Origin of the sequence: Trichocoleus sp. FACHB-6 (genome assembly GCF_014695815.1) — a bacterium.
In the GTDB taxonomy this organism is placed as follows: Bacteria; Cyanobacteriota; Cyanobacteriia; order Cyanobacteriales; family FACHB-T130; genus Funiculus; species Funiculus sociatus.
Genome location: NZ_JACJOY010000016.1, coordinates 1 through 57671, shown reverse-complemented (window position 1 = coordinate 57671; position 57671 = coordinate 1). Strand labels below are relative to the sequence as shown.

Here is a 57671-nt window from a genome sequence, read left to right as displayed (position 1 = left end):
GGATGCTCTGGATGCAAATGTGAACGTAACTAGCCAATCAACACCCGTACCCGAACCCTCTACGACATCTGCTTTGGTCTTGGTAAGTGGTTTTGGTGCAGTGTTTGGACTAAAGAAAAGAAGACAGCTAAATAATTCTAAGGTAGCCAAAAATTAGGTAAGAAAGTTTTGCTATGTCTATGGGTTGAGTATGCGCTCGCATACCTACCAAAACGCGATCGCACCCTAAACAACTTATACTACTTATAGTATGACTCTAGGTAGGATATGGCTAAAATATCTATCTCATTGCCAGAGGAATTGCTGACTTACCTCGACCAAAAAGTTGAAAATCGCAGTGCTTTAATTGAATCTCTCTTGCAACAATGGCGACAGCAGCAAGAAGATGCAGCACTGGCAGCAGCTTGTTCTTTGGTAGATGAACTGGAATTAGGTTGGGAGAGCGAATGGCAAACGGCGGCGATTACGGACTGGGAAGCAGATGGATCGTGACCTTCGATCCATCTGTAGGTACAGAGATTAGAAAAACCCGTCCGGCGCTGATAATTTCTGGTAGCGTATTTAATGCACAGCGTAGCAAGGTAACGGTTTTGCCCTTTACCTCAGCACGGATTGATGACCCTCGAATTTCGCCGGCGGTGGTGAGAATATCCTCATCATCACAAAATGGGCTATCTGTAGATAGCCTGCTGGTGTGCGTCGAACCTATGACCTTTGACAAAGTGCGCTTAATTCAACGGGTAGGCGAACTAGAAGCAGAACTATTACAGCAAGCTCAAAACATTCTGCGCCAATACCTACAGCTTTAGGTAAAGCTCAATATAACATAGCTAAGGTAGCCAAATATCGGGTAAGAAAGTTTTGCCGAAACTGCGTATTGTTTGGTTAATTGACCGACCAAATTGAATATGCGGTTCATCCGCCTCGACTGGTAAAATCAAAGCCTTACTTCCACTACTAAAGCGTGAAATTACCAAATTTGCTGCTTCCAAACCTGTTACATAAGCCTTTTCCTGCGACCAGGAACCGTGACGAGTAATAATCCAATCACCACTCATAAAGACATTATTGATACTCGTTACTCCTGGCAACATATACTGATAGCTACCAGGAAGAAAATGAGTAACTGCATTCGGCAGACGAATAACACTGCTGTCAATTACCTTTGCTTCGCGAAAAGCTGGCACGCAAGTTGATAAATCGCGCTGAACTAACGGCAAAATTTCCTCGTCGCTTAAGGGAAGAAACTGATTAGCGTGATAAAAGTCTGCCTCAATAACTGTTCCCGGTTCATCGCGGTACTCATCATGCAGCGCGTTCAAATCAAAAAATGTCCAGCCAGTTGTTGCATTGAAACCAAAACAGGCATTGGAAGGACGAGGAATATTAATTTTGCGGTCAAACCAGAGGCGAGTTGCTAACACATCAACTGCGCCCAAATTGTGAATATCCCGAAATTCTTGACGATTTTGTAAGCTACGGCTACTTGATACAATCTTCTTCATACCGCTGATCCCAACGGCAAAGATAACGGCATCAGCTTCAAAAACCTCATCACCGCAGACAACCGCTGTTGCTTGATTATTGCTATCAACAATTACGTCACTTACTCGACGGTTGGCGAGTAATTTCCCCCCCACTTGTTCGATGCGTTGCACCCAAGGACGGAATATCTTTTCTCCGACAGTTCCGCGACACCAGACGACATCAAAATCGGGTTGGTGAGCCAAAATGAAGTAATAAAGCATACCCAGTGCGGCGGCGGCGGAACACTGCTCTCCGGGGGCAAATAAGCCTACCAGCAGCATCGGCTCGAAGGAATCATGGTAAAGTCGTGCCGAAACTCCAAAATCTTTGAAGAGTTCTCTTGCTGTCACCTTGTCGTAGCGTCGCCAAGCTTCATCGGAGTTGTCAAAATCGAGGACGGCATAGAGTAGAGGTAAAGCTGAGATGCGATCGCTTAACGGCAACCGCTTAAACTGAGTGTAGAGAAAAGTCCCCAGCGGCGTAGGTAGTCGCGGCAAATCTTGAAAAATCGGCGATTCAACTTCTAATCCTGCGGGGGAATACTGGGAGGAACGAGTCCAAGGCGTGAAGGGATTTAGCCCTAATTGGTTTACCAGAGAGAATATATTTCGGTACGGATACCAGAAGCCGTGAATACCAGCTTCGACAGAACGCCCCGCCGCTGTTTTCCAGCCTGCTACTAAGCCACCAGGATAAGGACCAGCTTCTAGGAGGGTTACGTCATAGCCTTGTTTTGCTAAGTGGTAGGTAGCGCCTAAACCTGCCCAACCTGCACCAACGACGACTACTTTTGGGGTTTTTGTTTCTGTTGACATCGCACACTCTCCATTTTTTTTTCAGGATGACAATTAAGAACCTCATCCCTGTCCCTCCCCGCTCTTTGTGGAGGCTGGGTGGTTTCTTTTAATAAATGAAACCACCCTGCTTGAAGAAAAGGGAAGTTAGCCCCAACCCTTCAAGGGGAGGGGGTTAGAGTGTATTGCATCTTAAGAACCGCGATAAGAAAAAATTCTCTGTAGTCAAAACTCCGGAGCAAAGGAAGTCTCCGGCTCCGCAAAACTCAAAACTCTATTCCGCATCTCCCCCGACGATGACATTTTTGATTCGCAGACTTGGCCCGCCACAGCCTACAGGTAAACCGTTTTGCCCGCCTTTGCCGCAACCGCCGGATTCATCCCAGTAGAAGTCATCACCAATGGCTTCAATATCAGCTAAGGTGCTGAAGACGTTTCCGGAAAGCGTTACATCTCGAACTGGTTCAGCAATTTTCCCATCGCGGATCATCCAGGCTTCAGCGGCGGAGAAAGTGAACATTTCCCCGTTTGTCATGCCGCCTAACCAGTTGCGGGCATAAACGCCTTCTTTGATGCCTGTGAATAAATCTTGCACGGGTGTCTTACCCCGCTCAATCCATGTATTCGTCATGCGGACGAGGGGCGGATAGTGGTAGTTAAGACAACGAGCATTGCCTGTGGGGGCTTCTTCCAATTTCCCGGCGGTTTCGCGGGAGTGGAGCCGTCCGACTAAGATGCCATCTTTAATTAGCTGAGTTGTGGTGGCTGGTGTCCCTTCATCGTCGTATAAGTAGCTACCGCGATGACCAGCAGGTGCGGCACCATCAAAGATTTGCAACTCTTTTGGCCCAAATCGCCGTCCCAAGGTCATGACTTCCAGTAAATCGGGGTTTTCGTAAGCCATGTCTGCTTCTGAGAGATGACCAAAGGCTTCGTGGACAAATAGCCCGCTAAGTATGGGGTCAATTACTACAGTGTAGGTGTTGCCTTTTACTGGGGGTAGTGAAAGGGCATCCACACCTCGGAGTGCGGCACTTTTTACCTGCTCGTCAAGATTGGTTAAATCTTCGTAGGCTTTGCGGGAACCTGTGGTTTCGCGTCCTGTTTGCACAGTTTCGCCATTACGGGCGGTTGCAGCAAAGCGCATTTCCATGTCCACCCAGGATTGTTCGATCATCGTTCCCTCTGAGGTGGCGAGGATGATTCGCTGGGATGTGTCGCTGTAGCGGATGGAGGTGGTGGTAATTGAAGAACTGGCGCTCTTGAGGATGGAGGTGTAGCGATCGCACAATTCTTTTTTGCTTTTCAGGGAAATCTGTCGCGGATCTGTGCCTGTCAACGCCAGCTTACAGATAGCTTGTACTGGGTCTATGGGAGCCAGCAGGGTTTCTTCATCGCCAATCATCCGAGCCGCGCTTGTCGCTTCTTCCACCCGTTCTGCTAGGGTAGAAAGCTGATTGAATGAAGCAAAGCCCCAGCCTCCTTTGTAACAAGCCCGGACTTGTCCACCAATGGAGATGCCTTCTGTGAGGGTTTCTATTTTGTCGCCTCGCAAAAATATATCGGTTCCTTCGGCTTCTTCTAGTCGAATCGCTAAATAATCCACGCGGGAGGAGTAACGAGCAACCAGATCGGCGAGCAAGTTTTTGGCATCAGCGAGTAAGCTCGGCATTTGTCTTGCAGCAAGATTTATAAACTGCCTCTATTGTGCAATTTTTTGGGCTTAGTGCGCCACTGCATCAGTAATTGACAATTAAAAATTAAAAATTGAAATTCCGCTATTTGTAAGTTTAGGTTGAACCTGAGCAACACCTAATAGATGAATATGGAAGGTTGGGCTAAGGCCAACTAACCCAACCTTCCGTTTAGTTTTTTGTTTTTTACCTTTTCCCTTTTACAGGATTGCCTTTTTTAAAGTGGTCTTTCTATTCTGTTAGTTATAGCTGGCGGTGGTGGTGTTGCGGCGTCGTAAATTCTCAATTCTTGAACATTCCAACGGCTGAGGATGGCTTCCGCTTGACGTACCTCGGCTTCTGTGCCTTCCACCATTACAAAATATTCGCCATGATGGATGCGATGCTCGTAAACTGCGGCTTGTTCTTCCGGAATACCGTAGCCAATTAATCCACCCAATAAGCCACCTGCTGTGGCACCGATTACACCACTGGTTAATGTGGTTGCCAAGGCTGTTGCTGCTGCTCCGATTAATGCGATCGCGCCGACACCGGGAATAGCTGCCAGGGTGCCTAATCCAATAGCTAAACCGACCGTACCGCCAACTGCACCACCTGCGATCGCGCCAATGTTTGTTCCCTCTTGCGCCTTATTTTCCGGTGGCGGTGACTCTTGCTGTGGCTCTTTGCTAATCGTAGAAACTTGATTCATCGGAAAGCCAGCGGCTTTCATTTCCTCAATAGCGCCTTGTGCATTCTGAATGTCTGAGAAAACACCAAATGCGCGTTTTTGCTGAGTAAGCACGACTCTTATTTCCTCCCGCTAATTGGGGACTGGGAAAAGTTAGGAGTGATGATTTTTGAATTAATAACTCCTCGCCTCCTAACTTCTAACTTTCCCCGTCTCCTCAGTCTCTAGTTTTACTCGCAGCTGCAACCCATTCGTTTATAGGGTCTGTTCGCGACGGTCAATAATTTGAACTGGAGCATCTGTGCTAGGTGTCGGATCAACGACTGGAGTCGAATACGTGGGGCTGGGAGCGGCAGTAGTTGTATTATGGGTGGTACCAGTAGTGCCAGGAGCATCATAAATACCCCACTCTTCAATTCCCCCATGGCTCAAAATCGCTTCAGCACGATGAATATCATTATCATCGCCGTCCACCAACACTAAATAATCTCCTCTGGAGACGCGATCGTTGTAAACTTTGGCTCGCTCTTCAGGAATTCCTAATCCAATCAAAGCACCTAATAGACCACCCGCTGCTGCACCAATGGCTGTTCCCGACAGAGTTGTGGCTATGGTGGTGGCTGTAGCTCCTGCTAACATCACCGGCCCAATGCCAGGAATTGCTAAGGCACCTAAGCCTACTAATAAGCCAGTCAAACCGCCCAAAGCACCGCCTGTAACAGCGCCTGTTGTTGCGCCTTCGTCGGCTTTATTGCCTACTTTATTGCTTACATCCGCTCCAGCAATGTCGCCTCCTTTCTTTGCGTCCTGTGCTACCACAGAAACTCTATCCATAGGAAAGCCAGAGTTCTTCAGCTCAGTCAGCGCTACTTCTGCATCGCGGTAGTTTGAAAATACACCTACAGCACGCTTATGTTGTCCTACCATGATTCCTCCTATTTCCTATTAAAACAGCTTGCTTTATGTCACTAAAGAACAAGAACAAACTTTTTTTTGCTTACACCTTGAATTTTGGTATTTATTTAAATTTATGCCATCAATCCTCAGATATAAAACTAACATTTATCTGTCTTAGGTAGGAAAATATTATCTTCCTTAAGGCTTAGAAATTTCCTGTCTTAGGTAGTTGCCTTGAAACCTTTAATGGTGTCATGTTTGTTTAAATAAATTAAGCTTTAGGAAATAACGTTTTAAGGCAAAAAATACTTGCTTTAGCAAGGGCATCTTTAGGTAAATTGTCTACTGTTAGATAAGGATCTAGTCAGAAAATTATTGAAAGGCAAGTAAGAAAAATATTATAATTATTGAATAATAAATTTATTGATAACGCAGAAGTTGAATTGGAAAACAACGAGCGTGTGCAAATATACGCCCACGCCTATCTAGGCTGTAGGTATGCAGAAAAATGCCTATAGCAGTCCTAAACGGCTCGTGAAGGCGAAATCCCCGACTTCTTTAAGAAGTAGAGGAGCTGAAGAGCTGGCACCTAACAACTCAAATAGGATTGCTATATATAGCCGCGATTTTAGCCGTCAGGTGTTTTTCAAGTATGGGGATGCACTCTTTGAATTTCGGTAGCAAAAGTGGGAATTATAAATTAGGTCTACTTGAGTGTCGTTTTGATTTCGTTGGAGTGGGGAATTGCAGATGCGCTACCTTTTATTAATTTTTGTTTCTTCTTTCCTGAGTTTACTGTCGGGGCGGGTTGTTACAGCCTCGGAGATTCAAACACCAAATTTAGTTAAGCAAAATTCGCTTAGATCAACTTCAGCTCAAAGTTTCTGGCCCGAAGCGCAGCGACTTGTACAGGATCAGATAAATTTAATTAATCGCATTGAAAGAGCGATCGCATCAGACGATCCCTACGGTGTTTTTGTAGCCGAGGGAAAAATAACTCTCCACCAAGGAGAAGTAGAACGCTTTCTCAAAAATCAATATCGAAATCCTGCTTTGTTGTGTACCCGCACGAACGGCGGCATAACGCCAGCAGGCTCCGATTTAAGTGTAGAACAGGCGCAGGTATACTGCTCTCTCTATGCATCAACTGCCCAGTTGATGCCGCTACGCCCAGTGCTGGAAAGACGGCAGGCGACACTGACACCAAATAATCCCTTAACATTATCTAGGAGCCAACAGTCGATTTTGGCAGTGCCTCCTCAGAAGTTGCCTTCCCCCCCTACAAGTTACGTGGCTCCAGAACCGCCGTTAGTGGGGATAAGAGCAAAAACGCCGATTTCTGGATACCAGCCCCCGATTGCACCGGCGATCGCGCCTCCACAACAAGCAACTACGGGGTTAGCATCTGCCAAACAGCTACTCTCCCAAGCAGTAGCTTCCTTTCCTCCAGCAACTCCTTTCATTGATGCAGGCGAAACAGCGAAACTCAAGGAAAGCAACGCCTACGGGCTTAATCAGCAAGAACCTCAAGAGTACGGAAATTTTCTCTCTCAACCCAACACTGGCATCGCCCGCGTCTTGCCAAGTGGGATTGTCAACTCCCAACCGATGCAAAATAGGCTGATTCCCACAGTAGCAGAGCGTTTCGCCTATCCTCCCTTGCTGCGGGGAATTGGCGGTGATATTGCCGAGACTACTCGCTCATCTGGGCGCATCTCTCAGGAAGATGAATTTACCCCCAGATTTGCAGTTAAGCTGGAAAATGGCAACTTCCAGATTGCCCAACGCGGGCTGGATTACGGCTTTATGATGGATTTGGGGGAAGTGCCTTTAGAAAATCTCGACCCCACACTAAAGAAAGTTCGCGCCCTCTCGCCACAAACGCGCCAGTTTTTCCTAAATTATCGTCCCCCTAATGAGCTTGCAGCTTTGCAGGTAGATCGGCAACGCTTCATCACTGGCAAACTAGGTGAAGTTAGTGTTAGCGAACCAGTGCAACAAACGACAGCGCTGGAATCGGCAATAAATCCTCTTTCTCCTGACGCGCCAGTGGTTCTGAACCACACTTATTTAATGCGCTTAGTTCAGTTTCAGGTGCCAGAAGTTGTTCTTAATCGCGGGACAGTTAACAGAGAGCAACGTCGCTATCTTGACCAAATTTTAGAAACACCCAGCAGCGATGCCCTGGTTGCCTTCCGTCCCGTCAACCGCCGTCCGGATGGCAGTTATACGGTTTTGTGGAGAGTGCTGAATCAGTTCCCAGATCCGCAAATTGAAGACTTGGAGAAATACGTCAATTTGCAGTGAAGAGTAAAAGTACCTGACCCGCCGAGAACTAAAGTTCTGGGCTAATAGCAAAAGCCCGTTTTAACGGACTAGAGCAATCCTATTTAAGTTGTGAACGAGTATTCGCCCTGTAGGGACACGGCAGTGCGGTGTCCCTACAGGGTTTCACGAATCATTTAGGATTGCTATAGAGATATGGCAATTAGTCGGTTTTAACCGACTTAAGTTATTAGCCAGGGACTTGAGTCCCTGGCTAAAGCCCCTGGTCGCAGCCTAGGAACGAGAAATTACCTTTGATTCTGAATAAAATCGTTAACTACTTCTTGTGCCTCTGGTGGAATTTCCGTAACGAGACGAATAGGGAAAGCATCTGTGGAAGCTAACTGTGCATATTCTGGCGTGAGAAAAATCGCGTATTTGGCAGCTTCGTCTGTGAGTTGTGCTGCCATTGCTAGAGCGATCGCTTTCGTGTAGTTGCGGATATCAATAGCTTTCTCCCCAACGACTTCACCGCCTGTATAAAATGTATTCGGTTGCCCAGCTTGATCTTGGGTAGTGCTAGGATCTTTTACGCTCAGATGGGTTCCCCCAACAAAACCGACGAGCCATTTAGGGGATGGTATTTTCCCAAAACCGATAATCTGCTCAGTTAAAGCTGGAGTTGTTTTGTCGGCGGAACCAGCTTCAACGAGTGTGGGAACGGCGACTGATGCTAAACCAGTTTCGCCAAATAAAAGCGAGGTAGTGGGGTTGAGTGCGATCGCTGCTTTAACCCGTGGATCTCGCAGTTGGTAGCGGTCTTCCGGAAGTTCTCTGGCAAAACACTGAGAACCTTCCCCCAAACTGAAGGAAATCAAGTTACCTTTACAGCGCTGTTTTAACTCAGTTAGTTGCAACTCACCACCAGCGATAGATAAAGCGGTGGAACCCCCCAGAGAATAGCCAATTACCAGGACGCGATCGGGTGCCAGTTTACCTTTTAGTTGACTGTGGTTCAACTTCTCTAGTTCGTCGATGACAAAACTAATATCCTTGGGGCGATCTAAAAATTCCTGTGCAGATAAGAGGGGATTTTTGCCCTTAAGTGCATTTCTTACATGAGTTTCGTTACTCCCAGGATGTTCTAAAGCCGCTACCACATAGCCGTATGATGCCAAATGTTCTGCCAAGTAGCGCAAATCTGTGCGAACTGAACCCAGTCCGTGAGACAAAACTACGATCGGTTTGGCAGAAGACGCAGCTTCAGACCAGTAAACATCAACTGGAATTTCCCGACGGCGCTGTGTATCATTTAGTTTCAAGTTCAGCACCTGCACGGATGCGCTTCCCGGTTTTATGGGGTCAAAAGGTAAATTTAGCTGGGGACGCCTAGGAGCCAGTTGGGGCGCGATCGCTGCCATAAACGCCTGAGTTTGCCAAAAAGAGGTGTTAAAGTTTCCTACTACCCTGAACGCCCGATCTAAATCAATATATATAGTTTGCCGGGGATAAGCTTCGACAAAACTCAGCAGAGATAGTCCCTCAGGTTTTCTAGCTCCCAGCACCAGTCCCGATCGCACATCTAGCACTCCCACATTATCCCGTCGCTGTGTCGCACTAGCCAAAGCTGAAGCCAGCGTTCTGCCCATCTCAGTATCAAGTAATCTACTAACGCCCACAACATTCAGGTCAAATTTTGCCCGTAGCGCCGATAAAATTTGGCTGCGTTGTTGAGGAGACAGTTGGCGAGCAAAACGTTGAAGATCGGGTGGAACTTTTCCGGTTTCCGCAACCTTTCGCAAATCGGCTATATCTATTGATTCCGTAGAGGAGCCTTTAGTTACAACAACAGTTTGAGCAGCTTGTACAGAATTTAGCTCTCCGCTTATGCTATAAGCCCAAGTACCGATAAAACTTATAACTGATAACAGCCATCTCAACCGGAGTTGCATGAAAGTCTTTCCTAATTTCTGCTCTTAAATAAGTATAATATGGCACCAGTTCGTAGCCAATTACGTGATGGCGCTCCCCACACCGCCTTAGCCTGATGCTACACAACCAAAAAGGAGCTGCGCGATCTGAAAATATCTATAGCCTGCGGGGGCAGGTTTTGTTTGTGCGGTTGCGCCTACAGTCGTCAGGCTATCTAATTTCGCGCTACCCGATTTAATTCTTGATTCAGGTTATCCAATAAAGCATTTAACAATTCCAACTGATGATGCTGATTTGTCAGCTTTAATGGTTCTTCCTTTACTTGACAATTAATAACTTTTTCTGCGCCTTCTTCGTATTGGCGAAGCGTTGCTATAGCTTGAATGTTGAAGCGAAGTAAATAATCTTCCGCAGCCTCAGTATAAGCTTCTTGTACTTGATTTACATAAGAAGCTGATGATTCTGAGTTTTCGCCGTCTTGTGCCATTTGATTAATAAGATAAGTAGCACCCCCAACTACTGCGGCTCCCACAGGGCCTCCTAAAAGCCAACCTAATCCGGTTGTAAGCGCTATTGGAGCAACACCACTCGACTGAGTTGAAGTGCTTGGTTGATTGGGTAAAACTACTTCTGGAGGTTCCGGAAATGAAACCCATAAATTAGCAGGTTGAGGTTGCTCGAAAAACTCGCAAGCTTGATGTACCCATTTGAGAATTGCTTGTTGATGTTCTGAGAGTGCATTCTTAAATGCTCCTTGTTCCCAGGTTTGAAATTCACCTTTTTCAAGTGCTGAAATAATTTCAGATTTATAGCGATTTATTAGTTTTGCTAAGTGCAGCCAACTATCTAATTTAGCAATATCCGCTTTAAAGCCTTCTTTAAGCAGTTGTTGCGCCTTCTGTTTGATTTGAAGTTTAGCATTGCGCTTATCTTCAAATGCTTGCAATTCGTTAGATATTGCTTGAGATTTTGATTGTAGTGCAAGTTTTACTTGAGATGCGATCGCTACCACACGAGGCAACCGATTAGTAACTTTCCCCTGCTGAACTTCCACAATACTTTGTAGAGCTGATTCAAACATAGGAAGTCCAGTACTCTGTACCACTGCACCATCTCCTTTTAGTCTAGCTCTTAAAGCAGGTAGCGCATCAACACGGTACAAATTACTAATATTATTTGGTAGCTCTGAACGAAAACTTTCTGCTACAAAAACCAAACGATTATATACCTGTTTTTGGTCTTCCGGTTCTAATAAGTTCAAGAAATTAACTACAAAAACTACCGTTTTTATACCGCGATCTAGCAGCCAATCTCTCATATTTTCCCGTTCGCCCAAAGTCATTAACTTTCGAGCATCTAGCACCTGAACAACCAAATCTGCCGTTAAAAGTTGGTCGCGCACTAACGTATCCTGCGCTTCCATGTCGTTTGTTCCCGGCAAATCCAATAGTTCTACACCACTTTTCAAGAAATAATGTGGGCAGAAAACCTCTATCGAAGCTACATCGCTCCGCATTCGCCTATCATCATCAAGGATAGTAAATTGTTTCAGAACATCCGTTCCGTTTTCACTAATTTCTCTGCCATCCGACATGATAATTCGGGTGTGTAGCTCCGAACCATATTTAACTGTGATAGCCGCACCTGTAGTAGGAATCAAATCGATGGGTAAAGTCCGCTTTCCTAATAAAGCATTCAGCAAAGTTGACTTACCATAATTAAATGGGCCAAAGACCGCAATTCTAAAGCTGGAATTTCCCAGATTATCGCAGATAGAAGTCACATCTTTTTGCAATTGCGAATTTTGCTCAAAATCAAGCAGACCAACCGCAGCTCGAAGATGTGTTAAGAGGTTCTGATAACTTTCCTGCTCTTGCATACAGTTCAACTCAATAAAACTCTGATGCTTGGCTTGTTGCTCGTTCCCAGGACGCAGCCCAGGAACGATAGGTTAAGCTGCGGATGCTAGAAAATTACGATATACAGCCTCAATATTTTGCCATTGAGAGTTTATCTCAGTTTCCAAATCTTTGAGACGATTTAACTCCGTGTACCGATTAATTTCAAAAGCTCCTTTTTGTTTCAACAAATTATCCAACTCAGCTTTCCGAGCATCAATGTCATCATTTATTCGCTTAATGACTTCCCGTTCATAAGCATCAAAACACTCTTTGACACCTTCATGTACGGGCAACCATTGCTCGTTCGCCACTTGAGGCAGATATTTTACCAATTCTTTTTTGGCAGTTTTAACTAATTGTTGACGAGCTTGATCGGCTTGCACAAAACCTACACCCATTCCGATCAACGCCAAACCAAGTGGCCCCAAAAAAACACCAGTAACGCCAGTCACAACGTAACCAATGCCAATCGCAGCAGCATAGTTAAATAGGATGTTTTTCCAGTCGAAGCCTGCGCCAGCCATTGCTACGCCCGCGATGTTACCCCGTGCGAGTGAAAACAAACCCATTGCCCACTTAGTCCATATTGGCGAGTTATCATCTTCAGGCGCGGTATTTGCGTTAATCTTTACTTTTTGTCCTGTCAGCTTCTCAGTAATTTGATCTGTTACTTTACTGTAGGAAGCGCCATAGCTGGCAGCACTTATAGAAAGTTGAGCAAAGGCTGCATTTAACTCTTTCTCTGCACTTAAAGTCCACGCAGCGAACTTGTCAGTAATGTATTGCTCAAATGCTTTTTGTAGGGCGGCGTTGAATGCTTCACGTTTACCTTGATTAAGGAAATCAAATAGGTTTAGTTCCGGCTGATAGCGCAAAAAGTCGGTTTCAAATGTATCTCCTAAGCTAAGAACGTAGGAACTGAAAGAATCAGCGATCGCTTTCGCCTGGATATCTCTGGTAGAACGAATTTCTTGCTGAAACTGATCGCGAATTTGGCTTAGTTTAGTGAATTCCGGTTCAACTGAACTAATCCTCTGTTTGAGTTGATTGACATCCTGATCGAGTAAGGGGATGCGGCGTTCAATCGCTTCTCGCGTATGATTGCAGGTTTGACGTGCGAGAGTTCGGGCTTGTCGCAGTTGAGCGATCGCTCTCTCTTTAGTTAAAAATGTATTAAGTGCGCCCATGAACTCAGGAAACCCCGTAGCTTCTAGAGAAGCTGAAGAGTTTTTTAACCGTCTTCTCAACGCCTTTATTGCCGAAATTTCAAACACTCGTTCATCATAAATATCATGCCCATCTACCTGACAATAGTCAGACAAATTGGCTTTAAAAACTCGTCGCAGTTTCCCTTCAGCTTCTTGCAATTCTTCCACATCATCAGGATCGATTAATCCCTCGCGCACCTGATCCCAAGCATTAATCAGAAAGAAAACACTCAAGCCTCGACCCTTGATATAATTTTCCAGATAGCGGCGTTCCCCAAGGGTACAAGGTTGCGATGCTCTCAGCACAAACAAAATAGCATGGCAATTATTGATATATCCTAAAGACAGTTCGTTCCGTGCTTCTGTATCATTGAGTCCTGGGCTATCAACAATTTCAATTCCCTGTTCCAATAAAGGTAAAGGATACTCAACAACTGCATAGTCAATATTAGGAAATGCTGGCTTTTTATTTTCTTCTAATTGCTTAGCTTCTGCTGGATCAATCGTGTATTTATGCTTAAAGTCTTGGAAATCAAGTTCTTCAGGAGATTTTCCATCATTAAAGTAAACAGTTACTTTCTTCTGCGCCCCATAGCGTAAAACAGTAAGTATAGCGGTACAGGGATTCACGTCACTTGGTAGCAAATTCTCCCCAATTAGAGCATTGAGGAATGTACTTTTGCCCCGCTTCATATCCCCTAAAACCAGCAGTCGGAATACACCAGTCCGTAAATTTTTACTAACCCCATTGATATCTTCTAGTTGTGCCTCTAAGCCAAGTTTGCCAGATTTTTCTTTTCCTTCTGTTTCTGCTTTTTCTAGAGTTTGAGCTATTTTTTCTAGACAATCAGCAACATCAGAACGCACTTGAGCGACTTTACTTAAGTCGTTGATAAAGCTATCAGCTTCAACTGTATAATTCATGTTTATCCCCTGCTATCTAACGGTTAGGTCTTTCAAATTGGAAGAATAGTTTGGATAAAAACTAAACTATTCTTCCCACTATCACGAATCCAGCAATCCACGAAGCTACTTTAACGCAGACAATTGCCGCAACAGCAAAAACTAAAAACTTTCCAGCAATTACAAGTTTTCTTTGCCACTTTTTTAACGAATCTTTAGGCTGATGTCGAAGAGTTTTATGCAGTGGCGGCGCTTTGGAATTGGTTTCAGCTTCTATCTCCTGAAGCCGAATTGGATGTTATTGTTCCTGCACTTCTCGTTCTCGTCGTCGAAGTTCGTTGTTGTTATCGTCTGGAGAATTCATCAGTATTTGTGCTGTCTAAGATGATGTAATTGTTGGCATAAAAGCAGTATTGTAGCTTGGGTTTCCCATCCTCCATCCCAGCCTACGCAAGATAGCAAAATTCCCTATACCTTAACCTCAGAGTCTCAACTCTGGCTAGATCAATGTAGAAAAATTTTATCCAAACAAGTAGCCCTAGTACATTTGCGTAGGGAGTACATAGGATTTACAGGCGCGTGATGTATTCTGGCACACACACCAAGTAAAAAATAAAGAAGCGATCGCCTTCTCCGGCTTACATATAGAATATTACAACGCCCCGCTTCAAATCCCCAGCGTTGTACGCTCAAAGCATAATTTTGTAGGATTAGCAACAAAAAGGCAAAAGAAAACAACAATTTCTTTTGCCTTTTGCGTTTTTATTACTCACCCTATGCAGCGACTAAATCCAACGAACGCTCCGCAGCCAAGGCCAAATGCCTGTCTGTCTTCTCAATGTGACACCTTCGCTATGTTCTTTAACAACTTCCTTGAGTTCATCTGTGGTTAAGGGATAACCCAATTCACTAGCAACTTTTACGAACTCATCTGGATTGGCTACGGCTTGGAACTGTTTGCGTAAATCTGCATTGCGGGTAGCAGCTTCCAATAATTGGCTGGCACTTTCTTTGGACATCTTTAGAATCTCCTTACTGGTACTGTGTCTTTTTTGACCTCATCTAGCGTCGCAATTTCATACGCTATAGTAGTGCTGAAATTATATTTTTAGCTCAATTTTACATATGACAGCATCTACTATCGTGAATATTTTTATAGAAGATGGCCTTTTTGTGATAATCTCCACGTCTTTTCTGGCGTTTGTGGGCTGGGTGTGGAGACGGGCAAAGCCGTTCAGTATTCCGCAACCATTACCGACTTGGTTTAAAGCGTGGTTATCGGTTGTGCTGGTGGTGGGCGTGGTGTTTCCGGTACTGGCGATAGTTCTCTGGGGTGTGTGGTGGAATCACAAGAGTGTGTTGTTAGCGCTCATTCCCTACCTTTTCATGCTGGCGTTACAAATCTTATTTGAAATCGTGATCTCAAAACGGTTTCAATCCTGCGTGTGGGTGATGATTCCTTGTTTATATCTGCCTTACCGCGCTTGGCAATTGTATAGTGGATTGATGCTTTTGAGCCTTGAGAGCGGGACAATATGGGTGCAGAGATTGTTACTGGTAGAAATTGTCCTTTGGATTTTTAATTATGGGGTACATTTATCACAAATTCCCCGACTGCTGCGTTGGGAATTACAGCCTGAGAAGGAATAAATTGTAGCGGTTGTGGGAGGGGTAAATAATATTAAGGAAATTATGGCTAAACTATCGAGGGATATAAATTTTGTTTTTTTAAAATAACTCTGCTGCAAGGCAATAGAAGCAATTATAAGCAAGTAGTATTATCGCTTAACCAGCAGCAGTGTTTATGACATAGCAGAGATTTCATCCACAAGCTTGACGCGGTTCTTGCGTACAGCGTAAAGCAGTCGGTCGATGGATCTTATATCTTCTTCGTTGGGGGAATCTTGCAATAGTGCAGCCATCATTCCATATCGATCAGCGAGGGTAATGCTACCAGAGTGGCTAACTTGGGCAAATAGTTCAGAGATCGCAAACTCTAGAGGACAGACTTGAACTTGCATGATTTGGTCAGAGAACTCGATACTTTTAATATGAAGCTTTTATATATTTTTTTGGGTGATTAAAAACTTCGTTTAAATGTGACAATACTCTGGGCCAGAAAGCGATCGCAAGCTACGGTTAAAGGTGATGTAATGCTTGCTCGTTAGTGATATAAGTCACGTTTTGGGACAGAAGCCTGATGTAGCAATCCTAATTGACTAATCGATTGCTTAAATCCGCCACAATTAAGGTGAAGCTATCTTGGGACGAATCACTCGCTTAATAATAAGTCTTTAGGTAGTTTAAAAAATGCGGCAAAATTGAAATGTCAACCTTGGGAGACAGGTGATGAATAGCAACCAAAATGAAGGGCAAGCTTCAACTATGCCTTTGCCGGAAGACACTTCTACGACACGGATACGACCTTGGGGGAAAGTTACAGTTTTAGAAGAAGGGCCGCGCTACCGAATTAATCGTATTGAACTCAACCCAGGTCATCACATTAGTACCCAAATGCACTATCACCGTAGCGAACACTGGATCGTTGTGTCTGGCACTGCCAAAGTGATATGCGATGGTAAGGAGACTACCTTAGTTCAAAAACAGTCAACTTACGTGCCTATGTCTACACCCCACAGGGTAGAAAATCCTGGGGTAATTCCTCTACTGATGATTGAAGTCCAAAATGGGGAATATCTGGGAGAGGATGACATCACTCGATTCCCAGAAGATCCGGAAAGCTAGGAATTAGGGACTAGGGACTAGGGATTGGGGACTAGCAGGAGACCGCTTTTTCTCCCAATCCCCCTGTACCGAATGGCGCTAACTCAAGCCCTGAACTAAAGTTTGGGCTAAAAGCTCAAGTGCGTTAAAACGGACTCAGATGCTCACTATATATGAATTTCAACCTGTTAAAACAGGTTTAGCTTTGAGCTGTGAACTTTAGTTCACAGCTCTCAAGTCAGTGCCATTCTCCCCAGTCCCCAATCCCCAGCCCCTTATTCGGGCGCATTTTGCGTTTGTTCCGATGGAGGTTCGCTTTGGGCGATGGTTTCTTGTATCCGGGGGATTTGCAGGAACTTTTGAGTTTCTGCGATCAGGCGATCGCCCCAAAGATTCTCTTTGAGAAAATCTACATCGGCGTAGCGATTGTCTAAGCGGATAGCAGTCTCTCCCAAAAGCACACCTTGTTCCCTGTCGCCTTTGGCATACAGCGCTACTGCCATAGCTAACTGGGGTTCTGCTGCATCTTTGTCAATGGCAACTGCCGAACGCCACTGACGTAGAGCCCCCTCCACATTGCCCATTTCGTACATTACCAACCCAATATTGTTAATCGCGGGCCAGAATTTCTTTTCTTTAGCGACTGCTTTTTGGTATTGCGCGATCGCTTCTTGGTACCGTTGCATTCTGTAGTAGGCATTGCCCAAATCAAACAAAGCCTCTGGTACATCGGGTTTTATCTTCAACCCAGATTGCAAAGCTGTAACAGCTTCCTGATACTTTGCCTGCTGAAAATGCCCGCTTCCTAGAGCAAATAAAATTCCGGCATCATCGGGTTTCAGGGTTCTAGCTTGTTGCAAGGCATTAATTGCCTTATCTACTTCCTTTGCTTGCAAGTACAAACTGCCCAGCAGAAACCAGGTTTGATAACTTTGGGGAGCCAGCCGAGTTGCCAACTGCGCCCTTGGCAGCGCCAGATCGTATTGCTGGAATCGCGCCAACTGAGCCGCATCTTGTGCCAGGTTCAACCCCTGCTGCTCTAGTTCTTTTGCATCCAGTTGCAGCGTATAAGGTATGAGTGCCTGCCCGAAGGCGGGTTGTACACTCCATAAACCCAGGACAACGAGAAGAGAAAATAAAGGAATACGCTTAGGCACGGTGCCGCCTCAAAAATTGCGAAAAATCTTTAGCCACATTACACATAATCTAAATGATTCTGGCAAAAATCGAGAGCCACAGCCACCTATCAATTTTTGCTCGTCCCTGTTACGGTAAACCGTAAGGACACAAAAACCCTGAAAAATCCGTCAACGCTAACATAAAGAAAGGATAACAACTCCCCTTAGTAGAAGCTTTTACTGTAATTCACCCAGTTAGGTGTTTCCAAACATAAAAATATTTAGCTATTTTTGGGGAGGTGGGACGTATCGACTGCCTCAAAGCTGATGGTAGGCAAGATGCCTGTTCTACGAGATGAAAAAATTTATTACTTAGAAATAATTCATTGGATTAGTAATAAAAATCACCATATAAAACCCAAAACAATCCGTATTGCCTGAAGTGAATACCACACAAATGCAACTTCCCCTAATTGGAAAAGTCAAGAATCCTTCTCGCTGGATAATCGGGCTGCTAGCATCAGGCATCCTGGTAGCTAGTACGACTTATTTCGTTATGGGTCGGAGTTCGCCCCAACTAGATATCCAGACACTAACCGTACCTGTAAAATCTCAAAGCCTGAAAGTACGGATCGCCGCCAATGGAACCGTTGTGCCGCTGCAAAGCGTCAACCTCAGCCCGAAAACATCTGGGACTCTGGCGAAATTGTACGTCGAGCAAGGGGACAAAGTGCAGCCGGGGCAAAAGATTGCCCAGATGGAGAATAGAGAGCTTCAGGCGCAACTATCACAAGTGATCGCTAATCTTAAACAAGCCGAAGCCCGTCTAGCAGAGGCTCAAGCTGGTAGTCGTCCTGAAGAAATTGTTCAGGCAAAAGCAAGACTATCTCAGGCGAAAGCTCGTTTGCAGCAAGCTGAAAATGGCTCTCGTCCAGAGGAAATCGCCCAAGCGCAAGCTAGGTTGCAGCAAGCGCGATCGCGTCTAGCAGATGCCCAGAATGGTCGTTCTACAGAAATTGATCAAGCCAAGGCTCAAGTCGAAGCCGCCAAAGCGCGAGAAAATTTGGCGCAAAAACGGGTGAAACGCTATCAATTCTTAGCCGATCAGGGAGCAGTGGCTACAGACCAGTTGGATGAAGCTTTGACAGAATACCGCAACGCCACCGCCAACGTTAATGAAGCCCAAAGACGACTTGAGCAACGCACAAACAGCACCAGCCAAGGAATTGAGCAGCAACAAGCTGCCTTAACAGAGGCGCAGCAAGCCTTAAAACAGCTGCAAAGCGGCACCCGTTCCGAAGAAGTTTCCCAGCGTCAAGCTGATGTGGCAGAAGCACAATCAGCCTTGCGTCAGTTAGAAAATGGAACGCGACCAGAGGAAATTGCCCAGCTTAAAGCCGCTGCTGATGCTGCTAGAGCTTCGATGCAGGCGGTGCAAGTCCAGCTATCTGATACGGTGATAGTTGCTCCGTTCGCTGGCATTGTGACGCAGAAATATGCCCAAGAAGGAGCTTTCGTTACCCCCACAACTTCTGCTTCCAGTACTGCTTCTGCTACTTCGAGTTCAATTGTTGCCCTTGCTAGAGATTCAGAAATTCTCGCTAAAGTCCCAGAGGTGGATGTTGGACAAATTAAACAGGGACAAGCTGTAGAAATTGTGGCGGATGCCTATCCTGACCAAGTATTTAAAGGTAAGGTGCGCCTGATTGCTCCAGAAGCGGTGGTTGAGCAAAATGTCACCTCTTTTCAGGTGCGGGTAGCGCTAGAAACTGGTAAGGAGCAACTGCGTTCGGGAATGAATGTGGATCTGACGTTTGTCGGCGAAGCGGTGAATAATGCTTTAGTGGTGCCTACGGTGGCGATTGTGACGGAAAAAGGTAAGACGGGCGTACTCATACCCAGCGAGAATAATGAACCGAAGTTTCAAGAAGTAACAATAGGCTCAACTATTGAAAACCAAACGCAGATTTTGGAAGGGATAAAACAAGGCGATCGCGTGTTTATTGACTTACCTAAAGATAGAAAACCCAAGGAGGAATAAATACTAATACCTTTGGAACAATTAGCAATTAGCAATTAGCACGCTCACTATGGACATTCTCGAAAGCGTCAAAATGGCAGCCACAACGCTAGTGGCAAACAAACTGCGTAGTAGTCTCACCATGTTGGGCATTATGATTGGTAATGCCTCAGTTATTGCGATGGTAGGGATTGGGCAGGGAGCGCAAAGGCTGGCATCAGAACAATTTGAGGCACTTGGGCCAAATGTGCTGTTTGTGGTTCCCGGTTCTCAGGCAACTCGAAATACTACGTTAGAGGTGCCGAAAACCCTGGTACTGGAAGATGCGAGAGCGATCGCTACCCAAGTGCCTTCTGTTAAAGAAGTCGCTCCCCAAATTAATACCAGACAATTAGTTACCTACCGCAACAAAAATACTAACGCCACAATTCTTGGCACAACTTCCGATTATCTCTCAGTGAGAAGCTTTGATGTTGAAACCGGACGATTTATCACCGAGCAAGATATCAAGCGGAGTAACCAAGTTGTGATGCTGGGGCCTGAGTTGGCAAAAAAACTGTTTGACAACCAAAATCCCATTGGCGAACAACTGCGGATAAAAAATCTCAGCTTTCAGGTTGTTGGCATTATGAAACCTAAAGGCTCAGCGTTGGGAGATAATCCCGATGAAACCGTTTATGTGCCAATTACCACCGTAGCTAACCGCATCGTCGGACGGACATCACCTTATGGTTTGGAAGTAACCGCCATTTCTCTTTCCGCCAAAGATGAAGATAGCACAGGAGCAGCTAAATTTCAGGTGGAAAATTTGCTGCGGTTACGGCACAAAATCAACGGAGAGGATGATTTTACGGTTAGAAGTCAAAAAGACTTGTTAACAATCGTCAATACAATTACCAGCGGATTGACACTGATGTTAGCAGCGATCGCAGCCATCTCCCTCTTTGTCGGCGGCATTGGCGTAATGAACATTATGCTTGTCTCCGTAACCGAACGCACCCAGGAAATCGGACTCCGCAAGGCTATCGGCGCACAAGAGCAAGATATCCTGATTCAATTTATCATCGAGGCAGTGATTCTCTCAGCAGCTGGTGGCTTATTCGGTACTATGCTGGGTGTCGGCGGAATTTCGCTTGTCAGCGCCTTTTCTCCTTTGAAAGCCAGCATTTCACCTGTAGCTGTTATCGTTGCTGTCAGTGTTTCCGGTGGTATCGGTTTATTTTTTGGTGTCGTCCCCGCACGACGAGCAGCTAAACTCGATCCAATTGTAGCTTTACGAAGCGCTTAAAAAGTTTTGTAGGGGCGGTTCTAGAATAAACTTGGCATCTCACCAAGATATTGACTAAACGCGCCCACTTTGAGTTTTGAGTCCTGAGTTTTACAGCTAAATAAATGCAAGATATATACGGTTCTGATTCCTCACTCAGTCCTCAGTCTTCAGTCCTCAGCCCTTCAAAAAAAACAATTATTCAACTTGAGGATATTACCAAAGTCTACGGCATCGGTGATACAGAAGTTCGCGCCCTGGCTGGTGTTAGCTTGATCGTGGAAGAGGGCGAGTATTGCTCAATTATGGGCGCATCTGGTTCGGGCAAGTCCACCGCTATGAATATTATCGGCTGTCTCGACCAACCAACCGACGGATATTATTATTTAGATAACGTAAATGTGTCTCAACTGGGAGACTCGGAATTAGCTAAAATTCGCAATCGTAAAATTGGATTTGTGTTCCAACAATTCCATCTTTTGCCTCAACTTTCGGCGTTAGAAAATGTCATGTTGCCGATGGTTTATGCTGGTATACCTAATGGCGAAAGAAGGCAAAGAGCAACAGAAGCTTTAACTCGCGTGGGTTTGCAGCATCGCCTAAATAATAGACCAAATCAACTTTCTGGGGGACAACAGCAGCGGGTAGCGATCGCGCGTGCCATTGTCAACAATCCCGTCTTATTGCTTGCGGACGAACCCACGGGCGCTCTTGACTCGAAAACCACCGAAGAAGTGATGAACATCTTCACCGAACTGAATTCCAGCGGTATCACTGTTGTGATGGTGACTCACGAACCAGAAGTAGCACGTCTCACTAAACGCATTGTCTGGTTCCGCGATGGAGAAGTTTTACACTCTCATCTGAAGCCAGAAGATATTGGTCAGGTGGCTGTTTCTTGATTGGTTAAGTTGTAGGTTGGGTTGAGGAACGAAACCCGACAGGCATAAGCATTTTTTGGGTTTCGTTCCTACGTAAGGTTGGGATTTTTAACTTTAAATAAAGAAACCCGGTTTCTTCACTTCCTTGATTTATAGCGTTTCTCAGTTACGCGCGTGTACATCAGAATAACCTAACCCCCAGCCCCTTCCCTTGTAGGGAAGGGGAGTAAGAATCAAAGCCTGTCTCCTTGTAGGAGACAGGTTTGGAGAGAGGTCAGAGAGTTACTTGCTAGATTTTTAAACTTTACTGCGTAGGAAACTCACCAAGTTTTGCAGAAACGACTGACTGATGCTTCCCTTGCTGACAGACTCCTGTATTAGTTCTGGTACAGCTACTACGGAATTATCCTTTAACTGTGCGGGAGATGGGGCAATCAGCGGCACTTCTTCTGCTAGGCTGAGGACGCTTAAGCGGAAGGCAGCTTGCTGCACTTTCTCCACAGGTAGCCGGAGTTGCTGCGCGATCGCTTCCAGGGAAACAGTCCCTTTGGCAAACTCCCACACTTGCCACTCTAGGGCATCTAGCCGGAAGCGCGGTTGCCCTGTAATTACACTTGTCAAGCCAGAAGTAGGGGCAGGTAGTTTATCTTTTAGTGCCGTCCAGTCTCGTAGCGCCCGCAAACTCATCAGGGTTGCTTCTGTTGCTGGTACGCTCAAACCTGTCATTTCTGCTAAGGGCAAAGGAACTTTGGTTTGAAATTCAAACTGTCCATCCTGTAGCTGGAACAATGCACACACTCGCCGCAATACCTGGCTTTTGAACAGCACTTTCAGTTGTTCGGCTTCCAGAAGTCCGTGAGATTTCAGGCATAGCCCCATCGGTGTTTTATTCGAGAAAACTTGAGCGAGTCGGGAGACAACGCGATCGCTCAACCAACCCCGCTGGGAAATCATTGAGAGTAAACCTTTTTCATCCAGGCTTGCAGCAGCCGCTACAATGCGCCCTTCATGCACCCAGATGTAGTGGGATTGCGAGTTTCGGTTCCGATCTACACTTAAACCATTAATCGTCAACAATCCCGTCTTGTGTCCTTGATCGAGGAACTGAAAAAGTTCAGGCAAGGAAAATTCTGCTAAATAACCAGTAACCGCCATAGTTTTCCTATTTCAGCAGACCGTTTAAATACCAGCTTGAGCGCCTTCTACTGCGGGTATTAGCTTAAATAATAGTTAAATCCCTGAACCATATTCATCAAACTATACTTTTCGTTACATTTTCCCTTATGAGTAGTATAAAAAAGTTAATAAAATAATTTTTTATTTGACTTATTGAAATACTACTAATTAAATTTTTACTTTTAATACAGTTTATCGAACAGCCGAGTCGTAAATTAAGTGCTGGAGCAGAACCAACAAAGCCTGAATTACCGAACTTTTTTGGGTTGCATTCACAGAAACCATAGGCGGTCGATCTTTGTGATTAATGTATCCCAGAGCGATCGCTACATCCTCCTCTTGCCAAGCTCCCGGACAGTCCATATGAGTTAAACCAATCAGCATAGGGATTTGCACTCGCGCTTTCATGAAAGCTAGAAGCTGACGAGCCGCCCGAAAATCGCTAGGACGGTGAGCGTCTACCAGCAGGATGTAAGCATGGGATCTGCGAATTAACAAATCCCACATAAAATCAAATCTTGCCTGACCAGGCGTACCATAAAGGTGCAAAACCATATCCGAACTAAAGTTCAGCCGACCAAAATCTAAAGCAACCGTAGTTTTTTCCTTAATATCGCCTGTTTCATCGGTGACTTGACGATCGGTGTCTACCACTTCAATTTCACTCACACTACGAACGAAGGTAGACTTTCCCGCCCCGAACGTTCCTGTCACAACCAAGCGCATGATTTCCATCAATTTTTACCCTGTAAAAAACCAAGTTTTAAATAAAAGAATTATTGCCGTTATGGTTACTCAAAGATTCGCCTGGTTGCTGTGGTAGATAGCAATCTAAAGAAATCGTTGAGAAAAAGGTTATTACGGGGATTACTTATACAATCAACTACCATTAGCCCCAAAGTAATTTGTTCAACTTTCGACAGAGGAAGTTCAAGTTGCTCTTGCGATCGCTACTTTGGAAACCCCACCCCTTCTACGATTTTAGATTTACCACTCAAAGTTATCTAACCGTAGATTGGACTTTTCTACAACTATTTTAGACAGTACCAACGTGAGCTGGGTAGCTTATTTACCAATGATGCCCAGTCTCGCCAGCTCCAGAATCTCCATTGCTGATATGTATTGCATCAGTATTAAATGCTGATTTATTAAATAACTCTATCTAAAGAGGTATGACTTTTGTTTAAGGATGCTGTGCAGCTTTTATGTCTTCAGACTGTTTTAGGAGGTGATAACAATTAATTATCTATATAGTGTTAGATTAATAAAAAGTTACGAAATGTTAAGCAAGGCAGGTGGCAAGAACAAGGAAGACCTCCAAAAGCAGAAAATCACATCACTGATTTTAGAAAAATCTATCAAATAGTCTTGCCTGTAAGGGTCTAGCAATCAGCTGTGCCAGTGGTAATAACATTTAGTTTTTTTGGGAGAGGAAAGTCGAATGGAATTAATGCGCTTGATTGTGACAGGGACTGTGGGTGCAGGGAAATCCACCTTAGTACGTTCGGTCAGTGAAATAGAAGTGGTAGACACCGATCGCCAAACCACAGATAAAACATCATCAGTTAAAGAAAAAACTACAATTGCCCTCGACTTTGGAAGGCTAAACTTTGGCCCTGACATGGCGGTGCATCTGTATGGCACCCCTGGTCATGCGAGATTTGATTTTATGTGGGATCTCTTGATTCAGAGAGCGCACGCTTATATTTTGCTAGTAGCTGCTGATAGACCAGGCGATTTCCGCCAAGCTCGTCAGCTTTTGGCTTTCATGGAGCAGCGGGTGCAAATCCCGGTGGTAATTGGTCTAACACATACAGACTGCCCCGGAGCTTGGTCTAAGAAGGATGTAGCGATCGCTCTGGGGTACGCCAATAAGATAAAACGGCCTCCCATCGTGATTGTAAATCCAGCCGAAAAAGCTTCTGTAGTTCAGGCTTTGATTACTTTGGTAAATCAGTTCAATTCCAAGAAATCAGCAGCTTTCTCCAAGAAAAGAAGCAAAGCGGCTTGAGGATGAGTTGCGCCGCGACCGCCAACAAATTGCTAAAGTTTAAAAAGCTTATCAGTTAAAGTGGCAAGGAATTAATCATCCAAAAATTAAAACTGAACAAATAGCTATGGTTAAAGCAAAGCCATCTTTAGTTCAGCCGTCAAACGCTTAATTTCAAGCATTAATATCCCCTGTTTAGCAGACCTACTCGCCAAGACCAGTAAGACCGCCTCAGAGCCACAGCTGGTGAGAATACCAAAGCCATTGCTGCCTTCTACATAAATGCGGTCGAGGATACCTCTGGATAACTCAGTGCCAATGCGTTCGCCTAAAGACAGCATAGTAGCGGACATGGCAGAAACTCGTTCTTCGTCCATCTCACCCGGTAAGCTAGAAGCTAGGGGTAGACCGTCGGGAGAGACAAGTGCGGCACCTTGAACGTCACTGGTAGCAGTGACAAAATTTTGGAGAATGCTTTCGAGCTTAGCGGTATTAATTGCCATTGTCGTACCTCGTTAATTGCGATCGAGAAAAGATTTTTGTTGTGATCAGTTGAGGAATTCTCAAATAGAGCGATCGCATCCTTTAATAAGGAGTCAAAACTCCAGCGCGATCGCCTGGAGCATCCCCAAAGACTGCTCCTCGCCTGATCAAATCAACTTTCATCTCCCTCGAAATTCCCATATTCGTTGCGAACTGAGCATTTTCCACCTTCGCACCCCTCAACTCAGTCCCCCTCAAATCAGCACCGCTCAAATTAGCACCGCTCAAATTAGCACCGCTCAAATTAGCACCGCTCAAATTAGCACCACTCAAATTAGCATCGCTCAGGTTGGCAAGACTTAAGTCAGCACGGATCAAGTCAGCAAGACTCAGATTGACACCGCTCAAGTTAGCACTACTCAGGTTGGCAAGACTCAAGTCAGCACGGATCAAATCAGCAAGAGTCAGATTTGCACGAATCATACTGGCACCCCCCAGGTCAGCACCGCTTAAATCGATACCTTTGAGATTGCTACCGCTTAAGTAAGCACTTCTCAGGTCAGCACCACTCAAATCAGCACCACTAAGATAAGCACGAATTAAGTCAGCACGGATCAGGTTAGCACCGCCCAAGTAGGCACGGATCAGGTTAGCACCCCTGAGTCTGGCATTGCTGAGATCCGCACTCCCCAAATTAGCGCCCCTGAGTTTAGCATCGCTGAGATCAGCACTCCCCAAATTAGCATCGCTCAGGTCACTTCCTCTCAGGTCAGCACTACTCAAATTAGCATCGCCCAGATCCGCGCCCCCCACGTTGGCATCACTCAGGTTCGCATCGCCCAGATTGGCACCCCTGAGATTGGCACCCCTGAGATTGGCACCCCTAAGACTTGCATACTTCAGGTCAGTTCCTCTCAGGTCGGCTCCCCGCAAATCGGTTCCCCGCAAATCGGTTCCCCGCAAGTCGGCACCCCAAAGAGCAGCACCTTTTAGGTCAGTTCCCCGCAAGTCGGCACCCCTGAGATTACCACCCCGCAAATCGGCACCTCTCAGGTCTGCCTCAGCAAAATCTTCAGAAAGATTTAAACCAGCAATTGTCGCCAGTTGATCGAGATTGTCTGTTTGTGCTTCTACAATGCGCTGGATCAGGACTTGAAGTTCCTGAACAGATGTTTCATCAGCCATAATGCAATTCTTGCCGACTCAGGTAGGGCTTTAATTTTGGTTCCAACACCCGCAGGACAATCAGCCTTTCCAAAACTGCCCTCTTATTGCGGCTAATGTCTGGGGGCCATAACCCTTGTGCGTCAGTCAAATGTACATCTCGCTTGGAAACTTCAAAAGTTGCTTCTACACGAGTAGGCACTTTCACATTCAATGTTGCCAGCTTTATATTCTCGATGTTGCCTTTCAAAACTGGCTCACCCATATCTTCTTCAAAAATCCAGGTGGGATTCTCCTCGAAAGCTGTTGTCGTTATCTGACAGGTGGTTGCTCCTAACTTCTCTGTTCTGCGCGTTGGTGTACCGAACCCCCTAACTCCAGCTTTACTCCCATTCAAAGAAGGTAGTAGATTGCTCCAAGAAACTTCTTGACGCTGTTGCTCGTTACTTTTTTCCGGCTTTGGCTTTTCTTCTGGAAGGATAAGCTCAATTGAACCAATTAACTGCCGGGATTCATAGGGAAGTTCACCATTTTCCAGTTTTAGCTTTAGTTCTCCACTTTTGATGCCAAACTTGATGCGACCGCCCATCAGCGGTAGCCACTGCTCGTTAAACTTGATGCTTAAGTGCAAATCAATCTGCTCGATTTCATTTTGTTGTGCCTGAGAATCAAAAGTTATAACTAGAGGCTGGATTGGTTGCTCTAGTAGAACTGGAGTTCCTAGCAATTTCATATACAAGCAGCCTGGACATCGATTCTCAGGCTCTGGTTGAGGCAGTGTGGGGAATTGAGACATTACCACGGTAGAACTCTTCGTTCAAGCGGGTTGCCTATAACGCTATCATGACCCGGCGATTCGTAATGTCCGGAAAGTGGAACTTTTCCTTAAGTAATTACGCATAATTAGAAGAATCCGTAGTTCAACTCCTGCGCTTTTTGTCAAGTAACTACCCCAACCAAACTCGATTTCGATTACTCCTTATCTCCAGTCACCAATCCCCAACCTCGCGATCGCGCAAAAATTAAGGAGTGTTTCGCACAACGGAAACACTCCTACTCTTCTCAAACCCTCTCCCAGCCTCAGCCTGGAAGAGTATCAATCTTCTACATCGATTACAAACTCGCAGTCTTGCCAGTTTCCGCCTGAGAAGCAATAGGTTTCACATCGGTATAGCCCATATCACTTGCGATGGTACGGAACATCGAAATTTGCCCCTCGAAGTCCAGCCCTTCTATTTGTCCCATCAAATCGTTAATAGGTTGGCTTGCTTGGTAGTCAGCAGGCATATCTACCACGGTATTCCCCATTTCCTGCGACCAAGTGTACCAAACCATTAACTGATTATTTTCTTTCAATGCTCCATAGGCGCGAGAATATTCTGTATCTTTGCGCTCAACAATTTCTCGCATGATCGCCAGTTGCTTATCATCATCCAATTGCAAATAGTCTCCTAACAGCTTGGGAGCTAGTTCAGGATCTGTTCCTTGGGGAGCCGCTGGGGTGATCGAGTCTCCCATCTTTTTATAAACATAATAAAACCAAGCTAATTTATCGTCGGTGTTCAACGCTTCAAAAGCCTGAACCACTTTTTGTGTTTCATCTGAAAGAGCTTGAGTTTTTATGGTGTTTTCGTCTGGGATCATAAAAGCTATCCAAAAGTAAAGTTAGTATTTCCAGACTAGGAATATCAGACTTTGCAGCTCTTAGTCCCCCTCCAATAGAGAGAATTTTTGCTTCTTCGGTGACGCAGATTGGGTAACGGCTGACAGGGAAGATTGAGGATCTATCCCAAGAGAGTCAAAGTAACAGGGATCAATCCCTTAAAATCGATATCGCAGATAAAAAAGTCTAAATAAATAGGAGTTCCTTATGACTGAAGAAGTGAAACCGAATCCTAGCGAAGCTACAACCCATGACGCTCAGCTAGCTGCTGAGAATATGGCTTCTGGTGAAGAGGAAGTACAAAAAGTTGATCTAGATGCTGACTATGAAGCATCAAAAGCGTTTAGCGTTAGTGAAGTAGACCGCAAAGGTGGTGGCGCGGAAGCCGCTGAAGCTGCTACAGCTCCTAAGTTCAAAGTACCTGAAGCGACAGAGATGAAATCCTCACCAGATACAACAGGCAACCCAGCTGATTATATACAGATGGCGCAGGAGGTCAGCCCCAGAAAGGACGGTTAGGACAATTTAGCAGCCGAGTCAAGGGGCAAGAGTGGCGATCCTGCTGACACGAAAATGGCGAAGGAAGTCCTCTAAGCTGTGAAATAGACAAGGCAGAGCTTCTCGTAGCTGTGGAGTTTTTGAAAAAAGAATTATTAGAACATTCGCTCAACCTATATCGGGTTGGGCTTTAGTTGTGGGAGTCAAATGCTGCATAATGGGAAGGCTTTTATCGTTTATCGTGGGGAGATAGCACACTTGCAGTTGCCAATTTTCCCAGATTGTCAGAGCGATAATTCCATTCCTCAAGCCTTCTTTTCAGTTTAACTATGCGAACCCATTATTGCGGCGAACTTAGAGCAGAACATATTGGAGAAACCGTTACCCTGTGTGGATGGGTAGACCGTCGCCGCGACCACGGGGGTGTGATATTTTTGGATTTGCGCGATCGCACTGGTATCGTTCAAATTGTCAGCGATCCTGTACGCACACCAGATTCTTACGCACAAGCAGAAAGGCTGCGTAACGAATATGTTGTCCAATTTACCGGGCGAGTCAGCCAGCGTCCAGAAGAGTCGCTAAATTCTCGCCTACCTACAGGTGAAGTGGAAATTTATGCAGACAAGATAGAACTGCTCAATCAAGTTTACAAGCAGTTACCTTTTCAGGTGGCGACGGCGGAAAGCGAACCCGTGCGCGAAGACTTGCGGCTAAAGTATCGGTATCTCGATTTAAGACGCGATCGCATGGCGAATAATCTCCAGTTGCGTCACCAAGTCGTTAAAACCATTCGCCGCTACCTCGAAGATACCGAAAACTTCATCGAAGTAGAAACCCCAATTCTCACCAAATCTACCCCCGAAGGCGCAAGAGACTATCTCGTCCCCAGTCGCGTCAACCCCAGCGAGTGGTTCGCCTTACCCCAGTCACCGCAACTTTTCAAGCAACTGCTGATGGTATCCGGCTTTGACCGATACTACCAGATCGCCCGTTGCTTCCGCGACGAAGACCTCCGCGCCGACCGTCAGCCAGAATTTACTCAACTGGACATGGAAATGAGCTTCATGTCCCAAGAAGAAATTATCAAACTAAACGAAGGTTTAGTTTGTCATATCTTCAAGACAATTAAAGGTATCGATTTACCCCGTCCTTTTCCTCGTCTCACCTACGCCGAAGCAATGGAACGCTATGGAAGCGATAAACCAGACACCCGCTTTGGTTTAGAACTCGTCAACGTCTCCGACTTAGTTAAAGACTCTGGTTTCAAAGTCTTTAGTAGTACAGTTGCATCTGGCGGCGTTGTGAAAGTATTACCCATTCCTGGGGGAAATGATGCTATTTCCAATGTGCGAATTAAACCAGGTGGCGACTTATTTAAAGAAGCCAGCGAAGCGGGTGCGAAAGGACTTGCTTACATTCGCGTCCGAGATAACGGTGAAATCGACACTATCGGCGCAATTAAAGACAACCTGACAGAAGAACAAAAGCAGGAACTATTACGGCGCACTGGTGCAAAAGCGGGTCATTTACTGCTATTTGGCGCTGGTGACTCTAATATGGTGAATAAAACTCTCGACCGCTTGCGCTTAGTAGTTGGTCGAGAATTGGGGTTAATTGATCCAGAGAAGATAAACATTCTTTGGGTGACAGATTTTCCAATGTTTGAATGGAACGCCGACGAGAAGCGTTTAGAGGCGTTACATCATCCGTTTACTGCTCCTCATCCCGAAGATGTGCATGACCTAAAAACTGCAAGAGCGCAAGCCTACGATTTAATTTTCAACGGTTATGAAATCGGCGGTGGAAGTCGGCGGATTTACCAGCGAGAAGTTCAAGAACAGGTGTTTGAAGCGATTGGTTTATCCCAAGAGCAAGCATATAACAAGTTTGGATTTTTGCTGGAAGCGTTTGAATACGGAACTCCGCCGCATGGAGGTATTGCTTACGGTTTAGACCGCTTAGTGATGCTATTAGCGGGTGAGGAGTCAATTCGGGATGTAATTGCCTTTCCGAAGACGCAGCAAGCTCGTTGTCTGCTGACAAATGCGCCTTCTGGTGTGGATGAGAAGCAGTTGAAGGAGTTGCAGGTGGCTTCGACTTATAAGCCGAAATCAACTGAGAAAGGCAAGTAAAGAACCCTTCTCTAACCCTCCCCGTTAAAGGGGAGGGAACAAATTCTTTAGTTGGCAAAGGTTAGCGAGCGCACTCTTTGAGATGAATCTGCACTGACAAAGCCACAATATTTTTAAAATCGCTTTATATATTCACGTGTCTTTATCCTTATTTAGCGCTTCATAATAGTTCAATTATTCGTCCTGTAAAAGTCGTTCTTCATCCATTAGTTTTAATAAAAGGTCAAGTTTAAAAATTTCTTCAATCTTTTCAAACTTGGTAATGGTGATTTCTACAATGATTGATTACTTATTTTTATATAAACCATAATATATAGTAATTTTAAACATTTCCTTATACGAGCAAAAAGTCATAATTCTTCTATAATGATTGCAGGACTGTAAATACAAGATTTTGTCTCATAGGCTTCTCGGAAAGAAGCGATCGCTTCTTTAAGTCGCTTCAGGACTGCTTTTTGGGTTCCTGACCTAAGCACCCATTTTCTATACATAAAGCAATCCAGTAAGCCGCAGTATTCCTCCTCACCATTATGCAAAAGTCCAAGGCTCTCCAGTTCATAGTTAACTGAACGTTCCAATTAATTTGGAGCTAAAACTTAATATTAATTATTGACAATTGACAAACGCTATGATAATAGAGTTTAATGATAAATGTAGGGCATTAGTAGATCCCCGCCAAGAGATTTGCTAATGCCCTTGACTAAACTCCTTACGGATACAAATTGCTCGTGTCACAAAATACTGATTCAATCGATTCCACATCAGAAACTCGTGCGATCGCCTACACAAAGCGTCTCAATCCTTGGGCGATTGTTCGTCTCCTTCCCAATAGACAGAAGGCGACGGTGGCTCGATTCCGCAGTCGGTGTGATGCAGACTGTAATATGCAGCGTATGCGTCAGCTGACACCCAACGCTTCCTTTATGGTGGTTTTTGACTGTCAACCAGACAAAGCTGCGATCTAAAGTTCTGGTATGCGATCGCCCTGTTTAGGAAAAGGATACGATCGCACTGTTTGAAGTGATAATGCGATCGCGATGTTTGAGATGAGGATGCGATCGCTAAATTCCTCTCACTTCCTAAAAGCCTATCAATTTCTTGATTAATAAAGCCAAATTGTCTAAAAATCCGCAACACATAAGCGGGTGATACTAATCCTGCTCCGATACTGACTGAAGAATAAGCGATCGCGCTGTTTGAGATGAGGATGCGATCGCTATATTAGTCGCCATTCACGAGCATCAACAAATTGGGACAAATGCCCTACGTTTGTGGTGGCAATTACAACCTCATTTCCTTCATTTGCAACTAATATTGCTTGAGCCGCCAGAATCACATCTCCATCAAGTGCATTGGGGTCTGCTGTTGGTCTTCCTGCACGTCTTGCTTCAGCCCACAGCTCAGCAGCTTTGAGCATCACTTGTGTTGTAATGGGAAGATATATAATCAGCGATTTAAGTTGATCGAGTTGTCTAATTCCTGCTACCTTACTCGCACGGAGTAATTCACGTCGCACCTCATAATCTGCGATTTCAGGCAGCATCACATCGTAGCCTCTCGGCTCCAAAGAATCTAGCCAAAGCCTGCACTCCCGGCACAGAGCCGTAGCTCTGGGATTTGTCACCATTCCCACAGGGCCAGCATCCAGCAAAACTACCCTGCTCATGGGAACAATGGGCGATTAGAAAGACGATCTTCATCCAGTGCCTGACGGAGATATTCCCAGGTTTCTGTTTGCTCCTGTTCATCTCCCTCCTCTTCCCATGACTTTAACAGATCGCTTAGAGCTTTCTGCCGCGCCGCTTTCTCCACTGGGTCAGGGTTCTTAATTTCGTCCATAGCTTTTGCCCAAGCATCTGACGGCGCAGGCTTCACGGTCACACTTTCACGAAACAGCCGAATCATCTGAAGTAAGTTCGGCCAATATTCTTTCGGCGTTTGCTGAATCTCGCGAAGTAGCTCTGCTACAGGTTCGCTTAGGGAGCGCTCGTCCAAACTCTGGTCGGGCATTATTACCTCTACTGCATTGCATGACCGTATGTTTAGCATAACGAACAGCGGGATCGCGATGTTTGAAATGAGGATGCGATCGCGCGGTTTGACCTCTCCCCAACCCCTCTTTGAAGCGGAGAGGGGAGCCGGAAGCCCCAACCCTACGAGGGAAGGGGGCTTGGGGGTTAGGCTTCTTCGCAATCGCAACAAGCGGTGTAAATATCCAGCAAAACATCATCGATATTTTTTCTTACTTCTGCATTTTTAATTCGCAACAAACGCAATCCTCGTGCTGACAAAACTTTGTCACGTTCTGCATCGTATTCAGATATATTAAGCAAGGTGGGCATTCCCCGCCTTGCTACTATTATCGGCTAGCGCAAAGCACTAGATGGAATACCCAAAACATCTTCAATCCGAGGCATTCCTTGCAGCGGAATCACGCCACCTTCATCCTCAAAATTAGCGATTTGATAGAAGTTAAACCCGAAATTTTACGATATTGTAATTTGTTCTTGTACCCAAGTTCTAAAAGCTCTCATTGTCTTATTCCTACCAGCAGTCTTTACCTGGCTCAAATACTGAGGAATCACCTCAATAAGCGGTAAATTAGGAAAAATCAGGCTAAAGGCTGACTCAGTATAATTTCTATCTCGTAATACATTAATTTGTAACTTCCCTTTTTCAAATCGCCAAAGCTCAGGCACTCCTAATGCTTCATAAATAGCCGGATGAGTGCGAGAAGTTATATCTATTTCTAAAGCTAAATCTGGAGGTGGGTCGATTGATAAGGCTAATTTTTCTTTTCCTCTTACTGCTGCTTCATTTTGAATATAGAAACAGTTATCGGGTTCTATCCCTTTCAGCATATCCCGGTTTTTAAAAGTAGTAGAACCAAGAGGATAAAAATCGATATCTAGTTCTTCTAGAATAATTTCAATAAAGTTGCTGATAAACAGTTTATTGGTTTCATGCTCTGGCAAGGGTGTCATGATTTCTAATATTCCATTGTCATAGGCTACTCTTGAGGCACGATGTTCTCCTAACTCTTCTAAGATGGTTTCAAATTCTTGCCAGGTTATATCTTCTAGGAAAACTTTATGGCCAGGCGGGATATTAAATCGCTTTAATTCCAACAGCATTTTTAAGCCTCATCTTCAATATTGGGAAAGTAGGGCGAGCAATGCCCACCCTACTTTAATTATCGACTAGCGCAACGAACCAGATGGAATACCCAAAATATCCTCAATCTTGGGCATATCTTCTAAGGCAATCACGCGACCTTCATCCTCAAAATTAGCGATTTGGTCGAAGTTGAGATAGCGATACAAATCACCCGCAAAAGGATGAATTTTCTTCGCCACAATCTCCAGATATTCCTGCACCGTGGGAATGCGACCTAACATCGCACAAACTGCTGCTAATTCAGCAGAACCGAGATAAACTCGCGCATCTTTGCCCATGCGATTATTGAAGTTGCGCGTGGAAGTTGAAAATACGGTTGTACCGTCATCCACACGCGCCTGATTTCCCATGCAGAGACTACATCCCGGCATCTCTGTACGCGCACCTGCGGCATCAAATACACTATAAACACCTTCTTCTTTTAGTTGGTGTTCATCCATTCGAGTTGGAGGACAAATCCACAAGCGGGTTTTGACTGCTGTTTCGCCTTCCAACACTTTCGCGGTGGCGCGATAGTGTCCGATATTCGTCATGCAAGAACCAACGAATACTTCCTGAACTGGATCGTTAGCAACTTCAGAAAGTAACTTGACGTTATCAGGATCGTTCGGTGCGGCGACAATTGGTTCCTTGATTTCGTTCAAGTCAATCTCAATAATTTCCGCATATTCTGCATCTGAATCGGCTCCCATTAACACAGGATTTGCCAACCATTCTTCCATCTTGGCAACGCGGCGCATGATAGTACGCGCATCGGCGTAGCCTCGCGCTACCATGTTTTTCAACAACGCTACGTTGGAACGCAGATATTCGGAAATTGTCTCGATACTGAGTTTAATTGTGGAACCTGCACAAGAACGTTCAGCGCTGGCATCGGTAAATTCAAAAGCTTGCTCAACTTTCAAGTCTGGCAAACCTTCAATTTCCATAATTCGCCCCGAAAAGATGTTTTTCTTGTTCTGTTTATCGACAGTCAAAAGACCTTTTTGGATGGCAATATATGGGATAGCATTGACGATATCCCGCAGGGTGATACCGGGTTGCAATTCGCCTTTGAAGCGGACTAAAACAGATTCCGGCATATCCAACGGCATTACGCCCAAAGCTGCTGCAAACGCAACTAACCCGGAACCTGCGGGGAAGGAAATACCCAAGGGAAAGCGGGTGTGGGAGTCACCGCCAGTTCCCACTGTGTCTGGTAACAGCATCCGGTTTAACCAAGAGTGGATGATACCATCGCCGGGACGCAAGGCGACACCGCCACGCTGGGCGATGAAGTCGGGCAGTTCCTTGTGGGTTTTCACGTCCACTGGCTTTGGATAGGCGGCGGTGTGGCAGAAACTCTGCATTACCAAGTCTGCGCTGAAACCCAGACAGGCGAGTTCTTTGAGTTCGTCGCGGGTCATGGGGCCTGTGGTATCTTGAGAACCAACAGTGGTCATTATTGGTTCGCAGGAAGTTCCAGGGCGCACCCCAGCGAGTCCGCAGGCTTTGCCGACCATTTTTTGTGCCAAGGTGTATCCTTTGCCCGTGTCGATGGGTGGGCGAGGACGGATGAAGATGGGGCTTGTTTCTAAACCAAGGGCAACTCGGATTTTATCGGTGAGGGTGCGTCCGATAAGTAGGGGAATGCGTCCTCCGGCGCGTACTTCGTCGGTGATGGTGTCAGGTTTGAGGCTAAAGGTGGAAATAACTTCGCCAGCTTCGTTGGTAATTTCACCTTTGTAGGGATGAATGGTAATTACCATCCCGGTTTCCATCTGGGTGACATCGCACTGGATGGGTAATGCACCTGCATCTTCGGCGGTGTTGAAGAAAATCGGCGCGATCGCACTCCCTAATATATATCCCCCCGCCCGTTTATTTGGTACGAAGGGGATATCATTGCCAATGTGCCACAGCACTGAGTTAATCGCAGATTTGCGCGATGAACCAGTCCCCACTACATCCCCCACATAAGCCACGGGATGCCCTTTTTTCTTTAACTCGGCAATGGTTTCTAAACTTCCCGGTTGCCGAGATTCCAGCATTGCCAAGGCGTGCAAGGGGATATCCGGGCGAGTTGTGGCGTGGGTTGCGGGGGATAAATCGTCGGTGTTCGTTTCTCCCGGCACTTTAAAGACGGTGACGGTAATGGCTTCGGGCAAAGTGGGGCGAGAGGTGAACCACTCAGCCGCCGCCCAAGACTCGATTACTTGTTTGGCGTAGGGATTAGTTTCGGATAATTCCTCTACATCGTGGAAGGCATCATACACCAGCATGATTTTGCTTAAAGCTGTTGCGGCTGCTGATGCCAATTCATCGTCTGATTTAAGTAAATCTATTAACGATTGCACGTTGTAACCGCCTACCATTGTCCCCAGCAACTCGATGGCGTAGATGGGGGAAATTAGGGGGCTTTTGGTTTCGCCTTTGGCAACGGCGGTGAGAAATCCTGCTTTGACGTAAGCTGCGGGATCGACGCCTGGGGGAATGCGATCGCGCAACAATTCCAACAACGTCTCTTCTTCACCAGCTGGCGGATTTTTCAACATTTCGCACAGTTGCGATGTTTGTTCGGCATCCAGGGGTAAAGGGGGAATTCCCAAAGCCGCACGTTCAGCAACGTGTTGACGATAAGATTCAAACATTTTCTAGTCTCCACAAACAATTAAGAGCAAAATTTAGGGGCGAATCGCTTTTAGGTTCTCCGCCTGGAGAATACAATCTCGATACCTGCGCTTCACAGCCACCAGTGAACAGAGAGTGTCGCCGCTACTGCTTGAGACGCAGATCAACATTATTAATTATTGTGAAAAATTGAAATAGGATTTGTACGGATTGCTGCAACTTGGTTGTTCGACGGCAACATTGCACAAAAAAAAAGGCGATCGCTCTCTATCGCCCGCTTACTTCTATAAACCAGGAATCCGTCGTCTTCAGATTTGAAGATTTCGTGCTTAGATCAAATTCTACATCTTTAGGGGGATGAGCGCGATATTTTTCTGTCGAAACGCGATCGCACTTTAATTGCAGACTACTAAATTAAATATCTCTGACAGGCATCTTGCCTACCAGAGATATTTTAATCAGTTTCACCTAATTAGCACACGCTCAATTGCTTCGACTCTGCCTCCAGAAGGCGCATGAGGTTTTCATCGCCTTTAGCTTTGGCTACCTGGATGCGGTGTTCCAGACTGCGCCGGATACTCTCCAAGTGCATTCTAGCGGCTTCATCCATCATTTTTTGACGGTTTTTATCCACTGACAATTTGCACTCCGGTAAATTTACCAATTGTTCAAGATGTTGCCGCTGTAGAGTATCGGTTGTTCCGGTTTTGCCGACGATGTAGGGAACGCCACGATACTTTAAATTAACGATCACATCAGGAACCTGAACGTGTCTGGGATATTGAACTTTATAGCTTTGACCCCGATACTTAGCCAAAATTTCGCCTTCAGTCACTTCCAGCGTGGGTGAGGTGTTTTCATAACTGCTACCGCGATAAGAAAATTTCATAAATTTTGCCTCCAATTAAGTTTCCTAAGTATTTCTTACTAAATGAGGTGGTTGCGAGTACGACATCGCTCTCTAGTTCTATTCTCCAGTGCCGTTGATGGCTCCGAATCCCCATCTGGTAAGAACTAAATATTTTTATTTCTGTATCTATTTTTACATTTTGCTAGCATATCGTCAACGATTAAGATACTTTAAGCAACATTTATAACTTTAGGTAGATACGACACTGAAGTCCTCTATTACCTGGGGACGATAAACTTGGTGCGATTCATCTGGTGATTTGTGGCGTTCCAGATGTCAACAGAAGCGGCTAACTTTCTTTGAAAGGCTAATTATTTTGATGAACTAAGTTTGGTTTTTCACACCACAAGCAGCACAAAAATTTTTACAGTTACAACTTGCAGCCTCATCCCATCTCGATAAGGCTGACAAAGATATCGCTAGTTGATGATTATATTTCAAAGAATGCGATCGCGCTCTCTAAAGTTGAAATCTTCCTAAGCTGACAAGTCGCGCAGGAAGTAGAAGTGATCGCTCCTCCAATCACTACCCTTAACTCGCCCTAAATAACCTGTTAAAGGCGAGGAAAGTTCTACAAGTAAATCGTGAACTTGCAGCTCATCTAGCTTAGAGTTTGGCTCTTTGGCAAACACAGCATTGTAGTGAACGCGGATTTCGACTGTCAAGTGTTCACTTCCTGGCTCACCAAGCTGCTTAACTGCTTCAACAATCTGCGATCGCAACTTGATTTCTTGGTTAACTTTGTCGATGTAACTATCTAGTTTATCGTCAGCCAATCCAAAGGGAGCTTGCTGCAAGCACAGCTTAAGCTCTAGCAAATCTATAGAGTTTTTGTACTGTGCTTGGAGTTCAACCAGTCTTTGCAACGTTTCAGGTCTCATGGCATTCATTTGATTTTCAATAGCTGCTTGAAGAGCTGGAGGAGTTAAAGGGCCAGCGGCAACAATTAACTTGATTGCATGGTCAAATTCAGCTTTACCTAGATGGGTATGACCGAGATGGATTAGCTGAGCCGTTACGCTATTCGGTACACTTTCTTTTTTACTGGCTTTGCATTCGCCAACTACTGGATAGGGTTTTTCACAGTAAAAATCTATTCCTCCAGCGCCTCCTGTAGCCTGTGGATCGAGGCTAGCTTTTGGGTTGCTGTTAGAATTTGTGAAACCTAGCTTTATTAAGCTCCTTCGGACTAATTTTTCAAATTCTTGACCCTCGCTGGAATTCCCTACTTCTGCAATTTTCTGAATCCAAGCCAAATCTGAATCTATTCGCTTTGCAGTTTGATTACTACTCCAGCCCAGAAATATTCTTATACTCTGGTCTAGTTCCTCGGCTGCTGGGTTTGTGGCTGATAAAAGAGCGATCGCATTCTGCAACTCTTCCAATTCTGGATGCAGTGGAGGCTGTCTGTGTTCTAGCTGCTGGCGGCGTTGGGTGAAGATGCGATCGCTCAATACAGGCGAAGATTCAGTAACATTCAGGAGATTCGGTAAAGAAACATAATTACCCTTTGGATTTACTGGAACTTCAATCGGTTGATGTAGCGGATAAACTCGCAAATAAGTCATAAAAATATAAGGACGTTGAGACAGAATTTGCTGCAATGCTTCTGTTGTCCAAATTGTCAACCGCGACAAAGCTTCTAACCCTTCAGAATTATCTATAATTTGGCACAATTCGCACCTAGCCCAAGCTTTAATAGTGATTGTTTCAGAATTTAACTGGGCAAATGCAGTTTGAGCAATAGATAAAAAATTCGGGCGATAGTGTTGCTCTATTGGTAGCAAGTTAATCGAAGCATCAGCAGGATACAGAGCAAATTGTCGCCCCGGATCAATGAATGTCCGAGGCGTAGCTGCGATCGCTCTCCCTTGAATTAATGCTTCAATCTCTGGCGCTGGTAGTCTTAAGGCAGTATCAAGGTTAACAGAATTTACTGGCGACATACTTCATCTTATGGTTGAAATTGAGTTAATAACCAAGCCACAACTTGAGAGTGTGCCATTTGACGACTGCGCCGCAAAGTCTCTTCTAATACTGCCATCTCTAAACCTGGTAATATTTGAGATTGAGTAATTCTTCTACTACCACCACTAGGAATTATTTCAAAGGCAATTATTTCGGCTTGTTGCACATCGACTATCCAATATTCAGATACTTTTATATCTTCATAAAGTAAGCGTTTTTCGCCTTTGTCATCAGCTAGGGTACTGTCAGAAATTTCAATAGCTATATCTGGCGGTGGAGTAAGGTCAAGATTAGCGATCGCTGTTCCTGTCGGTACCATTCGCGCCCGTTCTCCGATGTAGTAAGATACATCAGGTTGGCACTCTCGAACACCTGTTTTCCGGTAGCTACAGTTATCTAAGCAATTCAGTGGAATGTTTTTGAGAGCGGCGAATAAGGTGACAGCAATAGCAATAATCCCATTATCTTTTGCATGATCAGGGCCTACTGACATAGTTTCAATCCTCATTCGTCCATTGTAGTAGTAGCCTTTAGCTTTTTGATAAGCTGGGTCTTCAACGGTTTGGATAAATTCATCCCATGTAGCTACAACCCAAATATCAGTCGGTAGTTTTGTCCGCATGGTACTCATAAATTTCTCTGTTGCACTCAACTTATATAGCAATCCTATTTGAGTTGTGAGATGCTAGACCTTCAGATCCCCGACTTCTTAGAGAAGTCGGGGATCTTGCCTTCACGAAACATTTAGGACTGCTATAGCCAGGACATCAAGCATTAATTTTGTTGAGTAAGGTGTCGATTCCCTCTTCTATGTTGTCTGATTTAGATACATCAGCCATCATAGATTCCTCTGAAACTACGGGTTCTTCTTCAATCATATCCGTAGGCACCTCATAAGATGGATCGCTGAGAATCTCTTTAAGCAGAGGGTTACTAGCTCCCAGCATTTTTTCAGCTCCTTTCTCAGTGATGAACTTAATAATTTCAGCCTCACTTAACTTATAGTCTACTTCTCGCTTTTGATGAACAGCCCGAATAGCTATTAGAGGTTTTATCTCATCTTCTTTCAGTTCCACAAATTCTCCACCTTTTTCTCTAATTAGAGGTTCAAGATACTTGGATTCCATAGGTTTAGTCATTTTCTTAGACCTGGAACGAACTAAACAACCTCTAGTTAAATCAAATTTTTTATAGTCATTCAGCTTGCCCAAACCTGTTGATAATGAGACACCACCAGCATACTGAAGAACTGCAACGCCAATTTTCACGGGTTGTCCGTTTTCTTTGCCAATTATCTTGAAATTGAGGTGCTTGTCCGTTTTATTTTTACAAACTTTATCTGTAACCTCTTCAATGGTGACTCTTTCTACTGTTTGTCCAATGAATGTCTGAAAGCCAAATGAAAGAGCATCAGCAAGTTGGAAATTATCATCTAAGTAATTTCCTATATTTTCTTGCATTTCTTCAATAAAAGCCTCCTCTACTGGATCTGAAGGTGGTTTTACACTTTCACGGTCTAGCATCTTAGACAAGTTCTCTTTACACCACACCAATACTTGTCTAACGGTTTCTGACTTTGTTTTACCAATACCCCTGAGTTGACTTTCAGAAAATGGATAAACTGAATAAGGAGGAACCAAGTTTTGAGCTTGATAAAAATCTCTTAACCGCAAGGTCACTAAATCAATGACAGAATCCTCATCCATGAATTTTAAATCAAGTGGTTCTCCATAGTCAGAAATCTTCCGCCAAGATAAACTAGGCATTTGTTTAACTTTATCCTTCCATACAGCAGGAAGCATCACACTCAGAATTACCCCACGCTTGAGATTTTCAAAAAGTTCTTTTATTAAACCAGCCACAACTTGCGCTCTTGTCAAGCCAGTGTCTGGATCAGTGTCTGGATTGTCTAATTCATCAAAACAAATGACAAGTTCGTTATATTCACTTATCAAATCCAAAATTTGCAAAACAGCATCAAAAGATTGACGTTGAGTGGGTAATCTTAACTCGTTAGCTTTAAATTGAGCTAGTTCTTGACCAGCTAACCATTGAACTGCATCAAGCATTTCTTCATCTGAGAGTGTCCAAAAAATTGCTCTGACAATATTAGGATCACTAACATCTTTTACTTTGCGAAATCCTTTGGTTAGGTCGTTCACCCATTTATTGACTTGCTCTGGTTTACCCTTTCCAAATTTTTCAACTAGCTCTTTAGGAGAAACAGTCTTGTTCTTAGGGTTAGCAGCCTTAAATACCTGGTTAGCCATAGATGTCGCTAGTTCCTGCCATTGTGTGACTTCTTGGCTACCAAGGTTTCTGAGACTGTCAGCTAAAATTACCTGAAATCCTTGCTTAATTTGTTGGATATCACCATATTTGTTGGCGTAGACAAACAAGGCACCACCCTGAGACTGTAGATGATGACGGATGCGGCTAATAAGGTGGGTTTTACCAGTTCCATATTCCGCAGTTATGACGATCGAGGTTGTCCGATTTTGCTCAATCGCCTGAAAAACTGCATTGGAAGCGTGATTATTTAGAGATTCCACATCAAGAAATCCCTTTCCCCAAATATTTTGATAGCGTACAACGACCTCGTTAAATGGGTTTTGATCCAAAAGAGCAGATTTTAAGGATTCGACGGAGGAAACAGAAGAGTTAGTCATGGCTTATTGCGTGAGGTAACGAATTTACAAAAAGATTTAGATCAATTTTTAGAACTTAGGCGTTTGACGTAGTAACGTATTCCGCCAAGTTCAGTTTTGATGGAGTCTTCAGCTTTATCAGGTGTGATGTCTGTCATCTCGCCGCCTATGAGTTGGACAAGATCGTTGGCTTGCATTTCCAGCAACCATTCACTGAACTGCGATCGCGTTACCCGTTCCCCAATCTCCCGCCGAATCCGGTAAATCGGCACCAGATTGTCCAAGTTATAATCCCGGTTAAGCTGGTCGTAAACATCCAACGCTACAGGTTTAAACTCGTCGTAGGATGCGATCGCTTTCCCTTCCGCCTTACGTTGTACACCAGGAGCAGTCGCACCATTTGATAGTGTCCCCATCTCTCGGAGCCACTTCAACAAAGCATTGGCAGTTTTTGCCCCTATTTGAGAGTCAAACTCGAAATTAACACTGTTGAGTTTCTCGCCTAGCAACTGGACACCTTCGGAAGACAGGGATATCTTATTCTTGGAGAGAGCGATCGCTCCGGCTTTTTCTAATTCTTGAAAAATGCCTTGATAGTCCGCAGCTTTCTCATTTGTTCTTTGAATTCGTTGGGTTAATTCACCTTTCTTAACTTCCGCTTTCGCGCCGCCCATATCCCACAGCGCCAAAAGCAGGCGAGTTTTTCCTTGGTCTTCCGTACCCCGTAAGCCTTTAGTTTCTGCCATCTTAATAATTCTTAGTTGCTGAAAAAAATACCGTCTCAGGTCAAACCACCTAACGTATAATAACCGCACATATCTAGCAAATCGCCTGTAAATGCGCTAGAGAATGCTTGTGCTGATTTACACAATAAATTACACAAGAAATAAAATTAAAAAAAATTAGTATTAATCGCTCATGGAAATTGACTCAATTCTTCAACCGTTTCAACGTTTTGGCGTTCATCTTGGACTAGAACGCATTGAAAAACTATTAGCCAATTTGGGCAACCCGCACCAGTCTGTCCCAGTTATTCATGTGGCTGGAACAAATGGTAAAGGCTCAGTTTGTGCCTATCTCTGTGCAGTTCTAACAGAGGCGGGTTATCGCGTCGGACGCTACACTTCCCCGCATTTAATTGATTGGAATGAGCGTATTTGTCTCAACGAACAGGCAATTTCCCTAGAAACGCTGCGAGAATTGCTGCTACAAGTCCAAGCAGCTATCCAACCAGATGAAGAGTCACCAACTCAGTTTGAAGTCATCACCGCTGCTGCGTGGTTGTATTTTTACCAGCAGGAAGTAGATGTCGCGGTGGTGGAAGTCGGATTGGGAGGACGTTTGGACGCGACCAATGTATGCGCCAATCCCCTCGTTACCATCATAACTTCCATCAGTCGGGAACACTGGCAGGTACTAGGCCCTACCCTAGCTGACATCGCTAGAGAAAAAGCTGGTATCCTCAAACCAGGATGCCCGGCGGTAATTGGGCAATTGCCAGAGGAAGCGATCGCAGTCGTAAAACAGCGGATTGTAGAATTAGGTTGTCCGGCTGTTTTCCCTCAAGCAGCGGTGGAGTTAGGAACCGCAGAGGCGCAGAGTAAAGAAAGATGGGTGGAATATAGGGATATTGAGAATTTGGAATTCAATCCAAAATCCGGTTCCCCCGTCCAAAATCCAAAATCGATAAAGTATCCTTTGCCGTTGTTGGGAGATTTTCAACTGCAAAATTCGGCGTTAGCGATCGCATCTTTCCAAATTCTCTGTTCACAAGGTTGGAAAATTACCGAACAAGCGATCGCATCGGGGATGGGAAAAACTAAATGGTTGGGAAGACTCCAGTGGACAACTTGGAAAAATCGTCAATTACTAATAGATGGCGCACATAATCCAGCAGCTGCGATCGCTCTGCGTCAGTATGTCGATACACTGGAAAAATCCCCCATACATTGGGTGATGGGGATGCTTTCAACTAAAGACCATGCAGATATTTTTAAAGCTTTACTTAGAGAAGGCGAAAAGCTTTACTTAGTCCCCGTACCAGATCATACTTCAGCCGAAACTGAATCTTTAGCCACCCTTGCACAAAATATCTGCCCGCAATTAGGAGATTGTCGCATCTATCCCGAACTCACAGATTGCTTGGAAGCAGCCACAGCGATCGCTACCCCAGATGATTTAATAGTCTTGTGCGGTTCCCTATATCTAATTGGTCACTTCTTGAAACATGCAAAGTAACGTAAAGGTTCTCTGCGTTACTTTGCGTTAAAAAACTACCTTTGATTCCACGCTAAAGCCGCATCACTCACGGCTTGATCTACCGTCTTTTGTCCCAACATCGCCGCCTGCAAATTTTCATAAATTGCCTTCTGCAACTTGTTAAGATCATTCATCGCCGGAACCAGCACCTCTGCGTCTTGCAAATCTTTAGCACTGATAGCGCGAGCTTGTGCCAATGGCGATGTTTTCGCATCACCCGCTAATTGGCGTTGATACTCTTTTAGTGCTTCAACTGTAGAAGGTAGCACATTCGCAGCTTTAGCAAAAGCCAACTGATTTTCTGTATTTGTCACATACAAAGCAAACTTCAAAGCATCATCCGGCCGATTAGTGTCGCGGGGAACTACCAAATTCATCACCGCCACATTTTTCTTACCCGTCTCGCCAGTAATCTGCGGTGCAGCAGCCGACACTTGCGCGACAACGGGTGCATTCTTCTCAATCGTATTCATAAACTCCGCCCCCGTCCCCAGCAGCGCCGTCTCCCCAGCCTGGTATAGTTCTACTGCACGTCTATGCCCTTGTGTCAATACCTCCTGCGGCAAGTAACCCTTCTTATAAAGGTCTACCCAATACTGAAACGCCGCCTTACCTGTGGGCGTGTTAAAAGCCGCCTTACCTTCAGCATCCACCAATTGAACGCCCATCTGCACCAACGACTCCAGCACCTCCCCCGAATCTTCCGGAACCAGCGTCACAAAAAACGCATACTTACCAGTTTTCTCCTTAATTGCTTCAGCAACCTGTGCCAATTCGGTATAAGTTACTGGTGGCTTACTGATACCAGCTTTTTTAAACAAATCGGTATTGTAAATTGTTACCCGCGTCGTCAGATACCAGGGAATGCCAAAACTTTTGTCATTGAGAGTGCTTGCCTTCCATATATTAGGTAAGTATGCCGAGCGTACCTGTTGAGGAACTTTAGCATCCAAATCTAACCAAGCATTGCGCGATGCCAGCTGGGAGGCGAAGTCAGGATTCAGATTCACCACATCCGGTGCCGTTTTTGCCGAAACCGCTGTCAAGATTTTGCTCTCCATCGCACTCCAGGGAACATCTACCCATAGCACCTTGACATTTTTATTTTCAGTTTGAAAGCTAGCAATCAGCTTTTGAAAATACTCAGTAAACTGTGGTTGTAGCTGCATCGTCCAAAATTCAATTTCTGGGTTTCCTGAGGAGGATGGACTAGGGCTACAACTAATCACCCAGCTGAGCATCAATCCCAACAGGGCGCATATGCTCAAACGTCTCCAGGTATTTATCCGGCTCATGTAAATCGCAATCCCATTTTGGCAATAGAAGTAATCTATACTACCCGATGAGGTATATCTAATGTATGGAATCTTTCGGGGTGTAGTTTTGTCTCTACCGATGTGTTTATGAGCTAGATTGGGTACCATAAATCTGTCTGTATTTCCCTAAACCCAATCCCCTCACCTACTACGCGATCGCAGGGCTGCGAAGAAAAGCCAACAAAAAAATATGTTTACCCGCTTTAAAGGATTAATAGCCAAACGTACCAAAGGAATTGGTATAGAAATCGCCCCGGAACGGATTAATATTGCTCAGCTACGCAAGCAGGGTCAAGGATTCAAATTGGCAGCGCTCTCCTCTACAGAGGTTCCCGAAGGAATCTTCCAAGAAGGCAAGATTGCAGATGCCCCGGCTCTAGCTGAACTAATTAAGATGGCACTGGCAGAAAGTAAAATAAAAGTCCAGAACGTTGCCACAGCCGTTTCTGGGCGAGAAGCAGTAGTGCGCGTTATCCCAGTACCAGCCGAACTCGATGATAGAGAGTTGCGGGAAATGGTGCTGGATCACGAAGCAGGTCTATATCTGCCATTCCCACGGGAAGAAGCCGATGTGGACTATCAGAAGCTGGGCTTTTTCACCGATGAAGATGGAATTGAAAAGGTACAGGTTCTGCTAGTTGCCACTCCCAAGGAAATTACAAACAGCTATATTGAGACTTTCCGGGAAGCTGGGTTAACAATCGATGTGTTGGAGATTAGTAGCTTTGCCTTAATTCGGACGATTCGAGAGCAATTGCGACAATTTGGGCCTCAAGAAGCAGCTGTATTGGTGGATATAGAGTTCGATAGCACCGAAATTGCGATTATCGTGGATGGAGTGCCGCAATTCTCGCGCACAGTTCCTATTGGAACGTTCCAACTTCAGAGTGCTCTTAACCGGGCGATGAATTTACCGACATCAAGAAGCACCGAAACGCTCCAAGCGATGACAATTCCCAACACACCAGTCGATAACGTCAGATCAGGTGCAACAGGCATCAATCCCGGTATGGCTGCTTTGGTGAGAGTTTTAGGAGAGCTAGCCGACGAACTACGTCGCTCTATCGATTTTTATCTAAATCAGAGCGAAAATTTGGAAGTGGCGCAGCTGCTACTAGCAGGGCCTGGAGGAGGAATTGGACAACTGGATGAATTTTTCACGCAACGGTTAAGCTTGCCAACTACGCAAGTAGACCCAGTTGCTGCTCTCTCTTTGGAGGTGACAGAAGAAATTTCGCCAGTGCAAAGACCGGGATTAGGAGTTGTCTTGGGATTAGGACTAAGAGAGGTTTAAAGGGATGTATAGCTTAGATATCAATTTTCTTAAGGATCGTGGCATAGTACCAGGTCCCGCTCGTGGCGGTGCTAAATCAGCCCCTGATAGTAAGAAGATGCTGCCGCTGTATGCGGGATTGGCAGTTGGTCTGCTACTACCAGCAGCGGTGGGAGGACTGTGGTTGTTGCTGCAAAACCAAACAGAACGGTTGACTGCGGTCAGCGGTACATTGGACGAGCAGCTCAATAAAGGCAAAGCCTTAGAGCAGCAAATTCAACAAGTAAATCAAGAAACCCAGGCGGTTCAAGGCGATACAAAGGCACTCGCCAGTATTTTCAACGAAATTTATCCTTGGTCAGCAATTTTACAGGATATACGCGATCGCGTCCCCCTGGGATTGCAAATCACCACCATTGAACAAATTGCCCCCGATGCAGCTGCTGCCGCCGCCACCCCGCCCAGCCCCGGTGCTACAGTTGAACCACCAAGCTCCAACATTGTAATTACCGGAAAAGCTCCCAGCTTCGACCACGTAAACGACTTTTTACTGACGTTGCAGCGGTCTAAGTTATTCAACAGCGACAACACCCAAATAGTGATTGCTGAGTTGAAAGACAACACAACCCAGGTGGAATTTCCTAAAAACCTGACTGAGGGGAATGGCCCTAAATTAGAAATCAAATTGCCAAAAGTGGTGGAATACAAAATTCAAACCAGCCTCAGCAATGCCCCTGCTGCCGACTTACTCCGAGAGTGGGAACGCAAGGGTGCAGTAGGATTGGTGACTCGGCTTAGAAACCTTCAGAACAAAGGAGCGCTTCAACAATGACCGCTAATCCAGATTTTTTACCATCTCAAGATGGGGATAACGCAGCTGAGTATCCCACTGCCTTTGGAATTACCTTCACGCCCACAGTAAGCGGTGCTTTATTGGGTGTACTGGGGTTACTCGGAGCAGCTTACCTCGGTGTTAATATGGTGCTGCCTGCATGGGATCAGTATCAAACCCTGCAAAACGATGTGAAAAACAAGCAGGAACAAATTAAACAACAAGAACAGCTCCAGCAACAGCTTGCACAGGCAAAGGTAAACTTAAATCAGGCAAAACAGCAAAAAACTGCTGTCATGTCCATGTTTGGAAATGAGAAAAACTTGGATACGATAATGCTGGATATCAACCGCTTCGTTAGAGCTAGAAGTGCCAAGTTGACAAAATTTGAGCCTGCTCAAAACGATGCCGGAACTCCCAATAGTAGTAATGTGATTACTGATAGCTCGTTGGGAGCAGAGGTCAATGGAAAACTCAAACATAAGGTGTATAACGTAGTTTTTGAAGGGGACTACGGGCAAACCCAATCTGTTATGAGAAGTCTGGAACGATTACAGCAATTGCTGTTAGTAAAAGACTATAAAGCAAGGATGCTTGAAAGTGAGACTCAACAAAAAGTTGTAGTAAACCGCCAAGGAAAAATTATCCCAAGCGGTAAACCAAACAACAGAACTTTGATTGAAAACTCTTTTAAGCTAGAGGTGCTGCTGCCATTGACAGCGGAAGAAGCGAAACAGGCAGCGGCAGCGGCGGCTCCACCACCGGCGCAGTAAACAGCGCTTATGGTGCCGAAAAGTCGGCATGAAAGCTGTTATTTAAGATGCAGAAATTGGTTTTTTGTGTGAGGAGAAAATAGTGAAACAGCTATCAAAATTGGGTGGGATTTTGCTGGGTTCGGCATTAGTTTTGCCAGCAACGCAACGAGTAATGGCAGCTGTTACGCAAGTAACAGACGTACAGCTCAATCCCACGGCTAACGGTGTGGATGTGGTGCTAAAAACATCTGAGGGCGAAGACTCTAAGGAGTCTGTTATCCGCCCTCAGATTTTTACAGTTAGTCGTGGAAATGAATTGACGGCAGATTTGCCAAATACCCAGTTGAGCTTACCTCAAGGTGAGAGTTTTCGTCAGGAAAACCCGGCTCCAGGCATCGCATCGATAGTGGTGAATCAGCAGGATGCCAACAGCATCCGGGTGATAGTGAGCGGGGAAGACAAAGCACCATCTGGAGAAGTTAGCTCGAATCAAGAACGAGGTATTACCTTAAGCGTTAACCCAGTTGCAGGTACAACAAAAGCCGCACTTCCCACTCCAAACGACTCGGCACCAGTCAAAGATCCTCTCCCAGAGAAAGCAGCGCCAATTGCTCAGGCTGCACCGCCGCTAGCGCCACTAACTCCAGCACCGCTTGCCCCGGCAGCACCACTGGCTCCAGCGCCACTGCCGGGGCAAGCGGCTCCAGCGCTACCAGTAGTTCCTCCGGCTCAACCAGTAATAACCACCCCCAACCCAGACGTTCTGGTGCCAAACCCGAAAATTACAATTGACGGGGTTCCAGCACCAGCAGCGGGGGCTGTGCAACCAGTTACTGCGGCACCGCCTTTCTTACCGAGAGCGATCGCGCCCCCAGTCGGCGATATTACCATCTCCAACACCAATGCCGCCCCCACTGTCATCGATCTCGGTACAGCTGAGCGCGTACCCCGCTTAGTCTTACGCGATGCCCCCGTCCGAGAAGTTTTAGGATTACTCGCCCGTTCTGCGGGTCTTAACCTTGCCTTTACAGGAGCTGCGGCACAAGGTCAACCTGGACAACCCGCACCAGCTCCAGCTCCCGGTGGTGCAACCGCAGAAAGCGGACCCACAATTTCCCTGGATATTGAAAACGAGCCAGTTCAAGATGTCTTCAACACCGTCCTCCAGTTGAGCGGCTTAGAAGCAAACCGAGTTGGAAACACAATTTTCGTAGGTGCTAGACTGCCCGACGACGCTCGGAACGTCATCGCACGCAGCCTGCGACTCAATCAAGTTCCCGTCACAGCCGCGGCAAACTTCCTGACGACCCAAGGCGCAGAAACCCAAATCCCTACAGAGCAAATTCAAATTCAGACGATTGGAGAGGGAGCGGCTGCTCGAACCGTTGAAATTAGAACCCCAAGTATATTAGCGCTCAGAGCGCAAGAGGGAAATGCTCCCTTATTGCTCAGAGGGGTAGCAGTGTCAGCCGACGAGCGACTGAATTCTATTACCCTAGTGGGTCCGCCTCGGAAAGTGGAAATCGCTACCAGTCTCCTGACCCAGTTGGATGCCCGCCGCCGTCAAGTTGCCGTAAATGTCAAGGTGGTTGATGTCAACTTATTAAATACCAGTGATTTTGGCACCAGCTTCTCCTTCGGGATAGGAGACGCTTTCTTTAACGTAGACCGAGGCGCAGCAGTATTCAATTATGGCGGTGTCACTCCACCTACGGCATCGCAAACGCAGGCGAGTCAGGTTACTCCCACTGTTATCCCAAACCCCTATGCAGGTGGAAATATTTTCCTTGATCCAAATAGCAGCACAGGTCCGATTCCCAATACGGGAGTAGACACCACCATAATTTCTCCTTTTGTTAATAACAACATCCCTACGACGATACCCGGACAGAATCTAACCTTTCTTCAAGGTAGAGCAGGGGTTTCAGGAAGTCCATTCCAAACAGGTATCACAGCGGTGACACCGGGAACACCCAACTTAGTTACCACCACCGTAACTCCTGGGACTCCTCAAGTTGGTACTCCGGGTCAGCCTAATTTTGTTCCTGGGACTCCTCCAACAACAACTACTACCGCCACAGCGGGAACTAGAGGGACAATTACCTCTGCTCTTCCCAGCTTCTTCCAATTCCCCAGTCGATTTCTCTCGGCGTTGCGATCGCAAATTCAAAGTGGTAATGCTAAGATTTTGACCGACCCGACGCTGGTTGTTCAGGAAGGACAGTCTGCTACTGTCAATCTCACTCAAGAGGTAGTTGGGAACGTCAGGAGCGAATCGGAAACAAGCGAAGGTGTTAGAACTACAACAGTAACCGCAGAAATTAAGCAGGCAGGTTTAGTTCTTAATATCAGAGTCGAGCGGATTGACGATAATGGTTTCATCACTTTAGCTGTCAATCCCACAGTAACTGCGATTGGAGGTCAGCAAAATATAGTCGTTGATAATGACACCAACCAAATCGCTTTGCTGACAGTACGCAACCTTAACTCCGGACAGATTCGCCTGCGAGATGGTCAGACTTTGATTCTTTCAGGTATTATTCAGGACTCTGACCGGACTACTGTATCTAAGGTGCCAATTTTGGGCGATATTCCGATTCTGGGTGCTTTGTTTAGAAGCACTAACCGCGTGAATCAGCGACAAGAGGTGATTGTGTTGCTGACACCTCAGATTCTAGATGACTCAGCTGGCTCCTCGTTTGGCTACAGCTACACCCCTGGACAAAATGCACGTCAGCTATTGGAACGCAGAGGTTTCCCCGCTCCGAGTCAGTAAAAGGTAGTGCCAGATGGACGGTCTGGCGCTAGGCAAACAAAGCCGGCCCACGGAGGCTAGATTTCGTTACTAGAGAAAGCCCGCGCAGGTGGGCTTGGTTTGAGTAGCAGCGACTTTAGTCGTTAGGCCGCCCCTGCCCCTTGTCGGAAGACAGGGGGCTTATTTGTGGAATAGGGGGAGTTTTTGAACCCGAAAATGGCGTTTAGGACTCTAAGAAATACTCCATTAGATAGACTTAATCAAAAAAAATCCCCAAGTCTACATAACTTAAAGGTTTCAACGATCCATATCTAACGTCCACACTTTAGAATAATGCAGTGAAACTTCGAGGGCGTGGGAGTTTCAGCTTTTTCAAGGCTAAAATTCCTCTCGAAGAACCGTGCCTATAGCCCTTTTTTGAGACTGTAGAGGTGCAAAAAGCACGTTTTGTATAAACCGTTTGGAGTGATGAAAGATGAATAAAGGTGAATTGGTTGATGCCGTGGCAGATAAGGCTAATGTCACGAAGAAGCAAGCTGACGCCGTTTTGAGTGCTGCTTTGGAAGCCATCATGGAAGCTGTTTCTTCTGGCGATAAGGTGACTTTGGTGGGCTTCGGCTCTTTTGAGTCACGGGAACGCAAAGCTCGTGAGGGACGTAACCCTAAAACTGGCGATAAGATGGAAATTCCCGCGACTAAGGTTCCAGCATTTTCTGCTGGTAAATTGTTTAAAGAAAAAGTCGCGCCTGAAGAATAACAGCTTATCTAAAGCGGCAAAAATCCTTGAGGCGACCTGTTCACGGGGGTAACTTAGCCTGGGCAGCTTCACTGGCAGGCTGTTCCCCCGACCTAATTCTTGATTTTTCGGCGAGTATCAATCCGTTGGGGCCTCCCCCAGCGGCACTTGCGGCTATTGAGGCGCATATTCAGTACCTGGGAGCCTATCCTGACCCGGAATACCACGATCTGCGGCTATCTCTGGGTCAGCTACACCAACTTGCGCCTGATTGGATTCTGCCCGGTAATGGCTCGGCAGAGTTGCTAACTTGGGCTGGGTGGGATTTGTCATCCCTTGCAGTAACTTGTCTGGTAACACCTGCCTTTGGCGATTACTGGCGATCGCTGTTGGCGTTTAAGGCGGTAGTGCTGAATTGGGAATTGGGAATTGGAAATTGGGAATTGGGGCAAGAGATGCTTTTGCGTCTTGCCTCTTTCAACCCAGCTTCGGCTGGTTTATTAATTAATAACCCGCACAATCCCACTGGTCGGATGTTTTCGAGGGATGAAATTCTACCATATTTGGAACAATTTGCTTTGGTGGTGGTGGACGAAGCCTTTATGGATTTTCTGCCACCAGACCGAGAGCAAAGTTTGATTTCAATGGTACAGGATTACCCAAATTTGGTGATATTGCGATCGCTAACTAAGTTCTACAGTCTGCCAGGGCTACGCTTAGGTTATGCGATCGCGCACCCCGACCGACTCCGCAGTTGGCAAACTCGGCGCGACCCTTGGCCTGTCAACACTTTAGCTGCTGCTGCTGGTATAGCTGCGGTACAGGATACAGAATTTCAACAGCAAACTTGGAATTGGTTGGAACCCGCAAAGTTACAACTGTTTCAAGGGCTGGCGCAAATACCGGGGTTGCATCCTTACATGGGTGCAGCTAATTTTTTACTGGTTGAGTCAGAACAACCCAGCCCACAGGTACAGTCCAAACTTCTCCAGCAGAGTAAGATTCTGATTCGTGATTGTGTGAGTTTTCCAGAATTGGGCGATCGGTACTTTCGGGTAGCGGTGCGTTCCGAGGCGGAAAATCAGCGCCTAATCGCAGGTTTGGCAGCAATCGGAGTAAATAACCATTAGCGATCGCTAATAACTAAGGTCAGACTGGCAATTGACAATTAGCAATTAGCTATTATCAATTAGCTACTGACAAATGACTAATTATGGCAGTTGAGTACGACTTAGTTGTAATAGGAGGTACACAGGCAGGGCGCTATGCGGCAATTGCTGCTGCCCATCTGCAAGCCCGCGTTGCCTTAATTGAAAATACGGCGCCAGGGTTGTCCTTACATTCTGGTATCTACAACCAATCTTTAACTCAGGTTGGGCGAGTTCTTCAGCAGACGAGTAACGCCGATCAATTTGGTGTTTATTGGGATCAGGCTGATGCAACTTCCCCACAGCAAATCCCGGAGATTCGATTTAGCGAGGCAATTAGTTGGGCATCCGGCGTTGTCTCCACCTTAGAAGAACAGAATTCGCCAGCAGTTTTGGCTTCTTTGGGCGTTGATGTAATTATTGGTGAGGGGGAATTTTGCCGCAAACCTTACCTCGGCTTTGTCGTCAACGGGCGGAGATTGCGATCGCGTGCCTACCTAATTGCGACAGGTTCAAATAAAGCAACAACCGAAATCGACGGACTACAATCTACTGGCTATCTGACACCAGCAGATTGGCAGCAAAAATTCCCCGAAAAACTACCCAAAGAGTGGGTAGTGATTGGCGGCGGCGCAACTGGCACCGAAATGGCGCAGATTTTAGCGCGGTTGGGTGCAAATGTCACTTTGGTGGTGCGTAGTTCCCACATCTTAGCCAAAGAAGACCCAGAGGCGGCTAGGCTAATTCAAGCGCAACTGGAAGCCGAGGGTGTCCGCATCCTGACGCAAACAGACGTGACACAAGTAAAACAGATTGATGGCAAAAAGTGGGTTCTAGTTGGCAACAAAGCTATCGAAACTGATGAAATTTTGCTGTGTACCCCATCATCGCAGCCCATCAAATCCTTAAATTTGGAAGGCGTTGGGGTGAAGATGAATCGGCATGGGATTCAGGTGAACGAGAAGCTACAAACCAGAAATCCCCGGATCTACGCCTGTGGAGACGTTGCTGGTGGTCATCAGCTTCCTCACATCGCCCAGTACGAAGCCAGCATCGCCCTGAAAAATGCCTTATTTTTGCCCATCTTCAAAGCAAATTATCGCGGCATTCCCACAGCGGTTTTTTCTGACCCCATGTTGGCACGAGTTGGTTTAACAGAGGAGCAAGCCAGACGCATCTATGTTAAGGATGTCGTAGTGTTGCGGCAATATTTCAAATCTGCAAGTAAAGCCCAGATGTTGGGAGAAACAACCGGGTTTTGTAAACTTATTTTGCGTCGCAATGGGCAGATTCTCGGCAGCTGCATCGTCGGAACTCAAGCTGATGAATTGATTCACATCATTGCTTTGGCGATACAGCAGAAAATCAAGGTGAATGCTTTGTTGCAGTTGCCTCCCATCTCTTCCACCCTGTCAGAAATTATTTACCAAACCGCGCAAGAGTGGCATCAACAGCGACTGAGTAAGAATACTGGGTTGCAAGATTTCCTCGAAGGCTTTTTTAATTTCAGGCGATCGCGTTCTTTCTAAGCACATCAATGTGATTTTTGCAAGCTAAGGAGCTAATTTTGCCTTATGTGCGCGGTTGTCAGAATACCACTTAGCGATCGCTGGAGTCCATTCTTCAAAGTGAACCCAAATTAGTTCGCAAAATTTTTGTGCTTCTAGTTGAGCATCTTTTTTCCATCTCAAGTCTAGTAAATGAAGTAGCGATCGCACATTACAACTCAGTACGAAATGCTGCCTTGCATCAAAAGGAATAATACTCCTAGCGTGTTCCTCAGAAAGCCCTTCATCAATTCGTTTTTTATAATGTTTACAGGCATCTAAGCACCATTGCAAATCATCCTGACGTTGTTCTTCCGAATAGAAATAGCGCTTTCCTTGACGATTAGTGTAGTTCCCAACTGGACGCATATAGAAAACTTCTTCTATGTCCAACTTACCCTCTACGACATCAACAACTCTCTGTCCTGTATAACGGAAGGATTGTACATCAAAAGATACTCCTACACGATGAGTACGGAGTTGCTGCATCATTGAGTGGGGGAAATAACCCACATTCACTGTAATTTGAGGATGTTCTAGAGGCCCGTAATGACCGCGATCGCCTGATAATAAATGTTTAACAATCAGTTCGCCGCTTTGTTCTTCATCAGGCCAGCGATCGCGACCGTTCCAAACATATTCTTCTGCGTAATCTTGGTGCATTGCTGCCCAAATCACTTGTTGAGGATTAGGCGTCGCAGCAACTACGTCTACCCGAAAATATTTCATATTAGCATTACCTTATACTTTTGCTATTACTATTTTTTCAGGTTGATCCTGATACTTACCCTGACGAGATTCATAGCTTACCTCGCAAGGACTACCTTCAAAAAATAGCAACTGCACAATTCCTTCATTTGGATATATCCGGCAATCTGCACTCGATGAATTAGAAACTTCAAGAGTTAAATGTCCTCTCCAACCAGCTTCAGCAGGTGTCAAATTGCAGATAATACCGCATCGTGCATAAGTGCTTTTACCAATGCAAAGCACGGTGATATTTTCAGGTACTTCCAGCTTCTCCAAAGCCACCCCTAATCCATAGGTGTGAGCTGGCAGTATAAAATAGCTACCATTAGCATCAGTGTGGAGTTTCGTTGGCTCCAAATTTTCAGGATTAAAGTTTTTTGGATCGACTATTGTGCCTGGAATATGCCTAAATATACGAAATTCCAAAGGCGATAGTCTGATATCGTAGCCAAAGCTACTCAAACCAAAGGAAATAACAGGCATCTCGTTGACACGACGAACCAATTTAGGCTCAAAAGGAGAGATAAGGCCCTTCTGAGCCATTTGAGTAATCCAGATATCGTTTTTAATCACAGTTCGCAAGTAATCCCAATCGGAATACTAGGATATCGTGAAGTGAGTACAATTTTCAGGGTCTGTGACTCCGGCGTATTTCGGTAATTTGATCTGCAACCTCCAGAAGCACATGGGGCATTTCTGGCCCTGTCAAAATGATATCGACATGGGGAGGGCGTTTTTCTAAAAAAGCCAGTACCTCAGATTCGGGAATTAAGCCAAAGTTAATCGCCAAACTCAATTCATCCAGAACCACAAGGGAATATTTGCCCTCGTACACTACATTTTGTGTATGCTGCCACAACTGGAGTAACGAGTGAGTTTCTGCCTCTTCGAGGTGTGGCGTGTCAATGCAACGGGGAAGATCGCAGCGAATCCAATCTAGATTTTGCCCTAGCTGCATTGGATGCTCGTGTCCCTGACCAATTCCACCTTTGAGGAACTGTACCACTAAAACTGGAGTTCCTTGCCCCGCGATTCGTAGGGCTTGCGCCATCACGGTTGTAAAAAAATTGCGGTGAGAACTGGTGAATACTTGTACCAGCCCTTGAACGGTGTAAGGTAAGCGTGGCGTGGAATTGAGAGTAGGGCTTTCTAACTGAGCAACCATAGGGCAATGTTTAATGGTACATGGCTTGCCAAAGAAAAATTATCAAAGGCAAACGATATGTAGTGTGCTTTTATATTTTGCATCATAATCAAACACTAGATATATTTATCCGTCAATAGGTGGGTGTGATATTGCTGCTTGCCAAAGCAGTCACGCTCGGTACGCGATAGATGGCAAAATAGCCAATACTTAAGCATGATTTGATCGCAGCAGGAGCAAGGTGCAGTGAGACTGGTAATTTTGGGAGGGCCAGGGGCAGGTAAGGGAACGCTGGCGGCACGGTTATGCAGCCAACTGAGTATCCCTGGCATTGCTACTGGGGACATCTTGCGACAAGCGATCGCTACTGTTACTCCACTAGGTCTAGAAGCCCAACCTTATGTGGAAAAGGGCGAGCTAGTACCCGACTCAACTATGATTGAATTCATGCGCCAGCGCCTCCTACAGCCGGATGTAACGGCTGATTGGCTGTTGGATGGATATCCGCGTACCGCTTTCCAAGCAGAAGAGTTAGATTTTCTCTTGGACGATTTGGGGCAACATCTAGACTGGGCAATTTGGTTGGAGGTGCCAGAATCAGTGTTGATGAGCCGTTCCTTAGAGCGATCGCGTCCAGACGATTTACCAGAAATCGTACAGCGCCGCATCGATTTATTCCAAGAGCGCACTATCCCCATATTGGAATATTACGAACATCGTCAGCGCCTGTTAACCGTCAACGGCGACCAAACTCCAGAGCAAGTACAGTACGAGATTTTACAAAAACTTAATCTTAGTTAGCTTTCAGCAGAGAAGATTTTTAGGCGTTGCTGAATAATGGGAGGAATCAAGCAGGAATTGGGACATCCCAAAATCTCAAGTAGTGAAGTAACAAGCGGATTGAATGTCTCAGCATTTCTTCGGATTTGGAATAGC

General features: G+C 45.5%; 52 protein-coding genes and 2 pseudogenes (1 of these 54 running past the window's edge). 22 read left to right on the top strand and 32 right to left on the bottom strand.

Features of this window, described 5'->3' with window-relative positions:
- From H6F66_RS02955 to H6F66_RS02945, 3 genes are all read left to right on the top strand, one after another.
- A protein-coding gene (locus H6F66_RS02955; protein ID WP_199295140.1) for a PEP-CTERM sorting domain-containing protein crosses the window boundary here: on the top strand, nucleotides 1-157 show its final stretch. 920 nt of this gene lie to the left of the window's left edge; only the last 157 of its 1077 coding nucleotides appear in the window; its start codon lies off the left edge, out of view; the stop codon is at nucleotides 155-157.
- A gap of 110 nt (nucleotides 158-267) precedes the next feature.
- The gene (locus H6F66_RS02950) at nucleotides 268-492 is read left to right on the top strand and encodes a ribbon-helix-helix domain-containing protein (protein ID WP_190418046.1); all 225 of its coding nucleotides are present in this window, start codon (nucleotides 268-270) and stop codon (nucleotides 490-492) included.
- On the top strand, nucleotides 489-809 hold the full coding sequence (locus tag H6F66_RS02945) for a type II toxin-antitoxin system PemK/MazF family toxin (protein WP_347269327.1): 321 nt from the start codon (nucleotides 489-491) through the stop codon (nucleotides 807-809). The genes H6F66_RS02950 and H6F66_RS02945 overlap by 4 nt, the downstream gene beginning before the upstream one ends.
- A gap of 21 nt (nucleotides 810-830) precedes the next feature.
- On the opposite strand, the gene H6F66_RS02940 is transcribed toward H6F66_RS02945, so the two are convergent.
- From H6F66_RS02940 to H6F66_RS02925, 4 genes are all read right to left on the bottom strand, one after another.
- Nucleotides 831-2342, bottom strand: coding sequence for an FAD-dependent oxidoreductase (locus H6F66_RS02940; protein ID WP_190418042.1), 1512 nt, complete (start codon nucleotides 2340-2342; stop codon nucleotides 831-833).
- A gap of 253 nt (nucleotides 2343-2595) precedes the next feature.
- Nucleotides 2596-3993: a TldD/PmbA family protein gene (locus tag H6F66_RS02935; protein ID WP_190418040.1), complete on the bottom strand. Its 1398-nt coding sequence runs from the start codon at nucleotides 3991-3993 to the stop codon at nucleotides 2596-2598.
- A gap of 239 nt (nucleotides 3994-4232) precedes the next feature.
- On the bottom strand, nucleotides 4233-4799 hold the full coding sequence (locus H6F66_RS02930) for a DUF1269 domain-containing protein (protein WP_190418038.1): 567 nt from the start codon (nucleotides 4797-4799) through the stop codon (nucleotides 4233-4235).
- 141 nt (nucleotides 4800-4940) lie between these two features.
- Nucleotides 4941-5615: a general stress protein gene (locus H6F66_RS02925; RefSeq protein WP_190418074.1), complete on the bottom strand. Its 675-nt coding sequence runs from the start codon at nucleotides 5613-5615 to the stop codon at nucleotides 4941-4943.
- A 717-nt stretch (nucleotides 5616-6332) separates the two neighbouring features.
- Here H6F66_RS02925 and H6F66_RS02920 point away from each other — a divergent pair.
- Nucleotides 6333-7889, top strand: a complete 1557-nt coding sequence (locus tag H6F66_RS02920) for a hypothetical protein (protein ID WP_190418036.1) — start codon at nucleotides 6333-6335, stop codon at nucleotides 7887-7889.
- Between the two features lie 266 nt (nucleotides 7890-8155).
- Here H6F66_RS02920 and H6F66_RS02915 read toward each other — a convergent pair whose 3' ends face one another.
- The 4 genes from H6F66_RS02915 to H6F66_RS02900 form a co-directional block, all read right to left on the bottom strand.
- Nucleotides 8156-9799 (bottom strand): alpha/beta hydrolase, encoded by a 1644-nt coding sequence (locus H6F66_RS02915; RefSeq protein ID WP_190418034.1) that lies wholly within the window; start codon nucleotides 9797-9799, stop codon nucleotides 8156-8158.
- A gap of 194 nt (nucleotides 9800-9993) precedes the next feature.
- Nucleotides 9994-11658: a dynamin family protein gene (locus tag H6F66_RS02910; protein WP_190418032.1), complete on the bottom strand. Its 1665-nt coding sequence runs from the start codon at nucleotides 11656-11658 to the stop codon at nucleotides 9994-9996.
- Nucleotides 11659-11730: 72 nt separating this feature from the next.
- Complete coding sequence (locus H6F66_RS02905; protein ID WP_190418030.1) at nucleotides 11731-13812, bottom strand: dynamin family protein; 2082 nt, start codon at nucleotides 13810-13812, stop codon at nucleotides 11731-11733.
- A 764-nt stretch (nucleotides 13813-14576) separates the two neighbouring features.
- The gene (locus tag H6F66_RS02900) at nucleotides 14577-14810 is read right to left on the bottom strand and encodes a Nif11-like leader peptide family natural product precursor (RefSeq protein ID WP_190418028.1); all 234 of its coding nucleotides are present in this window, start codon (nucleotides 14808-14810) and stop codon (nucleotides 14577-14579) included.
- Nucleotides 14811-14916: 106 nt separating this feature from the next.
- Here H6F66_RS02900 and H6F66_RS02895 point away from each other — a divergent pair, with 106 nt between their 5' ends.
- Nucleotides 14917-15441, top strand: coding sequence for a hypothetical protein (locus H6F66_RS02895; protein WP_190418026.1), 525 nt, complete (start codon nucleotides 14917-14919; stop codon nucleotides 15439-15441).
- 152 nt (nucleotides 15442-15593) lie between these two features.
- On the opposite strand, the gene H6F66_RS02890 is transcribed toward H6F66_RS02895, so the two are convergent.
- Nucleotides 15594-15812 (bottom strand): hypothetical protein, encoded by a 219-nt coding sequence (locus H6F66_RS02890; RefSeq protein WP_190418023.1) that lies wholly within the window; start codon nucleotides 15810-15812, stop codon nucleotides 15594-15596.
- A gap of 364 nt (nucleotides 15813-16176) precedes the next feature.
- Between H6F66_RS02890 and H6F66_RS02885 the strand changes: the two genes are divergently transcribed.
- Nucleotides 16177-16536, top strand: coding sequence for a phosphomannose isomerase type II C-terminal cupin domain (locus H6F66_RS02885; protein ID WP_242017778.1), 360 nt, complete (start codon nucleotides 16177-16179; stop codon nucleotides 16534-16536).
- Nucleotides 16537-16790: 254 nt separating this feature from the next.
- On the opposite strand, the gene H6F66_RS02880 is transcribed toward H6F66_RS02885, so the two are convergent.
- A complete protein-coding gene (locus tag H6F66_RS02880) occupies nucleotides 16791-17672 on the bottom strand; it encodes a tetratricopeptide repeat protein (protein WP_190418019.1) in 882 nt (293 codons plus the stop codon).
- 418 nt (nucleotides 17673-18090) lie between these two features.
- Here H6F66_RS02880 and H6F66_RS02875 point away from each other — a divergent pair, with 418 nt between their 5' ends.
- From H6F66_RS02875 to H6F66_RS02865, 3 genes are all read left to right on the top strand, one after another.
- The gene (locus H6F66_RS02875; RefSeq protein ID WP_190418072.1) at nucleotides 18091-19674 is read left to right on the top strand and encodes an efflux RND transporter periplasmic adaptor subunit; all 1584 of its coding nucleotides are present in this window, start codon (nucleotides 18091-18093) and stop codon (nucleotides 19672-19674) included.
- Nucleotides 19675-19723: 49 nt separating this feature from the next.
- Entirely contained in the window at nucleotides 19724-20941 is a 1218-nt protein-coding gene (locus H6F66_RS02870) for an ABC transporter permease (protein ID WP_190418017.1), read from the top strand.
- A gap of 104 nt (nucleotides 20942-21045) precedes the next feature.
- Entirely contained in the window at nucleotides 21046-21822 is a 777-nt protein-coding gene (locus tag H6F66_RS02865) for an ABC transporter ATP-binding protein (protein WP_199295142.1), read from the top strand.
- A gap of 276 nt (nucleotides 21823-22098) precedes the next feature.
- Here H6F66_RS02865 and H6F66_RS02860 read toward each other — a convergent pair whose 3' ends face one another.
- Together H6F66_RS02860 and H6F66_RS02855 are read right to left on the bottom strand one after the other, a co-directional pair.
- Nucleotides 22099-22956, bottom strand: a complete 858-nt coding sequence (locus H6F66_RS02860) for a DUF4388 domain-containing protein (protein WP_190418014.1) — start codon at nucleotides 22954-22956, stop codon at nucleotides 22099-22101.
- Nucleotides 22957-23169: 213 nt separating this feature from the next.
- Nucleotides 23170-23712 (bottom strand): ATP/GTP-binding protein, encoded by a 543-nt coding sequence (locus H6F66_RS02855; RefSeq protein ID WP_190418012.1) that lies wholly within the window; start codon nucleotides 23710-23712, stop codon nucleotides 23170-23172.
- A gap of 706 nt (nucleotides 23713-24418) precedes the next feature.
- Between H6F66_RS02855 and H6F66_RS02850 the strand changes: the two genes are divergently transcribed.
- Complete coding sequence (locus tag H6F66_RS02850) at nucleotides 24419-24988, top strand: GTPase (RefSeq protein ID WP_190418010.1); 570 nt, start codon at nucleotides 24419-24421, stop codon at nucleotides 24986-24988.
- Nucleotides 24989-25098: 110 nt separating this feature from the next.
- On the opposite strand, the gene H6F66_RS02845 is transcribed toward H6F66_RS02850, so the two are convergent.
- The 4 genes from H6F66_RS02845 to H6F66_RS02830 all read right to left on the bottom strand — a co-directional run bounded on the left by H6F66_RS02845 (nucleotide 25099) and on the right by H6F66_RS02830 (nucleotide 28258).
- A complete protein-coding gene (locus H6F66_RS02845) occupies nucleotides 25099-25470 on the bottom strand; it encodes a roadblock/LC7 domain-containing protein (RefSeq protein WP_190418008.1) in 372 nt (123 codons plus the stop codon).
- Between the two features lie 82 nt (nucleotides 25471-25552).
- Nucleotides 25553-26635 (bottom strand): pentapeptide repeat-containing protein, encoded by a 1083-nt coding sequence (locus H6F66_RS02840; protein WP_190418006.1) that lies wholly within the window; start codon nucleotides 26633-26635, stop codon nucleotides 25553-25555.
- The gene (locus tag H6F66_RS02835; RefSeq protein WP_190418004.1) at nucleotides 26628-27347 is read right to left on the bottom strand and encodes a hypothetical protein; all 720 of its coding nucleotides are present in this window, start codon (nucleotides 27345-27347) and stop codon (nucleotides 26628-26630) included. The genes H6F66_RS02840 and H6F66_RS02835 overlap by 8 nt, the downstream gene beginning before the upstream one ends.
- 380 nt (nucleotides 27348-27727) lie before the next feature.
- Complete coding sequence (locus tag H6F66_RS02830) at nucleotides 27728-28258, bottom strand: orange carotenoid protein N-terminal domain-containing protein (protein WP_190418002.1); 531 nt, start codon at nucleotides 28256-28258, stop codon at nucleotides 27728-27730.
- A gap of 226 nt (nucleotides 28259-28484) precedes the next feature.
- On the opposite strand from H6F66_RS02830, the gene H6F66_RS02825 reads away from it, so the two are divergent.
- The 3 genes from H6F66_RS02825 to H6F66_RS02810 all read left to right on the top strand — a co-directional run bounded on the left by H6F66_RS02825 (nucleotide 28485) and on the right by H6F66_RS02810 (nucleotide 31872).
- Nucleotides 28485-28796 carry a hypothetical protein gene (locus H6F66_RS02825; RefSeq protein ID WP_190418000.1) on the top strand — a complete coding sequence of 104 codons (312 nt, stop codon included), beginning with the start codon at nucleotides 28485-28487 and terminating at the stop codon, nucleotides 28794-28796.
- A 308-nt stretch (nucleotides 28797-29104) separates the two neighbouring features.
- Nucleotides 29105-30907 (top strand): aspartate--tRNA ligase, encoded by a 1803-nt coding sequence (gene aspS / locus H6F66_RS02820; protein ID WP_190417998.1) that lies wholly within the window; start codon nucleotides 29105-29107, stop codon nucleotides 30905-30907.
- Between the two features lie 728 nt (nucleotides 30908-31635).
- Nucleotides 31636-31872 carry a hypothetical protein gene (locus tag H6F66_RS02810; RefSeq protein ID WP_190417995.1) on the top strand — a complete coding sequence of 79 codons (237 nt, stop codon included), beginning with the start codon at nucleotides 31636-31638 and terminating at the stop codon, nucleotides 31870-31872.
- Between the two features lie 115 nt (nucleotides 31873-31987).
- On the opposite strand, the pseudogene H6F66_RS29175 reads toward H6F66_RS02810, so the two are convergent.
- The 11 genes and pseudogenes from H6F66_RS29175 to H6F66_RS02760 form a co-directional block, all read right to left on the bottom strand.
- Nucleotides 31988-32080, bottom strand: a pseudogene (locus H6F66_RS29175) (type II toxin-antitoxin system HicA family toxin); the annotation flags it as partial.
- Between the two features lie 43 nt (nucleotides 32081-32123).
- The gene (locus tag H6F66_RS02805; RefSeq protein WP_190417993.1) at nucleotides 32124-32573 is read right to left on the bottom strand and encodes a nucleic acid-binding protein; all 450 of its coding nucleotides are present in this window, start codon (nucleotides 32571-32573) and stop codon (nucleotides 32124-32126) included.
- The gene (locus tag H6F66_RS02800; protein ID WP_190417991.1) at nucleotides 32570-32917 is read right to left on the bottom strand and encodes a hypothetical protein; all 348 of its coding nucleotides are present in this window, start codon (nucleotides 32915-32917) and stop codon (nucleotides 32570-32572) included. The genes H6F66_RS02805 and H6F66_RS02800 overlap by 4 nt, the downstream gene beginning before the upstream one ends.
- Before the next feature lie 167 nt (nucleotides 32918-33084).
- Nucleotides 33085-33249 (bottom strand): DUF559 domain-containing protein, encoded by a 165-nt coding sequence (locus H6F66_RS02795; protein WP_190417989.1) that lies wholly within the window; start codon nucleotides 33247-33249, stop codon nucleotides 33085-33087.
- 144 nt (nucleotides 33250-33393) lie between these two features.
- Complete coding sequence (locus H6F66_RS02790; RefSeq protein WP_190417987.1) at nucleotides 33394-34041, bottom strand: Uma2 family endonuclease; 648 nt, start codon at nucleotides 34039-34041, stop codon at nucleotides 33394-33396.
- Nucleotides 34042-34107: 66 nt separating this feature from the next.
- Nucleotides 34108-36714 (bottom strand): bifunctional aconitate hydratase 2/2-methylisocitrate dehydratase, encoded by a 2607-nt coding sequence (gene acnB, locus H6F66_RS02785; RefSeq protein ID WP_190417985.1) that lies wholly within the window; start codon nucleotides 36712-36714, stop codon nucleotides 34108-34110.
- Between the two features lie 452 nt (nucleotides 36715-37166).
- Nucleotides 37167-37583, bottom strand: a complete 417-nt coding sequence (locus tag H6F66_RS02780) for a DUF4278 domain-containing protein (RefSeq protein ID WP_190417984.1) — start codon at nucleotides 37581-37583, stop codon at nucleotides 37167-37169.
- 497 nt (nucleotides 37584-38080) lie between these two features.
- Nucleotides 38081-39550: a DUF1802 family protein gene (locus H6F66_RS02775; RefSeq protein WP_190417983.1), complete on the bottom strand. Its 1470-nt coding sequence runs from the start codon at nucleotides 39548-39550 to the stop codon at nucleotides 38081-38083.
- 8 nt (nucleotides 39551-39558) lie between these two features.
- Nucleotides 39559-40203: a Uma2 family endonuclease gene (locus tag H6F66_RS02770; RefSeq protein ID WP_190417982.1), complete on the bottom strand. Its 645-nt coding sequence runs from the start codon at nucleotides 40201-40203 to the stop codon at nucleotides 39559-39561.
- Nucleotides 40204-40339: 136 nt separating this feature from the next.
- Nucleotides 40340-42241 carry a P-loop NTPase fold protein gene (locus H6F66_RS02765; protein WP_190417981.1) on the bottom strand — a complete coding sequence of 634 codons (1902 nt, stop codon included), beginning with the start codon at nucleotides 42239-42241 and terminating at the stop codon, nucleotides 40340-40342.
- A gap of 41 nt (nucleotides 42242-42282) precedes the next feature.
- Nucleotides 42283-42966 (bottom strand): hypothetical protein, encoded by a 684-nt coding sequence (locus H6F66_RS02760; RefSeq protein ID WP_190417980.1) that lies wholly within the window; start codon nucleotides 42964-42966, stop codon nucleotides 42283-42285.
- 172 nt (nucleotides 42967-43138) lie between these two features.
- On the opposite strand from H6F66_RS02760, the gene H6F66_RS02755 reads away from it, so the two are divergent.
- The gene (locus tag H6F66_RS02755) at nucleotides 43139-44458 is read left to right on the top strand and encodes a folylpolyglutamate synthase/dihydrofolate synthase family protein (protein WP_190417978.1); all 1320 of its coding nucleotides are present in this window, start codon (nucleotides 43139-43141) and stop codon (nucleotides 44456-44458) included.
- Between the two features lie 35 nt (nucleotides 44459-44493).
- On the opposite strand, the gene H6F66_RS02750 is transcribed toward H6F66_RS02755, so the two are convergent.
- Nucleotides 44494-45774 (bottom strand): sugar ABC transporter substrate-binding protein, encoded by a 1281-nt coding sequence (locus H6F66_RS02750; protein WP_190418068.1) that lies wholly within the window; start codon nucleotides 45772-45774, stop codon nucleotides 44494-44496.
- A 211-nt stretch (nucleotides 45775-45985) separates the two neighbouring features.
- Between H6F66_RS02750 and pilM the strand changes: the two genes are divergently transcribed.
- The 7 genes from pilM to H6F66_RS02715 all read left to right on the top strand — a co-directional run bounded on the left by pilM (nucleotide 45986) and on the right by H6F66_RS02715 (nucleotide 54823).
- A complete protein-coding gene (gene pilM / locus H6F66_RS02745; RefSeq protein WP_190417976.1) occupies nucleotides 45986-47089 on the top strand; it encodes a type IV pilus assembly protein PilM in 1104 nt (367 codons plus the stop codon).
- Nucleotides 47090-47093: 4 nt separating this feature from the next.
- Nucleotides 47094-47900, top strand: a complete 807-nt coding sequence (locus H6F66_RS02740; RefSeq protein ID WP_190417974.1) for a PilN domain-containing protein — start codon at nucleotides 47094-47096, stop codon at nucleotides 47898-47900.
- Nucleotides 47897-48673, top strand: a complete 777-nt coding sequence (locus H6F66_RS02735) for a hypothetical protein (protein WP_190417973.1) — start codon at nucleotides 47897-47899, stop codon at nucleotides 48671-48673. Before H6F66_RS02740 ends, H6F66_RS02735 begins: the two co-directional genes overlap by 4 nt.
- Nucleotides 48674-48755: 82 nt before the next feature.
- A complete protein-coding gene (locus H6F66_RS28205) occupies nucleotides 48756-51431 on the top strand; it encodes an AMIN domain-containing protein (protein ID WP_347269324.1) in 2676 nt (891 codons plus the stop codon).
- A gap of 454 nt (nucleotides 51432-51885) precedes the next feature.
- Nucleotides 51886-52167, top strand: a complete 282-nt coding sequence (locus tag H6F66_RS02725; RefSeq protein ID WP_190417972.1) for an HU family DNA-binding protein — start codon at nucleotides 51886-51888, stop codon at nucleotides 52165-52167.
- Between the two features lie 26 nt (nucleotides 52168-52193).
- Nucleotides 52194-53276, top strand: coding sequence for a threonine-phosphate decarboxylase CobD (gene cobD, locus H6F66_RS02720; protein WP_190417971.1), 1083 nt, complete (start codon nucleotides 52194-52196; stop codon nucleotides 53274-53276).
- 83 nt (nucleotides 53277-53359) lie between these two features.
- Nucleotides 53360-54823 carry an NAD(P)/FAD-dependent oxidoreductase gene (locus tag H6F66_RS02715; RefSeq protein WP_190417970.1) on the top strand — a complete coding sequence of 488 codons (1464 nt, stop codon included), beginning with the start codon at nucleotides 53360-53362 and terminating at the stop codon, nucleotides 54821-54823.
- A 24-nt stretch (nucleotides 54824-54847) separates the two neighbouring features.
- Here H6F66_RS02715 and thyX read toward each other — a convergent pair whose 3' ends face one another.
- From thyX to H6F66_RS02700, 3 genes are read right to left on the bottom strand one after another with little or no spacing between them, the layout of a single operon-like run.
- Nucleotides 54848-55570, bottom strand: a complete 723-nt coding sequence (thyX, locus tag H6F66_RS02710) for an FAD-dependent thymidylate synthase (RefSeq protein WP_190417969.1) — start codon at nucleotides 55568-55570, stop codon at nucleotides 54848-54850.
- Between the two features lie 12 nt (nucleotides 55571-55582).
- Nucleotides 55583-56164, bottom strand: coding sequence for a dCTP deaminase (dcd, locus tag H6F66_RS02705; RefSeq protein WP_190417968.1), 582 nt, complete (start codon nucleotides 56162-56164; stop codon nucleotides 55583-55585).
- Between the two features lie 55 nt (nucleotides 56165-56219).
- Nucleotides 56220-56756 carry a P-loop NTPase family protein gene (locus tag H6F66_RS02700; RefSeq protein ID WP_190417966.1) on the bottom strand — a complete coding sequence of 179 codons (537 nt, stop codon included), beginning with the start codon at nucleotides 56754-56756 and terminating at the stop codon, nucleotides 56220-56222.
- Between the two features lie 225 nt (nucleotides 56757-56981).
- On the opposite strand from H6F66_RS02700, the gene H6F66_RS02695 reads away from it, so the two are divergent.
- On the top strand, nucleotides 56982-57536 hold the full coding sequence (locus H6F66_RS02695) for a nucleoside monophosphate kinase (RefSeq protein WP_190417964.1): 555 nt from the start codon (nucleotides 56982-56984) through the stop codon (nucleotides 57534-57536).
- A 46-nt stretch (nucleotides 57537-57582) separates the two neighbouring features.
- Here the strand turns inward: H6F66_RS02695 and H6F66_RS02690 are convergent.
- Nucleotides 57583-57671 (bottom strand): annotated as a pseudogene (locus H6F66_RS02690) (IS1 family transposase); the annotation flags it as partial.

Bases quoted from the DNA above. Each gene is read 5' to 3' on its own strand.
- H6F66_RS02895 (WP_190418026.1), top strand. From the start codon at position 14,917: ATGACAGCATCTACTATCGTGAATATTTTTATAGAAGATGGCCTTTTT.
- H6F66_RS02770 (WP_190417982.1), bottom strand. From the start codon at position 40,203: ATGAGTACCATGCGGACAAAACTACCGACTGATATTTGGGTTGTAGCT.
- H6F66_RS02805 (WP_190417993.1), bottom strand. From the start codon at position 32,573: ATGAGCAGGGTAGTTTTGCTGGATGCTGGCCCTGTGGGAATGGTGACA.
- H6F66_RS02795 (WP_190417989.1), bottom strand. From the start codon at position 33,249: ATGCCCACCTTGCTTAATATATCTGAATACGATGCAGAACGTGACAAA.
- H6F66_RS02865 (WP_199295142.1), top strand. From the start codon at position 21,046: ATGCAAGATATATACGGTTCTGATTCCTCACTCAGTCCTCAGTCTTCA.
- H6F66_RS02740 (WP_190417974.1), top strand. From the start codon at position 47,094: ATGTATAGCTTAGATATCAATTTTCTTAAGGATCGTGGCATAGTACCA.
- H6F66_RS02800 (WP_190417991.1), bottom strand. From the start codon at position 32,917: ATGCCCGACCAGAGTTTGGACGAGCGCTCCCTAAGCGAACCTGTAGCA.
- H6F66_RS02935 (WP_190418040.1), bottom strand. From the start codon at position 3,993: ATGCCGAGCTTACTCGCTGATGCCAAAAACTTGCTCGCCGATCTGGTT.
- H6F66_RS02855 (WP_190418012.1), bottom strand. From the start codon at position 23,712: ATGGAAATCATGCGCTTGGTTGTGACAGGAACGTTCGGGGCGGGAAAG.
- H6F66_RS02765 (WP_190417981.1), bottom strand. From the start codon at position 42,241: ATGACTAACTCTTCTGTTTCCTCCGTCGAATCCTTAAAATCTGCTCTT.
- H6F66_RS02870 (WP_190418017.1), top strand. From the start codon at position 19,724: ATGGACATTCTCGAAAGCGTCAAAATGGCAGCCACAACGCTAGTGGCA.
- H6F66_RS02780 (WP_190417984.1), bottom strand. From the start codon at position 37,583: ATGAAATTTTCTTATCGCGGTAGCAGTTATGAAAACACCTCACCCACG.
- H6F66_RS02950 (WP_190418046.1), top strand. From the start codon at position 268: ATGGCTAAAATATCTATCTCATTGCCAGAGGAATTGCTGACTTACCTC.
- H6F66_RS02875 (WP_190418072.1), top strand. From the start codon at position 18,091: ATGCAACTTCCCCTAATTGGAAAAGTCAAGAATCCTTCTCGCTGGATA.
- H6F66_RS02905 (WP_190418030.1), bottom strand. From the start codon at position 13,812: ATGAATTATACAGTTGAAGCTGATAGCTTTATCAACGACTTAAGTAAA.
- pilM (WP_190417976.1), top strand. From the start codon at position 45,986: ATGTTTACCCGCTTTAAAGGATTAATAGCCAAACGTACCAAAGGAATT.
- H6F66_RS02885 (WP_242017778.1), top strand. From the start codon at position 16,177: ATGCCTTTGCCGGAAGACACTTCTACGACACGGATACGACCTTGGGGG.
- H6F66_RS02755 (WP_190417978.1), top strand. From the start codon at position 43,139: ATGGAAATTGACTCAATTCTTCAACCGTTTCAACGTTTTGGCGTTCAT.
- H6F66_RS02715 (WP_190417970.1), top strand. From the start codon at position 53,360: ATGGCAGTTGAGTACGACTTAGTTGTAATAGGAGGTACACAGGCAGGG.
- H6F66_RS02890 (WP_190418023.1), bottom strand. From the start codon at position 15,812: ATGCAAGTTCAAGTCTGTCCTCTAGAGTTTGCGATCTCTGAACTATTT.
- acnB (WP_190417985.1), bottom strand. From the start codon at position 36,714: ATGTTTGAATCTTATCGTCAACACGTTGCTGAACGTGCGGCTTTGGGA.
- H6F66_RS02830 (WP_190418002.1), bottom strand. From the start codon at position 28,258: ATGATCCCAGACGAAAACACCATAAAAACTCAAGCTCTTTCAGATGAA.
- H6F66_RS02760 (WP_190417980.1), bottom strand. From the start codon at position 42,966: ATGGCAGAAACTAAAGGCTTACGGGGTACGGAAGACCAAGGAAAAACT.
- H6F66_RS02840 (WP_190418006.1), bottom strand. From the start codon at position 26,635: ATGGCTGATGAAACATCTGTTCAGGAACTTCAAGTCCTGATCCAGCGC.
- H6F66_RS02910 (WP_190418032.1), bottom strand. From the start codon at position 11,658: ATGCAAGAGCAGGAAAGTTATCAGAACCTCTTAACACATCTTCGAGCT.
- aspS (WP_190417998.1), top strand. From the start codon at position 29,105: ATGCGAACCCATTATTGCGGCGAACTTAGAGCAGAACATATTGGAGAA.
- H6F66_RS02725 (WP_190417972.1), top strand. From the start codon at position 51,886: ATGAATAAAGGTGAATTGGTTGATGCCGTGGCAGATAAGGCTAATGTC.
- thyX (WP_190417969.1), bottom strand. From the start codon at position 55,570: ATGAAATATTTTCGGGTAGACGTAGTTGCTGCGACGCCTAATCCTCAA.
- H6F66_RS02790 (WP_190417987.1), bottom strand. From the start codon at position 34,041: ATGCTGTTGGAATTAAAGCGATTTAATATCCCGCCTGGCCATAAAGTT.
- H6F66_RS02940 (WP_190418042.1), bottom strand. From the start codon at position 2,342: ATGTCAACAGAAACAAAAACCCCAAAAGTAGTCGTCGTTGGTGCAGGT.
- H6F66_RS02860 (WP_190418014.1), bottom strand. From the start codon at position 22,956: ATGGCGGTTACTGGTTATTTAGCAGAATTTTCCTTGCCTGAACTTTTT.
- H6F66_RS02825 (WP_190418000.1), top strand. From the start codon at position 28,485: ATGACTGAAGAAGTGAAACCGAATCCTAGCGAAGCTACAACCCATGAC.
- H6F66_RS02915 (WP_190418034.1), bottom strand. From the start codon at position 9,799: ATGCAACTCCGGTTGAGATGGCTGTTATCAGTTATAAGTTTTATCGGT.
- H6F66_RS02920 (WP_190418036.1), top strand. From the start codon at position 6,333: ATGCGCTACCTTTTATTAATTTTTGTTTCTTCTTTCCTGAGTTTACTG.
- H6F66_RS02735 (WP_190417973.1), top strand. From the start codon at position 47,897: ATGACCGCTAATCCAGATTTTTTACCATCTCAAGATGGGGATAACGCA.
- H6F66_RS02835 (WP_190418004.1), bottom strand. From the start codon at position 27,347: ATGAAATTGCTAGGAACTCCAGTTCTACTAGAGCAACCAATCCAGCCT.
- H6F66_RS02700 (WP_190417966.1), bottom strand. From the start codon at position 56,756: ATGGTTGCTCAGTTAGAAAGCCCTACTCTCAATTCCACGCCACGCTTA.
- H6F66_RS02750 (WP_190418068.1), bottom strand. From the start codon at position 45,774: ATGAGCCGGATAAATACCTGGAGACGTTTGAGCATATGCGCCCTGTTG.
- H6F66_RS02775 (WP_190417983.1), bottom strand. From the start codon at position 39,550: ATGTCGCCAGTAAATTCTGTTAACCTTGATACTGCCTTAAGACTACCA.
- H6F66_RS02900 (WP_190418028.1), bottom strand. From the start codon at position 14,810: ATGTCCAAAGAAAGTGCCAGCCAATTATTGGAAGCTGCTACCCGCAAT.
- H6F66_RS02845 (WP_190418008.1), bottom strand. From the start codon at position 25,470: ATGGCAATTAATACCGCTAAGCTCGAAAGCATTCTCCAAAATTTTGTC.
- H6F66_RS02850 (WP_190418010.1), top strand. From the start codon at position 24,419: ATGGAATTAATGCGCTTGATTGTGACAGGGACTGTGGGTGCAGGGAAA.